Below are 57,671 nucleotides of genomic sequence, written 5' to 3'. Positions count from 1 at the left end.
ACGGCTTCGCAGGGCGCGAGCGTCCCTGCCCCACAGGATCGCGACGAGAGGGCCCCCGCGGGCGACGAGGGCGTCGATGGCGCAATCGGTGACCTGTTCCCAGCCCTTGCCGCGGTGGCTCGCGGGCGTGCCCGGGCGAACCGTGAGGACCCGGTTGAGGAGGAGGACGCCACGCTCAGCCCACGGGGTGAGGTCGCCGCTGGTGGGCGCTTGGACTCCGAGGTCGGACTGGAGTTCGGTGTAGATGTTGACGAGGCTGCGGGGGATGGGGCGGACGTCCGGGGCGACGGCGAAGCTCAGTCCGATCGCGTGGCCCGGCGTCGGGTAGGGGTCCTGACCCACGATGAGGACGCGGACGTCGTCGAGGGGCTGCTCGAACGCCCGGAGGATGTGGGATCCGTCGGGAAGGTAGCCGCGACCGGAGGCGAGCTCCGCGCGGAGGAACTCGCCAAGTTCCGTGAGCGTGGGCTCCACCGGCGCCAGAGCCTGCGCCCACGACGGATGGACGATCTCGACGAGCGGCCGCGGCGGGGTCACACCGTAAACCTATCCCCGGGCCTGCACCCCGCCCTACCGGGCCGTAAGTGCTGTGATCGCGACCCTGACGGCCCGGTAGGTCGCGGGGAAGCAGGGCAGGGGTTGACAACCTACAACCATTTGGTTGTAGGTTAGGAGGCATGGCCAGGGCGAGTGACGAGGACGAGAAGCGGGCAGACGCCTTCTTCCACGCCCTTGCCGACAGCACGCGACGCGACATCCTGCGCCGGGTGCTGGCGGGCGAACACTCGGTCTCCGCGCTCGCTCGCAACTACGACATGAGCTTCGCGGCCGTGCAGAAGCACGTCGCGGTGCTCGAGCGGGCTGGTCTGGTCAGCAAGCGCCGCAGCGGCCGTGAGTCACTCGCGACTGGCGAGGTGGAGGCCCTCCGGTCGGTCGCCCCGATGCTCAGCGAACTCGAAGCCGTATGGCGTGGCCGCATCGGTCGCCTCGATGACCTTCTGGTCGAGTCGGCCACGGCTCCGGACGTTGCAGGACCCACCACAGAGAAGGAGTAGGACCATGCCAGTCACGGACATCACGACCAACAGCAACGAGCGCTCGATCGTCGTCACGTGCGACTTCCCGGCGCCCGTCGCGCGGATCTGGGACTTCTGGACCGACCCGCGCCAGCTCGAGCGCTGGTTCGGCCCGCCCGGATACCCGCTCACCGTCACGTCCCACGATCTCCGGCCCGGTGGCCGCGTCAACTACTACATGACCTCACCCGAGGGTGAGAAGTTCGGCGGCTTCTGGGACATCGCCACGGTCGAACCGACGAGTCGCCTCGAATACACGGACGGGTTCGCCGACGCCGAGGGGAACCCGTCCGAGGGGATGCCTGTGGGTGAGACCGTGGTCGAGTTCGTCGAGCGCGATGGCGGGACCAGGGTCTCGGCGACGACCGTCTACGGCTCTGCCGAGGACTTGGAGAAGGTCATCGGCATGGGGATGGAGGAGGGGCTGCGCCAAGCTGTCGGCCAGCTCGACGAAGCCCTCGTCGCAGACGCCGCCTGAACCTGCCACTTATTGCCCGAATGGGACATGGCCACGGATGCCTTCGGCCGACGGGTCATGTCCCAATCGGGCAATAAGTGCAGAGGGGGGCTTCAGCCGAAGATGGCTCGGACGTCGTCGAGCCGACCCGGCACCAGGCGATACCACGCCCACGTGCCCCGCTTCTCCCGTTCGATGAGCCCGGCCTCGGCGAGCACCTTGAGGTGGTGGCTCACCGTCGGCTGCGCCAGGCCGACCGCAGGTGTGAGATCGCAGACGCAGGCCTCGCCGCCCTCACTGTCACGAATGATGCTGAGCAGGCGCAGGCGCACCGGGTCGGCGACCGCCTTGAGCAGGACGGCGCTGGTCTCGGCCTGTTCACGCGTCAGGCCCCCCGGCGTGGTGATGCCGCAGCACGGCTCCGCGATCGTCGCGAGCATCGTGGGGGCAGACTTCACGGTCGTCATCTCGTCCCTCTCGATCGGCTGGAGGTGCCGCGTTCCATCATGCCCTCCTAGATATTGACGTTCATCGATATATGGAGTTCACTTCACCCATCGACCAACATCGATGCGCATCAATCTACGGGAAGGCTTGCACCATGACCACCGCAGCCACGGCCTCGCGGGTCCAGCTGGCGCTCAACGTCACCGACCTCGAGGCGTCGATCGCCTTCTACAGCGCCATGTTCGGGGTCGAGCCCGCCAAGCGTCGCCCCGGCTACGCCAACTTCGCCGTCGCGGAGCCTCCCCTCAAGCTCGTCCTCATCGAGACGTCCGAGGACACCCCGGGGGCCGGGGCAGCAGGCGCCCTCAACCACCTCGGCGTCGAGGTCTCGTCCGTCGAGGGTGTCGCCGCTGCCCGCGACCGCTTCGCCGCTGCCGGGCTCGCCGCCTTCGACGAGAACGACACCACCTGCTGCTACGCCTTGCAGGACAAGGTCTGGGTCCACGACCCGGCCGGCGCACCGTGGGAGGTCTACACCGTCAAGGACGAGAATCCCGCCGACGCCCGCCCCGCCACGGCCAGCCTCGAGGTCCTTGACATCTCCGGCGAGAAGGCCAGCGCAACCGCCGAGGACGCCTGCTGCGCATCGGGTTGCTGCGCGTGACCCCACTCCCTCGGGCGCTCGCCGCCGAAGCCGTCGGCACCGCGGGGCTCCTCGCGGCTATCGTCGGCTCCGGCATCATGGCGGAGCGGCTCACCCATGACGTCGGCCTCCAGTTGCTCGCCAACGCCGTCGCCACCGTCGCAGCCCTCGCGGTCCTCATCGCCGTCATCGCGCCGGTGAGTGGGGCGCACTTCAACCCTGCCGTCTCGCTCGCCCAGGCGGTTCGTCGCGACCTCCCGTGGTCCCATTTCCCCGGGTATGCCGTGGCACAGGTTGCCGGGGGAGTGCTCGGCGTCGCGCTCGCGAACCTCATGTATGAACTCGCCCCGCTGCACTTCTCCGACAAGCCGAGAACCGGTGTGGGGCAATGGGTTGGGGAGATCGTTGCCACGGCCGGGCTCGTCCTCGTCGTCGGCCATGTGAGTCGCGGGGGCCGGGGTGATCGTGCCCCGTGGCTCGTCGCGGCCTGGATTCTCGCGGCCTACTGGTTCACCTCGTCGACGTCCTTCGCCAACCCGGCCGTCACCATCGCGAGGATGTTCAGTGACACCTTTGCCGGCATCACGCCCGCCCACGTCCTGCCCTTCCTCGCCGCCCAGGTGACGGGCGTCGGATTCGGGCTGGCCGGCATACATTTGTTTGTTCTCGAACCCCGCCTCGAACCGAAGGAACAGTCATGAGCGCCCGGCCCTCCGTCCTCTTCGTCTGCGTCCACAACGCGGGGCGCTCGCAGATGGCCGCCGGCTACCTCGAAGCCCTGGGTGGCGGTCAGGTCGAGGTCCGCTCGGCCGGGAGTGCGCCCGCCGACCTGGTGAACCCGGCTGCCGTCGAGGCGATGTCGGAGGAGGGCATCGACATCACTGCGGCCTCACCCAAGGTGCTCACGACCGAGGCCGTGCAGGCGTCCGACGTCGTCATCACGATGGGCTGTGGAGACGCGTGCCCGATCTTCCCCGGGAAGCGCTACGAGGACTGGGTGCTGGAGGACCCGGCCGGCAAGGGCGTCGAGTCGGTGCGCCCGATCCGCGACGAGATCCGGGGCCGGGTGGTCGAACTCCTCGACAGCCTCGGCATCGAGACCGTCTCGCGCTGACGCAGACCCGACGGAGTCCGCGACCCACCGAGGGGAGCGAGGATCCCCGGCTCCAGCCACGGACGCTGGTGTGATGACCGTGTGACACGTGCGCACACGGCAAGGAGGCCGGACTCGCGCGGCGAGCCGCCGATGGTGCTCACCGTGCGTGGACGCCGTGTCGTCCTCATCCTCGTCGTGCTCGCGGTGCTGCTCATCGCCCTCACGATCCGGGCGGTGGTGAGCGATGCCCGACCCGTGACGAAGCCCCCGGCGCCCTTGGCGTCAAGCACGGCGAGCAATGCCACGCCCTCGCCGACCACTCCGACAAGCCCGGCCGCGAAGCCCTCACCACCCCCGTCGGCCACGCCGAGACCCACAACCTCGCCATCGGTGAAATCGACGACGTCGACCGGCATCCTCCGATCCGGGCTCGTGGGCTCGGGGAAGTTCACGACGTCGACGTGGGCCAAGCCAGCGGGCTCCAAGACCGCCACCGTGCACGAATTCGTCGTGAAGGTCGAGGGCGGCGTCAAGGCCGATCCCGACGACGTCGCACAGCAGGTCCACGCCATCCTCAACGACCCACGGGGATGGACCGGACACAAGGGCGCGAGCTTCGCTGCGGTGGCCGACCCGGCCAAGGCCGACTTCGTCGTCCACGTCGCATCGCCACCGACGACCAACAGGATGTGCGCGCCACTGAAGGTCGGGGGCAAGTGGAGTTGCGCCGCCCAGCGCAACATCGTGCTGAACTCGGACCGGTGGCTGCTCATGACGCCGACCTATGACGATCTCGGCGACTACCGCGCCTACATGGTCAATCACGAGGTCGGTCACTTCCTCGGGCGCGGCCACGTCAGCTGTCCCAAGGCCGGGGCGCCCGCGCCGGTGATGCTGCAGCAGTCGATCAGTCTCGGGGGCTGCCGGCCCAACGCCTGGCCCAAGACCCCGTCCGCGGCCTCCTGACCGGACCGGCGAGGATGTGCGGGTGAGTTCCCTCCGCTGGAAGACGATCTTCTTCGACCTCGATGGCACCCTCGCCAACACGATCCCGCTCATCGTCGCGAGCTATCAGCACGCGTTCCGCGAGGTTCTCGGCGAGGAGGTCGAAGAGGCCCGGGCACGCGCGTGGATTGGGCGCCCCCTCCTTGCGGCCCTGCTCGAGGAGGACCCGGACCGCGGGCATGACCTCGACCGCACCTATCGGGAGTGGAACCTCGCCAACACCTCGCGACTCATCGAGCGGTATGCCGGCGTGCCCGAGATGCTCACGACCCTCACCGGGGCGGGCGCGGACCTCCACGTCGTCACGAGCAAGCGCCGCGACACCGCGCGGCTTGCCCTCGTCGGGGTCGGCATCGACCACCTCATCGACGTCGCCGGCGGGCTCGAGGACACGGCGAAGCACAAGCCGGAGCCCGAACCGCTCCTCGCGGCGGCCGCCCGGGTCGGTGTCGAACCCAGCCGGGCGGTCTATGTCGGGGACGCGACGGTCGACATGCTTGCGGCCCGGGCAGCGGGCATGAGTGCGGTCGCCGTCACCTGGGGTGCGGGCGAACGCGACGCCTTGGAGGCGACCGGTCCGGATACGGTCGTCGACAGCGTCAGCGACCTCACGGCATACCTGCTCGGGGGGCCACTGTGACTCGTGGGGCGCCTGAGTCGCCACGCCGAGAGCAGGTCCAGCGAACACGCCGAGGGCGAATGACAGTGATGTCATTCGGCCGTTAGAGTGGCGGACGCAGCCGTCACACGAGAAGGGTCGAACGTGAACGCCGCCCACGAGAGCATTGACGAGGCCACTGAGCCCAAGATTGAGCTGAGTGACCGAGACCGCCAGATCATCGACTTCGAGCGCCAGTGGTGGAAGTACGCCGGGTCCAAGGAGTCGGCGATCAAGGAGCTCTTCGACATGAGCCCGACGCGCTACTACCAGGTGCTCAACGCCCTCATCGACAACCCGGTCGCGCTCGAGCACGACCCCATGCTCGTCAAGCGCCTGCGCCGTCAGCGCGCCACCCGTCAGCGCGCCCGCTCGGCTCGTCGCCTCGGACTGCAGCCCCAGGGCTGACGCCGTGAGCGAGCTCGACTGGAGCACGCCCGATGGCCTTGCGGCCATCAAGGACCACCTCGCCGCGAAGATCGAGGGCTGGCGCCCTCCTGTCGCGTATGCCGTCGGGCTCAGTCCGGCCTCCAGCTCTCCCGAGTGGGCGTTCGGTCACGTCAACCTGCCGGGTGGGCGGCACGGGCTGCCGGCCGTGGTGCTCGCAACGGTGTTGAAGCACGACGGGTCGACGGCGACGCTCGACGTGTCCCTCTCGCAGCTGGCCGCGGCGATCGAGTCGCTCGCGCCAGCCGAGGCGTGCACCGAGGTCGACCACCCCAACCTGGCCGCCTGGCGCGTCGTGCTGGCCGAGGCCGAGTCCAATCCGGCCCGGTCGATGGTTGCGGTGTTCGTTGCCGACCTCGACGACCCGGTGTCGTCGGAGGCCGACGGCACGATGCGGGCAACGTTCACGGGTCACACTCCCGAGCTCTAACGCCGGCTCGGCCGGCGTTGGGCATGGCCAACCTGTGCGAGGATCCGCGCGTGGGAAAGCACGAGCGGCGGACGTTCATCACGCCCGTCCTGAAGCACCGACTGGTGACGGGCATGTTCGCCCTGATTACGGTGCTGACCTTCACCGAGGCTCTCGAGGAGTGGGAGGACCGACTGCAGGGTCCTCTGCTCCTGGGTGTCGGGTTGTTCCTGCTCGGAGCAACTGTGATCGTCGGCTCGATGAGCATCGGGCCGAGGCCGTTGCGCAGTTTTGGTGCGGGCGCGTGGTTCGTGGTCATGGGTGCCGGTGCGGCATTGGCCTTCGCGTACCGCGGTTCCATGGGGGACGTGGGGTCGCGGGGTGAGGTGGCCCTCGGCGCCATGCTTCTCCTTGCCGTGACACTGCCGTTCCTGGGCCTCTGGATGATGGTCGCCCGACCCGAACAGAACTGGGAGAAGGAACGTCGTCTCGCACGCGAGCGAGGCGTGGATCCCAGATAGTCGGGCTCCTGAACGGTGATCCGACCGACTCGGTTCAGAGGTCGCGCTCGAAGGCGATCAGCTCCGGGCCACCCTCACCCTCAGTGGTCCTGAATCCCGCTGCGCGATAGGCGAACTGGGCCGACACGTCGTCGGCGCTGGTGACCACCATGGCGTAGTCGGCGCCGTTCTCGCGACCCGTGTCGAGGGCCAGGGCCAAGAGCGCCCGACCCAGACCTTGGCCGCGCAGGTCGGGGGAGACGTAGAGCTCGGCGAGGTAGGCCTCGGACGCGAGGCTCCACACCGAGGCGTGAATGCGCAGGACGGCCACACCCTCGGCCGGTGCGTTCTCCGCGGCCCGTGCCAGCAGAACGATGACCTCGTCCTCAGCCGTCAGGGCCGTCAGCCGCTGGGCGAGCACGGGCGGCGCCGGTGTCGGGTCGTCGTACTCCGTGTTGAACGCATGCAGCAGCACGGCCGCACGATCGAGGTCTGTCGTCGAGGAGGCAACCCAGGCAGTCGGTGCACCCATGTGTCCAGTATCCGTGTCCGAGTTCGGTTTGGCTCGGCTTTGGACATGAGGACGATGTGCCCAGGACGCGGCACACGCGACCGCTGCCGATTCGCGGAAGAACGAAGAACGTTCACTCAGTCGGCACCCGGAGACCGGCTCGGCACACTAGCGTCGCGTCCATGCGCCGACGTCGCCTGCTCCCGGTCCTCCTGTCCACCGCCGCTCTGGCCGTCACTGCGAGCGTGACCGCCGTCCCCGCCGCGGCCGCTGACACGAACCCGTGGCTCGAGCAGCGCGTCCTCAACATGGCGCACTCCGGCGGTGAGCACGAGGCGCCGATGAACACGATGTACGCGTTCAAGCGTGCCGTGGCCCTCGGCTCCGACATGCTCGAGATCGACGTCCAGTCCACGCAGGACGGCCAGGTCGTCGTCATGCACAACGCGACCGTCGACGAGACGACCAACGGCACCGGACGCGTCGTCGACAAGACGCTCGACGAGGTCCAGGCCCTCGACGCCGCGCACTGGTTCGTCCCGGGGCGCAGCGCGGTCCACGGACTCGACCGGACGGCATACACCCTGCGCGGAGCGCGATTCGGCAAGCCGAAGGTCGACGGCTACAAGAACAAGGACTTCCGGGTTCCCACCCTCAAGGAAGTCCTGCGCGCGTTCCCCACCACGCCCATCAACATCGAGATCAAGGGGACGAGCGACGCGGACACGGCCTCGTTCATCCGCACCGGCACCCTGCTCGCCGACCTCCTCAACAAGAGTGGGCGCACCGATCTCATCGTCGGCTCGTTCAACGACGCGGCTCTCGCCGACTTCCACCAGCGCGCGCCGCAGGTGCCGATGTCAGCGGCGCGCAACGCGATGATCAACTACTTCCTCTTGGGCGTGAAACCGCCGGAGGGGACGGTCGCCTTCCAGGTGCCCGTCACCTTCGCGGGGATTCCGGTCGCCACGCGCGCTTTCGTGCAGCGAGCCCACAACGATGGGTATGCCGTGCACGTCTGGTTCTCGGGTTCGGCACCTGACGACGCCGCGACCTACAACGCCATGATCGACACCTGTGCCGACGGCATCATGCCCGCGAAGCCGACCCTGCTCGAGTCGATCCTCGACGAGCGTGGCATCGAGCGCCCGGGTCAGCCGGGCGTCGATCCCTGCGCCGCCGCCTGAGGACTCACTCTGGACGACCTGCCCGCGACCGCCTCAGGGGTCGCGGGCAGAGCCGTCAGCGCTGGTCGGTCAACAGGCCGCCGAGTGCCTGTCGCAGCAGAGTCGAACGTTGGGCATCAGTGCTCAGCTGTTCGAGTCCGAAGCCGAGGAGCACGCTGTCCGCGGTCGAGGTGGCGGCGAACGACTGGATCAATCTCTCCGAGAACACCCAGTTGCCCTGGTTCGGCGCACTACCCTCCGGCGGCCCGCCGACGGTCCAGGTGCTGGTCGCACCCTCGAACCCATCGGCGGAGTCGACGCCGTCGACCACCACGTGCGTGTCGTCGACGAAGGCTCCGATGCCACCGGTCGCGGGGTCGGTCACGTAGCTGATCGAGAGTTCGACCGAGTCGCCGAGGAAGCCGGACAGGTCGAACGCTGCCTGGTGCCATCCATCGGTGGAGCCGGTGAACGAGTTCCACGTGCCGCTGCTCCCCGGCTGGGTGCAGCCGGGCCCGGCCAGGTAGTGGGCCAGGAACGGGTGCATGCCCAGCAGGAACCCATCCGGCTCGCACTCGGCGGGCGGATCCGTCTGGGTTCCACCGTTGAGGTCCGGCAACGTCGTCCAGTTGTCCTGCCCGGCTGAGCGGGCTTCGACGATGACGTTGTCGTAGGACGGCTCGGTGTTGATCGAGATCTGGAACCGAAGCTGGGCGGCACTGGCCGCACTGAGGTCGACCGTCTTCGACAGCCGCATGTACGACGAGTCGGCATGCACGGCGCCGGCGTACCGAGTGCCCTCGACCGGGGCGAACGGGTCGACTCCGGCGGCGGCGTACTCGAGAGCGCCCCGGCTGGCGAACTGCGGGAAGTCTGCCACCGGCAGCACGTCGCTCGTCGGCTGGAACACGCCCGCCTCGTCGAGCGGGTTGGCGCCAGTGACCACGGGGCCACCGAACGTGCCCTCATAGCCGTCGAGCGGCTCCGCCGTGCCCGAGACGCCCCCGGCATCCGCGGTGCTCGTGCGGGTGAAGGCGCCGAGGTAGTACTGCCTGAAGTCGTCGGCCAGAATCAGGCAGTCCTCGAAGAAGCCCGGCAAGGACGAGATCACGCACTCCGCCTCCGGGTCGCCGTTGAGTCCGTAGAAGAGGCCACCGACCGCGTCGCCGATGCCCGGGAGGCCGGAGTACTGCGCGGTCTCACCCGAGTGGATCAGCTTGCCGCCCTCGTTGAGGTAGTCCCGCACCGCCAGGGTGAGGTACTGCGCCCGCTCGGCGACGGCGATGTCGGGCAACGGGCCGAAGGGGGTGTTGATCCGCTCGTCCTCGGCATCCTGCGTGAGGCGGTTGTCGCCGAGGTACCAGAGCACCGCGTCGTAGTGACCGAGCACGCCCAGGTGGTGGGGCACTCCCTGGGCGTCGATGTCCCAGACGTCGGCGTCGTAGCCCGCGGCTTCGAGTGCGGCCACGTGTTGGGCGGCGTACTTGGGTGCGTTCGTCCCGGCCGGGTAGGTCGGGTTGACGCCCTTGTAGTCCTCGTCCGCGATGACGAGAACATCGCCGGGAGTGGAGTCCTCGACCGTGTAGGTCATGTGCTCGCTCTCGACGCGCCCGGCCGTGCCATTGCCCTGCGCGGTCTCGACTCCGGTGAACCACGCCTCCACGCGGTCACCCGCACGAGCGCCGGGGACCGTCCCACGGAACTCGGCGTAGTAGTCGTCGTTCTCGTCGCCGTAGCGCTCACCGCCAGCCCACTCGGGGGCGGCCGCCGTCCGTGCCGGGCCACCGTTGACGCGGTAGTGGAAGTTCCGGTTGCGCAGCGACCGCTTGGCCGTCACGGCGACCTCCTGCGAGGCGCCGTGCGACACCTCGAAGGTGTCCATGACGAACGGTGCCGCGTCACGTCCCACCACCGAGGCGGGGTCGTCCGGGTCGTGGGCGGAGGCTGCCACCGACAGGGCGAACGGGATGTTCTTGAGGAACTCGGTCTGGACGAGGCCTTCGTCGTCGGGGAAGTTGAACCCACTGGCGCAGTCCTCGGCCAACCACTCGTCGTCCGGCACGGAGTCGGAGGCGGCCTCGCACGTGGACATCTCGGGGGTGAACCCCAAGGTGCCGTGGCGCTCGGTCATGTGGGTGTCGGTGTCGCCGTTGGTCGTGTAGAGCTCAGCCGAGATGTCGGGGTCGTAGCCCGGCACCGCCGGTTCGGCGTCGTCGCCGGCCATCGCCTCATAGATGACGTCGTCCGGCGTGGGTGTGGAGACCTGCCAGCCGGTGCCGTAGAGCAGCAACTCGGCGGCCGAGTGGTAGTTGACCATGAACTCGAAGCCCACGCGCCCCACGAGCCCGTCCAGGGCCTTGGACTCCGGCTCGGAGTTGGGCGACGGTCCGCGATAGGTCTCGCTGCCGGGGGCGGGCGACGAACCTTCGTTGTCGTAGCCCCACTTCGTCGCGTAGTTCCGGTTGAGGTCGACGCCGTCTCCGGGGGCGATGGTGCCGTCGCCGTTGTTGTCGCGGAGGTTCTTGCGCCAGAGCCGGTTGCCCTCGGTGAAGGTGAAGTCGTAACCGTCAGGATTCGCGACCGGCACGAACCACAACTCGGTGCTGTCGACCAGCCTGGTGATGCGTGAGTCGCTGCCGTAGTTGTCGAGGACGTGATGCATCAGCCGGCGGTTCATCTCCGGAGTGATCCACTCACGGGCATGCTGGGCACCCATGTAGAGGACTGCGGGCTTGAGACCGTCCTTCTGTCGGGCGGCGTTCTTGCTGACCTTGAGGGCGATGATGTCGGTGCCGTTGGTGGTCTTGCCGATGCTCATCGCCTTGGCGATCGTCGGATTGGCCCTGGCCGCCTGTTCGTACTCCGCCTTGATGCCAGTAGTGCCGAGGTAGGTGTTGAACACCTCGTAGCCCTCGGCCGCGGCGGCGGTCGCGCGCTCACTGGCCGTCTGACCCTTGACCTTCTTGGGCTTCATCTCGACCCCCTTGCGGGCCAGGCCGCGTGCCTGGGCGTCACTGAGGATCGCCTCGACACGGACCTCCGCCTTGGCGCCGCTGGCACCCTGCACTCGGTTCAGCCGGAGGTCATGGCGGTCGACGCCGAGTGCGACCAGCTCGTCGATCTGGCCGGTCGACAACGTGCCCTCATAGACGTCGAGCCGATCGCCCGGTGGCGCCGACGAGGCAGGTCCGGCGCCGAGCAGCAACCCGGCGACCAACGTAGGAACAGCGAGCATGACCAGACGCGACTGACGCATGAGAACTCCCCGTATCACACGATCGAAGGCTCTCAACCTCCTCCCGACGAGTCACTGTGTCAAGGGTCGAGCACGATGACGACCGGCCCACCCCACCACGTCAGCGTCGACGGCTGTTCTTGCAACCGTTGACGCTGACGTGGCGAGGTGGGCGCGGGAGGTGGGCGGACGGCATACGGCAGTCGTTTGCACTCTCATGGCGAGAGTGCCAATAATGGCGTTAGCACTCTCACCATGAGAGTGACAAATTCAAGGCCAGATCCGGTGAGGGTCGGCACGCGCGCATGACATGAGGCGCGCGAGCTCGGCTCGTCCGTCGCGGGCACCACCTGGCCGACACCTTCGATTCGCGTGGGAGGAACCACCCGAATGGCCAAGATCATCGCTTTTGATGAAGAGGCTCGCCGCGGTCTCGAGCGAGGCATGAACACCCTCGCCGACGCCGTCAAGGTCACCCTGGGGCCCAAGGGCCGCAACGTCGTGCTGGAGAAGAAGTGGGGCGCCCCCACGATCACCAACGACGGTGTGTCCATCGCCAAGGAGATCGAGCTCGACGACCCCTACGAGAAGATCGGCGCCGAGCTGGTCAAGGAGGTCGCCAAGAAGACCGACGACGTCGCCGGTGACGGCACGACGACGGCCACCGTCCTCGCCCAGGCGCTCGTCAAGGAGGGCCTGCGCAACGTTGCCGCGGGTGCCAACCCGATGGCGCTCAAGCGAGGCATCGAACAGGCCGTCACTGCTGTGAGTGATGAGCTGCTCAAGAACGCCAAGGACGTCGAGACCAAGGAGCAGATCGCTGCTACCGCCTCGATCTCCGCTGCTGACAACCAGATCGGCGAGATGATCGCCGAGGCCATGGACAAGGTCGGCAAGGAAGGCGTCATCACCGTCGAGGAGAGCAACACCTTCGGCCTCGAGCTCGAGCTCACCGAGGGCATGCGCTTCGACAAGGGCTACATCAGCCACTACTTCGTCACCGACCCCGAGCGCATGGAGACCGTCCTCGACGAGCCCTACGTGCTCGTCGTCAACTCCAAGATCGGCTCGATCAAGGACCTGCTGCCCCTCCTCGAGAAGGTCATGCAGTCCGGCAAGCCGCTCCTCATCATCGCCGAGGACGTCGAGGGCGAGGCCCTGTCCACGCTCGTCGTCAACAAGATCCGTGGCACGTTCAAGTCGGTTGCCGTCAAGGCTCCCGGCTTCGGTGACCGTCGCAAGGCCATGCTCGCCGACATCGCCATCCTCACCGGTGGCCAGGTCATCTCGGAGGAGGTCGGGCTCAAGCTCGACACCGCTGAGCTCGACCTGCTCGGCAAGGCTCGCAAGGTCGTCGTGACCAAGGACGAGACGACCATCGTCGAGGGCTCGGGCGACGCCGACCAGATCCAGGGTCGCGTCAACCAGATCCGCGCCGAGATCGAGAAGTCGGACTCCGACTACGACCGCGAGAAGCTCCAGGAGCGCCTCGCCAAGCTCGCCGGCGGCGTCGCCGTCATCAAGGCGGGCGCGGCCACCGAGGTCGAGCTCAAGGAGCGCAAGCACCGCATCGAGGACGCCGTGCGCAACGCCAAGGCTGCCGTCGAAGAGGGCATCGTCGCCGGTGGTGGCGTCGCTCTCCTCCAGGCCGGCAAGGCTGCGTTCGACAAGCTCGAGCTCGAGGGTGACGAGGCGACGGGCGCCAACATCGTGCGTGTCGCGATCGAGGCCCCGCTCAAGCAGATCGCCATCAACGCCGGCCTCGAGGGTGGCGTCGTCTCCGAGAAGGTCTCCAACCTCGAGTCGGGTCACGGCCTCAACGCCGCGACCGGCGAGTACGTCGACCTCATCAAGGCCGGCATCATCGACCCGGCCAAGGTGACGCGTTCCGCGCTGCAGAACGCCGCGTCGATCGCCGCGCTGTTCCTCACCACCGAGGCCGTCATCGCCGACAAGCCCGAGAAGGCTGCTCCGGCGATGCCCGGTGGCGGCGACGAGATGGGTGGCATGGGCTTCTGATCTCCTGATCGGAACCACACGGCATACGCCAAGAAGGGCGGTCTCCCGGAAACGGGGGGCCGCCCTTCGGCGTTCTTGGACCACCGGTCGGGGGTCGTGTGATGGGTCGGGAGGTCCTCGCACCCCGACCTGTCACACAACCCCCGACCGATGGGTGCCGACGCGGCGTGAGGTTCCCGGTTCGGGGTTGATTCAGGGTCGCCTCCGGGTGAAAACCCAGAGCGCGTATGCCGTCCGCCCACCTAGCGTTGTCACCATGACCACCGACCTTGCTCAGGAACGCCGCGACACCACCGCGCCGCCGAAGACGGCTGCCCGCGTCACCGACCTCGTGAAGACCTACGGCTCCGGCGACACCGCCGTCACCGCCCTCAAGGGCGTGAGCCTCGACATCGCGGCGGGGGAGTTCACCGCGATCATGGGCCCGTCCGGGTCCGGCAAGTCCACGCTCATGCACTGCGCGGCTGGGCTCGACTCGGTGACCCGAGGGTCGGTGCAGCTGGGCGCGATCGAGCTGACGACGCTCAAGGAGAAGGACCTCACCAAGGTCCGGCGCGACCACATCGGATTCGTTTTCCAGTCGTTCAACCTCATCCCGACCCTGAACGCCGAGGAGAACATCCTCCTGCCGTTGTCGATCGCCGGGCGCAAGCCGGACCGTGCTTGGTACGACCACGTCATCGCCACTGTCGGCCTGGGTGACCGACTGGGCCACCGCCCCGGTGAGCTGTCGGGTGGACAGCAGCAGCGCGTGGCCTGCGCCCGCGCTCTCGTGAGCCGGCCGGAGATCATCTTCGCCGACGAGCCGACCGGCAACCTCGACTCGACCTCGGGTGCCGAGGTCCTCGGGTTCCTCCGTCGCTCGGTCGACGACTTCGGGCAGACGATCGTCATGGTCACCCATGACCCCGGCGCCGCCAGCTGGACCGACCGCGTCGTCTTCTTGGCCGACGGCCGCATCGTCACCGAGCTGCGCGAGCCCACACCCGAGCGCATCCTCGAGACGATGAAGAGCCTGGACGCGAAGCACGTCGACGCGAAGGTGCAGGGCTGACCCATGCTTCGCGCCAGCTGGAAGAGCCTCATGGCCCGCAAGTTGCGGCTGTTCATGAGCGCCTTCGCCATCATCCTCGGAGTCGCGTTCGTCGCCGGCTCCTTCGTCTTCACGGACACCCTGGGTCGCAGCTTCGACTCGATCATGAACAGCAGCGTCGGCGACGTCGTCGTCCGCCCGGTCGCGGGTGACGTCGACATCGAGTCGCAACCGTCGTCCGCGACGCTTCCGGGCTCGCTCGTGAAGGAGCTCGCGGACGTGCCCGGAGCCGCACGAGCCGACGGCAACATCACGAACTTCGGCACCTTCGTCGTCGGCAAGGACGGCAAGCTCATCGGCGGTTTCGGTCCTCCCGGCATCGGCATCAACTTCACCGACGGCCCTGCCGCCAAGGGGCTGGAGCCCCTGACGCTCAACGCGGGGCGCTGGCCCACAGCCGGTGGTGAAGTCGTGGTCGATGAGAAGACCGCCGAGAAGGCCGGCTACCTCATCGGCGAGAAGGTCAACCTCGTCAGCTCCGGCGCCGAGCCCCGCATCCAGGCGAAGCTCGTCGGTATCGCGCACATGGACGGCGGCACTGCCGGTGCGAGCCTGTCGATTTTCGACACGGGAGAGGCCCGTCGGCTCTTCATGGACGGCAATGACACCTACACCGACATCTGGGTGTCGGCAGCCGACGGGACGAGTCAGGCCGAACTGCGTGACGCCGTCGCGGCAAAGCTCCCCAAGGACGTCGAGGCCGTGACGGGCGACGCCGCTGCCAAGGCTGCCGCGTCGGACATCCAGGAGGCACTCGGCTTCATCACGACGTTCCTGCTGATCTTTGCCGGTGTGGCACTGGTCGTGGGGTCCTTCCTCATCGTCAACACGTTCAGCATCCTTGTGGCGCAACGGTCCCGCGAGCTCGCGCTGTTCCGAGCGCTGGGGTCGACGCGTCGCCAGGTGGCCCGGTCGGTCCTCTTCGAGGCGAGTGTCATCGGCCTCATCGGGTCGATCATCGGGCTCGGCCTGGGTGTCGTCATCGCGATGGGCATCCGCGTGCTCTTCGGCCAGTTCGGCCTGGACCTCAGTGGCCAGTCCCTCATCATCTCGCCGCGCACGATCGTCGTCTCGCTCGTCGTCGGTCTTGTTGTGACACTGGTCGCGGCCTACCTGCCAGCACGCAAGGCGGGCAAGGTCCCGCCGGTCGCGGCCATGCGCGACGACGCGATCCTCGCCGAGAGCGGCATGCGGGGCAGGACCATCGTCGGCACCATCCTCACGGCGCTGGGTGCGGGCCTGCTCGCGGCCGGGTTGTTCGCCGACGTCCCAAGCCCGACCTACTGGGTCGGGGGAGGCATCCTCGGAGTCGTCCTCGGCATGGCGCTCATCAGCCCGATCGTCGGACGGCCGGTCATCGCCGCCATCGGGTGGCTCTATCGCAAGACGTTCGGGGCGGTCGGGCTCATGGCGCAGCAGAACGCGCAGCGCAACCCGCGCCGCACTGGCGCCACGGCCTCGGCCCTCATGATCGGGGTGACGCTCGTGTCGATGATGGCGGTCTTCGGTGCCAGTGCGAAGGCGAGCATCGACAAGGCCGTCGAGAAGGAGTTCGTCGCGGACTACGTCGTGTCGAGCGCCGTCGGGACACCGTTCTCGACCGAGGTGACCGAGGAGCTCGCGGCCGTCCCGGGGGTCGACGAGGTCGCCGCCTTCCGCTGGGACCAGGTGAAGGTCAAGGGCGAGGACCGTCAGGTCACGGGCATCGACCCCAGCCACATCGGTGTGCTCGGACCGACGCCGATGGTCGAGGGCAGGCTCGCCGACCTCACGACGACGACCGTGTCCGTGGCGGAGGAACTCGCCACGACGGACAAGCTCTCCGTCGGGTCGACCATTGACCTCACGCGCGGTGGGACGACGAAGCCGTTCACGGTCGGCGCGATCCATGGTGACTCGGCCCTGCTGTCCTCCGACTACCTCCTGAGCCTCCCAGCCCTCGAGTCACTCGGTGGCGCGAAGACCGACTCCTACGCCTTCATCACCCGCGAGAGCGGCGCGGCTGCCGCTCAGGTGGGACGTGACCTCGACAAGGCGCTCGCGGACCTGCCGGTCGTCACGGTCAAGGACCAGGGCGAGTTCGCCGACGAGCAGCGGGCGCAGATCAACCAGATGCTCTATCTCATCTATGCGCTGCTCGGCCTCGCCGTCATCATCGCCATCCTCGGGATCATCAACACCCTCGCCCTGTCGGTCATCGAGCGGACCAAGGAGATCGGTCTGCTGCGAGCGGTGGGTCTGAGCCGGCGACAGCTCAAGCGGATGCTCCGTCTCGAGTCCATCGTCATCGCGTTGCTCGGTGCTGCGCTCGGCATCGGACTCGGCGTGGCGTTCGGCGTCGCCCTCCAGCGATCGCTCGCGGACGACGGCATCGACGTCCTCGCGGTGCCGTGGCCGCAACTTGGTCTCTTCGTCGCACTCGCCGGTCTCGTCGGCATCATCGCCGCCTGGTGGCCGGGCTGGCGGGCCTCGAAGCTCGACATCCTGCGAGCCGTCACGACCGAGTGACGGGCAACTGAACCAGCCGGTGGCGGGTGCGACCTCAGGGGTGTCGCACCCGCCGCCGGTGTCGGGGGAGAACCTGCCGTGCGAGCAGGGTCAGCTGAACATCCGCATGTTGGCCGCCTCCGTCTCGGCGTACTGCGCGCCCGCAGCCCCGAGCACCTGACCGATCGAGTCGAGCGAGGTCTGCACCTGCCTCTGGGTGCCCTGCCACTGCGTGACGACACCGTGGAACTGGGTGGCGGCGCCGCCCTTCCACGCGTCCTGCAGGGCTGTGAGCCTGCTCAGCATCTGCGCGACCTGACCCTCGATCTCACTCGCGATGCGGGCGATGTCACCGGACGCGGCCTGGATGCGCTCGGTGTCGACCTGGAACTGGGCTGCCATGTCTGCTCCCCTTGTCGGCGTCGCACCCGGTGGTGCGACCACTGACGACGACGCTAGGCAAAATCGCCACAACGGCCGCGGACTTATCCACAGGCTCGGGTGAGGGAGGGCGGCATACGATCACGGAATGCTCCTCATCGACCCGCCTGCCTGGCCGGCCTACGGACGGCTGTGGTCGCACCTGGTGAGTGACACGTCGATCGAGGAACTCCACGACTTCGCCGCCCGTGCGGGCATCCCGAGGCGCGGCTTCGAGGGTGACCACTACGACGTGCCGGAGGAGCGGTATGCCGCGGTCGTCGCCGCGGGTGCCGAACCCATCGCCGGTCGCGAACTCCTGAAACGGTTGCGGGACAGCGGTTTGCGGATTCCCAAGCGCAAGCACGAGCGGGTCGTGGTCTCCACGCGTGAGCCGGCGTGGCTTCCCTCCGGGAGTCGCGCGGACGTCATCGCGTCGCGTCAGGACAGTGCGCCGCCGATGACCGTCCTGGTCCGCGTGGCGGTGCACGGTGTGGACGGGCTGCTCGTCGTTCCCCGGCCGGACGGAGACGGCGTCGATCTGCCGAGCCGCACTCTCGCCGCCGGGGAGGCGCCGGAAGACGCGGTCGATGCGCTCCTCAACGAGCTCGGTATGCCGTCCGCTCCCCATTCCGTCCTCGGCTACGTCCGCAACGTCGTGCGCCAGCCCGACGCTCACTACCCGTGGCCGGTCCCGTTCGCCTGCTTCACCGTGTATGCCGTCCGCGCACCTGAGTCGGCGCCCGTCACGGGGGAGTGGTGCCCGGCTCCCGAACAACAGGAACGACTCGCGATGCGCCACTGGTGGCCGCTGATGAGCCATCTCGGCGACTCAGGGTCGGCCGCAGGCCTCCACCACTGAGAGACCCTCGGACGGCTCAGGGGTGCGCAGGGGAGAAACCCGATGGAGGGAACACGCCGACGCGCCTAGGTTGAGGTGAGCAGGCAGGGGCGACCGCCCCAGACCTCGCCAATGCCATTGCCACCGGGGGAGATTCGCGTGCTCGAGACGATCACCAGCCTGATCCAGGACAACGCCGCCGCCCTCTGGGTGTTGCCGGCACTCTTCCTGCTCGCGACGTTCGACGCGCTCCTTCCACCGGTCCCCAGCGAGTCGGTCATCATCACTTTGGCCGCATTCGGGGCGGCCCACGGGTCTCCGCATCTCATCGCGCTGGGAGTCGTGGCTGCGCTGGGAGCCTTCATCGGTGACAACCTCACGTTCACCGTTGCTCGGCGATCGGGCCTGCGTCGGCTGCGGGACAGCCCGCGCCCGAAGCTGCGGTCGGCCTTCCGCCGAGCCGAACACGAGCTTGACCGCCGCGGTGGGCTCGCGATCGTCGTCGCGCGCTACATCCCCGTCGGACGCGTGGCGGTCAACGTCACCGCAGGAGCAGGGACGTTCTCGCGTGGGCGGTTCGTCCTCCTGTCGGCCATCGCGGCGGTGACCTGGGCGTCCTACAGCGTCGCCATCGGCGCCCTGGCCGGCCACTGGGTCGAGGCGAACCCCCTGCTGGGCGCGGTTGCCGGCATCGCCTTCGCCGCAACCCTCGGACTCATCGTCGACCGCCTCCTCAGCCGCGCCCACCCGCGCCGCAACGTCAGCGTGAACGGCTCCTCTCACGACCGTTGACGCTGACGTTGCGGAATCAGTGGAGGTGGAGACGGGCGAGTTCGCGGCGAAGGTTGAGGCGCGCCTGCGGTTCCCATGCCTCCCGGGCGAGGGCAGTGCGATAGATGGACGCGCGCTCCAGGAACGGGCTGAGGATTGCCGTGCGACCTTCTGCGTATGCCGTGTCCGGCACCTCGGCATACTCCCGTCGCACGTCGGCGCAGTAGGCGTCGAACCGGGACTCTGGAGCGGCGAGGATCCACAGATCTGCGTCGTGGAAGGCTGCATGCGGGCCGCTGCTGACGCTGACGTCGTGGGTGGCAGAGGCTTCCACGAGGGCTGCGACGGTGGCGACCACGTCGTCGCCGATCCCATGGGGTGACAGCGCTTCTCGGGCGAGCTCGGCGCTCAGCCGTTCGTTGTCGGCAGGTGCCCTCACGTCGTAGATCGCGTCGTGGAACCACGCCGCGAGGACGACACTCGCCCACTCGTCATCCGTGTCGAGGGCGCCGCCCCGAAGCTCGCCGAGGGCGGCAAGGACCTCGTCGAGATGGCGCAGGTCGTGGTAGCCGCGGTGCGGCTCGGACCACCGTCGCTCGAGGTCCTCGCGTACGGAGACGAGGCCGTGCAGGTCACCCCTGACAACACGCACGGCCTCGTCCCACAACTCCTCCCGCTTCATGCGGGAAGTCTCTCAGGCGGTCGCCGCCGGCGGCCGCGTCCGTTCCAAAGCCCTCGCGTATGCCGTCCCGCTCGCCAGCAGCAGCAGTCCGGTGACGATGAAGGCCACCACCCGCCACACACCGTCGAGGGTCGCGAGGTCGAAGAGGAACAGCTTCCCGACGCTCACGGCGGCGAGCCCCAGGCCGAGCCGGAGCGCCAGTTCGCGATGCGCTTCGGCCTTGAGGCCGTGCAGCAGGAGCCACGCAGAGGTGAGCATCCACAGCACCGTGGCCAGCGCGTGTCCGGCGATGAACCCTGCAGCGGGGACGTCAAGCGCCTCGCCGACGAGCAGGCCGACGGAGACGACGGCGACTGCCGACGTGGCCAGCCCGGCGATGAGGGCCGCGATGCGCGTGGTGCGGCGCAGGTCCGCCGGGACGCCACGAACGACGTCGACACCCCAGGCGCCGAGCGCGGCGACGCCTCCGGCGATCGCGCTGTCGAGCAGTGCCGTGACCTCGTCATGCCTACCTGCTTCCCAGAAGGAGAAGTACGCCGTGGGGTGCGCGAGATAGGCGATGGACGCGACAGCAGCCGTTCCGGCGGCGATCCACAAGGTGACGCGAGACCGGGTCGTGACTGCCGCCGCGGCATACCCCAAGGCCGTGAGCAGGATGCCGGTGACGACCCAGCGCTCCGGGGCGCCGCTCAATACGGCGAGGAGTGCGGAGACCCCGGAGACGCCGCCGATGGTCGCTGCGAGCGGGGTCGGCACAGGTCCGACGGGGCCGCGAGACGTGATGGCAAGGGCCACAGCGAACGCCACCGCGACGAGGGCGAGGCCGGTGGTGCGGAGGGTCTCGCCGTGGACTCCGACGGACGTGAGGAGCGCAATCGAGGATGCCGCCACAGTGGCGCTGCCGACGAGGTCACCACCGTTGAAGCGACCGGCCGAGATGGCACCGACGAGCGCGAGGAGGGCCAGTGCGGCCGCAGCGACGATGGCGACCTTGGACGGCTGGCCCTCTCCGGCGGAGACCGCGACGCCGATCAGCACGGCGGCGCTCGCGGGGACGGTGCGAGCCAGCGCCAGCATCGGCCAGCCACGGTCTCCCTTGGCGAGGAGAGCAGCTGCAGAGAGCACGACGACGAAGAGCGAGACCTCGTCCCCGAACTTCTCGGTGACCACGGGCGCGAGGAACGTCGCGCCGAGGACGGTGATGACGCCGAGGAGTTGGCGGTCCCAACGACGGGCGAGCAGCAGACCGCTCACGGCGATCACGGCGCCGATGGCGAGGCCGGCCACGCGGGGGACCCAGCCATAGACGGTCGTGATCGCGACGACGTCGAGGTAGCCGGCGGCATACCCGGTGGCTGCGAGGGCGACCGGAGCGGCACTCGAGCGACCTCGTGAGGTCTCGCGGGAGCGGACGACGTGTCCGGCGACGACGAGGCCGACAGCGAGCAGGACGCCCAGGGCAACTCGCAGCTCGGGGACGAACCATCCCTGCTGCATCGCGAGGGCGAGGAGCATGGCCACGCCGATGAGGGTGACGACCGCGCCCGCGAGGGCGAGGATCTTGGTCACGGCGCCCTCCCGCTGCCACCAGGACGGCACCGGTTGGCGGGTGGGGAAGGCGGCACGCGCGGGGCTGGCCGTGGGCGCCGGGGCACTGGGCGCAGGCACGGTCGCGGGGCTGGTTGCGGCGTGCGGCGCGGGCTGGGGGGTCGGCTCGGGCGCGGTGGCGGTGGTCATCGGGCTGGCCGCCACAGGTGCGGTCGACGAGTCCATCTCGAGGGAGGCGCGCATCCGGGCGAGCCCGTTGCCCACGGCATACATCCGGTTCATCGCATCGGCGAACTCGACTTCGAGGCGCCGCACGTCCTGCAGCTGAGTGCTCATGGACTCAGCATGGAACGACGAGTACCCCGACTCCATGAGTCGGGGTACTCACCGCATCACTCAGGTGGTGGCGTGCCCTTCTGAGTGTCAGACGGGGTTCGAGCCGGTGATCAGCTCGATGGGGTGGCAACCAGGGTCGCCGACAGTTCCTGGCTCTTGTTGTCGCGCAGGACGGTGAGCTTCACGGTGTCACCGACGGCGTGTTCGCGGATGTGGGCGACGAGGGACTCGGCAGAGTCGACCCGCTCTCCGTTGACCTCGGTGATGACGTCGCCGACCTTGAGCCCGGCCTTCTCGGCGGGGGTGCCGGGTGAGACCGTCCGGATCTGGGCACCGGAGCGCGTCGCGCTGCCGTCCGACGCCGTCCCGTTGGCCGGGGCGACGCCGAGGTAGGCGTGCTGGGCCTTGCCCGTCTTGATGAGCTGGTCGGCGATGCTCGCCGCCTCCTTGACCGGGATCGCGAAGCCGATGCCGATGTTGCCGCTCGATCCACCGGATCCGCCGAGGGAGGCGATCGAGGTGTTGATGCCGACGAGCTCTCCGCTCGCGTTCACGAGCGCCCCACCACTGTTGCCGGGGTTGATCGCGGCCGAGGTCTGGATCGCGTTGGTGACGACGGGCTCGCCGCCCTGCTGCTGGCCCGGGATTCGGTTGCCGAAGGGGTTCTGCTGCTGCGGCTGGCCCTGCACGGCCTCTGTGGTCACCGGCCGGTTGAGGGCGCTGACGATGCCCGTCGTCACGGTGCCCGCGAGCCCGAGTGGGTTGCCGACTGCCATGACCGGGTCGCCCACCTTGAGGTCGTCCGAGTTGCCGATCGAGACGGGCCTGAGGTCGTCGGGTGCGTCCCCAATCGTCACGACGGCCAGGTCGGTGCGGGGGTCGGTGCCCTGGATGTCGGCGCTGAAGGTGCGACCGTCGGTGAGCGTCACCGAAAGCTCCCGGGCGCCGGCGACGACATGGTTGTTGGTGAGCACGTGGCCCTCGTCGTCAATGATGACGCCGGAGCCCTCACCGCTGTCGGTCTTGATGGCGACGACACTCGGTGAGACGGCTGCCGCGGTCGCGGTCCAGTTCGGCGCCTGCGGGTTGCCCTGCGTCACCGGTGCCGACCCCGAGCCACGACCCAGGCTGGGGGAGGACGACGCAGAGGAGGGGTTCTGCGTGTCCTGCGACCCCAGCTGGGTCGCGGCGTAGGTGCCGCCCGACGCGAGTGCGGCGGTCAGCGCAGCCACGGCGAAGAGCTCCCCGGTCCGACGCCGCTGACGCGGCTGCGGTTCGGGGTTCGACGGGGCTGCCCCGGGGGCCGGTGGCGGGGGGAACACCGGTCCGGCGGGTTCGTGGGCGCCGTACCAAGTGGTCGGCGCGGGCTGGGACGAAGGCGACGCGTAGGGAGACCGCGGGGCCTCCGCGGGCCGCTGCGACGGCACTGCCTCGGGCGACTGCTCCGATGGCCCGGCCTGTTGCTGCGGCCGTGCCGGCTGCGATGGCGCTGCCTGCTGCGGGAGCTGCTGCGTCGAGTCTCGGGCAGCGTCGCCGGATCCCTCGCGGGCCGTGCTCGCCGGCTGTCCGGTCTCGTTGCTGCTCATCGTTTCTCCTTCATCGAACTGGCACGGCCCACTCAAGTGCCTTGACCTCAAGGGGTGCTGGGTCGAGGCTGTGAGCCGCCTGTGGGAATGCGGATCACAAAGGTTGCTCCTCCGCCGGCCGTCTCCTGGACACCCACTCGGCCGTGATGGGCGGCCACGATGGCGGCCACGATTGCGAGTCCGAGCCCATTCCCGCCGCCGGCGATGCGACCGCGTGAGGGGTCGGAGCGGTAGAAGCGCTCGAAGACGCGATGTGCTGTGCCAGAAGGGATTCCTTCGCCGTGGTCGCGGACTTCGACGACACCGTCAGTGCCGTCTGTGCCCACGGCCAGTTCGATGGACGTCCCCTGAGGCGTATGCCGCATGGCGTTGGCGACGAGGTTGGTCACCACCTGACGGAGTCGAGCCTCGGATCCCCAGACGGGGGTGGCCGACAGCGGACCGGCGAGGCCGACCAACGTGATGCGACGTTCGGGGGCTCGGACACGAGCGTCGGCCGTGGCGTCGGCGGCGAGGACGGTGAGGTCGACCTCGCCCATCGAGGCCGTCGGCTCCTCGTCGAGACGGGCCAGGGTGAGCAGGTCCTCGACGAGTCCGCTCATGCGGCCAGACTCCGACTCGATGCGCTCCATCGCGGCGCTCGTGTCGGCGGGGCTCGAGATGGCGCCCTGCCGGTGCAACTCGGCGTAGCCGCGCACGGTCGCCAGGGGGGTGCGCAGCTCATGGCTGGCGTCGGCGACGAACTGCCGCATGCGATCCTCGGACGCCTCTCGGACGGCGAACGAGGCCTCGATCTGGGCGAGCATGGCGTTGAGGCTGCGTGACAGGGACGTCACCTCGTCGTCGGCCTCCCGCACTGGCATTCGCCTCGTGAGGTCGCCACCGGCGATCGCAGCGGCGGTGTCCTCGATCTCGGAGAGGGGACGGAAAGCCCGGCGGACGGCATACCAACCCAGCAGTGCGGATCCGGCGAGGACCAGAGCGCTGAGCAATCCCGTCGTCACGAGGAGTCGCGTCACCGTCTGCTTGACGGTGCGCAGTGGAACGCCGACAGCGAAGATCGCCTGGCCCTCATTGACGGTGCCGGCGATGAAGCGCCATGAGAGGTCACCATCCCTCGACCCGACCGTGAAGGGCTGGCCCTTCTCGACTCGCACGTCTTCGAGCGTCAGTTGGGGGAGGTCGGGGCGGATGGATTCACCGGTCGGGTTCACCGTCGTTTGCTGGCCGCCATTGACCGGGATGAGGGCGAAGGCGTAGTTGGTGGGTGTCACGTCGGCATCGCGGCGCAAGTCCCCAAGTGCCTGTCGCGCAACGGGTTCTGCCACGCCCTTGAGCTCGGCGTCAACGCGCCCCATGAGGTCACGTTGCGTGAGGTAGGCCGTCATGAGGTTCGTGAACAGCAGGGCACCCGTGAGGACGACCAGGACGATGGCCACGAGTCGCACGCGCAGGGGCATTGCCTCCAGCCGCTCGACCACGGCTCGGGACGCGGGCGTGCTGGTCATCAGGTCTGCGGCGGCAGGCGCAGGACGTAGCCGACGCCACGCTTGGTGTGGATGAGCGGCGGCAGGCCCTCGGTGTCGATCTTGCGACGGAGGTAGGAGATGTACGACTCGACGATGCCGCTCTCGCCGCGGAAGTCGTACTCCCAGACGTGGTCCAGGATCTGCGCCTTGGAGAGCACCCGGTTGGGGTTGAGCATGAGGTAGCGGAGCAGCTTGAACTCCGTCGGGCTCGTCTCGATGACGCGGCCGGCGCGACGCACCTCGTGGCTGTCCTCGTCGAGTTCGAGGTCCTCGAAGCGCAGTGCGGCACTGTCGTCGACTTCGCCGCGAGTGCGCCGCAGGACGGCGCGGATGCGGGCCACGACCTCCTCGAGGCTGAAGGGCTTGGTGACGTAGTCGTCGCCGCCGACGGTGAGGCCCTTGATCTTGTCGTCGATCGAGTCGCGCGCGGTGACGAAGACGATGGGGACGTGGCGACCGGACTCGCGCAGGCGGCGGGTCACGTCGAAGCCGTCCATGTCGGGGAGCATGACGTCCAGGACGCAGAGGTCGGGGTGGTGCTCGTCGGCGAGCTTGACTGCGTCGCCGCCGGTGCCCGCGGTGTGGACCTCGAACCCGGCGAAGCGCAGCGACGTCGCGAGGAGCTCGCGGATGTTGGGCTCGTCCTCGACGACGAGCAGGGTGGCCTCGGGGGTGGTTCCGTTGGTACTCACCGGTCCAGTTTCGGCCCCGAGTCTGGGAGTTCGCTGGACGTATGCCGTGTGCTCGTCCGTCGCTTCGGCGACGCCGGCCGCTCAGCCGCAGGCCACGGCGACACCCAGGGCTCGACAGATCTCCGACATCCGGGCATCGCTGAGCCGACCGATGCGCTCGACCAGAGTGGCGACCGACACCGACTCGACGGCGTCGAGAGCGGCAACGCACTCGAGCGGGACGGGGTCCGAGCCCGGATCGAGCTCGACCTCGCTCGGGAGGCCACGGATCGTCGTGGTGCAAGGGGCGACCAAGGTCCGTCCGAGTCCGTGCACCGCCGCGGATCTGGACAGCAGAATCACCGGCCGGCGTGGGAAATGCGGTGTCTCGCACCACCACACCTCGCCCCGCTGTGTGGTGTTCACCGTGTGCCGGCGGCTTCGCGCCAGGCGGCGAGGTCACCCCAGGCGTCCGCCTCGTCCAACGGTTGCTCCGCGTAGGCCTTCGCGTATGCCGCGTCGATCTCGGTGTCCCGGTGGGTGCGCAGGAGCGCCTCGAGCGCGGCCTCGAGGAGTGAACTGTCGCGGGCGTCGGGCATGGCGCGCCTCGCCGCGTCGAGCAACTCTTCGTCGACGGTCGTGCTAACTCGCGTGCGTGCCATGCCACCATCATGCCACGGACATGGCATGACTGGGCCCTCACCGGGACTGAAGGGCGTCGAGGGCGACGGCCATGGCGGCCCCGACGCGCCAGTCGATGGGCTGTCCCCCGTCGAGCAGCGGGAGGTCGACCTCGTAGACGTCACGCAGTGCCGGCCTCTTGGTGCTGGTCAGAACGACCTGGCCGTCGGGAAGGGCGAAGTCGAAGTGGAAGAGGAAGGGCACGGGAATCTCACCAACGATGGGGACGAGGTCCCAGACCCGACGGGCGATGGCGACGTTCTGATTGCGCTCGCGGCCCAGCGCCACCCGACCGTCCGGCATCGTGAGGTGCCACGTCGAGCGCAGCAGCGACCTGCCGAAGTCCTTGCGAAACTGCCCGATCGGTTGTCCCGCAGCGTCGGTCACATCATAGGTCGCGCCGAGGTCCATGCGAGTGCGCGCCTTGAACCCAAACACCGGCTGGCTTTTGCCCGCGTCGGCGTAGAACGTCACCTGCTCCTTGAACGCCATCCGCTTCTGTTGCGCGAAGCCCCACAGCCCCAGCTCGGTGCCGTCCGCTCCGACCCCGTGGATCTCGTAGCGGTTGACCATCATCGTCACCTTCTGGCGCACCCGGAAGCGGGTGGGCTGGGTGGTCGGGTTCCCCTGCGGCTGCTGCGTCATGGTGCAAACGGTCACACGCCGAAGCCAGCGGCGTATGCCGTCCGCCCACCTTTCAGGGTCGCCCTCGGGGTCCGCTCCGGGTCACCCCTCACCCGACCTCGACTGATTGCCCGTTCGGCCAGTTCGTCGCTGCGCTCCTCACTGGCCGAACGGGCAATCAGTCGAGGTTCAGTCAGAGATCGGAAGCGTCGATGATGCGGTAGGCGTAGCCCTGCTCGGCGAGGAAACGCTGCCGGTGCGCGGCGAACTCGGCGTCGACGGTGTCGCGCGCCACGACGGTGTAGAAGTGCGCCGTCCGGCCGTCACCCTTGGGCCGCAGCACGCGACCGAGCCGCTGCGCCTCCTCCTGCCGGGACCCGAACGTCCCCGACACCTGGATGGCGACACTGGCCTCGGGCAGGTCGATGGAGAAGTTCGCGACCTTGGAAACGACCAGCAGGTCGATCTGGCCCGTGCGGAACGCACCAAAAAGGCGTTGCCGCTCGGCCACGGTCGTCTCGCCCGTGATGACGTCGGCGTCGAGCCGACCGGCGAGTTCGTCCAGTTGGTCGAGGTACTGGCCGATGACGAGCGTCGGCTCACCCCGGTGCCGAGCCACGAGCTTCTCCACCACGGGCAGCTTGGCGTCCGAGCAGGAGGCGAGGCGGTAGCGGTCCTCGGCGTCAGCGACGGCATACGCCATCCGCTGTCCGTCGGGAAGCGTGACCCGGACTTCGACGCAGTCGGCGGGAGCGATGTAGCCCTGCGCCTCGATGTCCTTCCACGGTGCGTCGAACCGCTTGGGTCCGATGAGGGAGAAGACATCGGACTCGAGTCCGTCCTCGCGCACGAGCGTCGCGGTGAGACCGAGCCTGCGGCGGGCCTGGAGGTCGGCGGTCATGCGGAAGATCGGCGCCGGCAGCAGGTGGACCTCGTCATAGACGACGAGGCCCCAGTCGCGCGCGTCGAGCAGGTCGAGGTGCGTGTAGACGCCCTTGCGACGGGTCGTCAGCACTTGGTAGGTCGCGATCGTGACCGGGCGAATCTCCTTGCGGGCGCCGGAGTACTCACCGATCTCGTCCTCGGTGAGGCTCGTGCGGCGGAGCAGCTCGTCCTTCCACTGCCGGGCCGAGACCGTGTTGGTCACGAGGATCAGGGTCGTCGCCGAGGCCTTGGCCATGGCGCCCGCACCGACGAGGGTCTTGCCCGCGCCGCACGGGAGGACGACGACGCCCGAGCCGCCGTCCCAGAAGCCGTCGACCGCCTGCTCCTGGTAGGGCCGCAGGGACCACCCCTCGCTCTGGTCGAGGTCGATCTGGTGGGCCTCACCGTCGACGTAGCCCGCTTCGTCCTCCGCGGGCCAGCCGACCTTGAGGAGCTCCTGCTTGAGGTGGCCGCGCTCGCTCGGGTGGACGACGACGTTGTCCTCATCGAGGTGCTCACCGATGAGGGGCTTGATCCGTTTGTGCCGCAACACTTCTGCGAGTACGGCGCGATCGGTGCTGCGCAACACCAGCCGGCCGTCGTCGTCCTTGAGGAGCGTGAGTCGGCCGTAGCGGGCCATCGTGTCGGCCACGTCGATGAGCAGGGCGTGCGGCACCGGGTAGCGGCTGTGCGTGACCAGGGCGTCGACGACCTGCTCGGCGTCGTGACCAGCCGCCCGAGCGTTCCACAGGCCCAGTGGAGTGATCCGATAGGTGTGGATGTGCTCGGGCGCCCGTTCGAGCTCGGCGAACGGCGCGATCGCCCGGCGCGCCTCGGCAGATCGAGGGTGGTCGACCTCGAGGAGGAGCGTCTTGTCGCTCTGGACGATGAGTGCGCCGTCAGTCACGCGACCTCAGAAGGTGGGGTCGGAGTCGTAGGTGCCGGTGCCGTCGAACGCGCCCGAGGCGCCGAACGCAATGAACGCGATGATCCCGATGATGCTGAGCGCAATGCTGATGCCGAAGACGACCCAGCCCCACTTGGTCATGCGCGCTGGTGTTCTGCGGCGGCGGGGCTCCGTAGGCCGCCGGCTGCCCCTGCCACTGACCGGGAGCCTGGTATGCCGGGTAGCCGCCCTGCGCTGCCTGCGCACCGCTCGCGGCGTAGGGGTCGTACTGCGGCTGGGGCGGGGCGTAGGGGTCGTACTGCGGCTGGGGTGCGGCGTACGGGTCGTACGACGGCTGGGGCGCGGCGTAAGGGTCGACGGGCGGCGGAGGCGGCGTCGCGGCATACGGGCTCTGTGGAGCGACAGGAGCAGGCGGTGCCGGTGGCACATCGGGTGCGGAGGGAACGTCGGGTTCGCCGGAGCCCTGTGGAATCTGCTCCGTGGGAGGACTCTGTGGAGGCTGGGGCGCAGTCCACTCCGGGTTGGCCGTCGGATCCGTGAACTCGCCCGGCTGCGGGTCCTTGTCGTTCTCGCTCATGGCGACAAGGTATCCCGGCGCCCGTGGTGCGGGGGCCTCGGTCCGGTGGTCCGCTGGCCCATCGGAGGGGCGTGCCATCATCAGGCATGAGCATGCGCACCCCTCAGGTCGAGGCCGACTCGACCCTCCCCGCTGAGATCACCATCTATGAGGTCGGCGCCCGGGATGGTCTGCAGAACGAGAAGTCGATCGTTCCCGCCGAGGTCAAGGCGGAGTTCATCCGCAGGATGGCGGCGGCTGGGTTGGCCACCATCGAGACGACCTCGTTCGTCAACCCGCAGTGGGTGCCGCAGCTCGCCGACGCCAGTGAGGTCCTGGGACTCCTCGGCGACGAGGGCCTCGGTCCGAAGCGCCCCGTGCTCGTGCCCAACGAGCGCGGCCTCGACCGCGCTCTCGAGGCCGGTGTCGGCGCAGTCGCGATCTTCGGCAGCGCCACCGAGACCTTTGCCCGCAAGAACCTCAACCGGACCGTCGACGAGTCCATCGAGATGTTCAGGCCCGTCGTGGAGCGGGCGCAAGAGTCTGGACTGTGGGTGCGCGGCTATGTGTCGATGTGCTTCGGTGACCCGTGGGAGGGACCGGTGCCGGTGCAGCAGGTCGTCGACGTGTCCGAACGACTCATGGAGCTCGGCTGCGACCAGCTCTCGCTGGGTGACACCATCGGCGTCGCGACGTCCGGCCACGTGGCGCAGCTGCTGGATGCGTTGGGGGACAGGGGGATCGGTGTCGACCGGATCGGCGTGCACTTCCACGACACCTACGGCCAGGCGCTGAGCAACACGCTCGTGGCACTGCGGCGCGGCGTGACGGTCGTCGACTCGTCGGCAGGTGGACTCGGTGGATGCCCCTACGCCGAGAGCGCCACGGGCAACCTCGCGACCGAGGACCTCGTGTGGGCGATGGAGGGTGCGGGCGTGCGCACGGGTGTGGACCTGGAGGCGCTGCTCACGACGAGTGCGTGGATGGCGCAGCAGCTCGGCCGTCCGTCGCCCTCCGCTGTCGTCCGCGCGCTCACCCCGGCTTTCTCCACGGACTGACACGCCGCCGACTTTGTGCCCCATTGGGACACGCTTCGTCGGCCGAAGGCCTCCCTCATCGTGTCCCAATGGGGCACAAAGTCGATCCCCTCAGTTGGGGACGACGCCGGTGATGCGGTGGATGGAGAGGGTGCGGGTGACGCCCTCGCTGACTCCGGAGACGCGGCCGCCGTCGAGGCGGTCTGGGTGGAAGAGCATCCGCTGCGTCTGGCCGAGGCCGTCCGAGTAGCCGAGCCACACGGCGCGTCCGTCCGCGATCGCCTCGCGCAGCACGGCCATCGAGGTCGTCGGGTCGTTGGCCGGGATCGCCGGTCCGACCCGGCCACCTCCGGCGGCGCCCGCCGCACGTGCCTGAGCCTGCGACTCCGCAGCCCGGAGCCCGGCGACGAGCGAACCCAGTTGGGCGCGGTCGATGGCCTGCACCAGAGCGGGGTCGATCGCTCGCTGCCTCACGGCCCGGCGAACCGGTCGACTCGGCACGGCCACGACACCGGACGCGGACTCGGCGACGGGTGAGAATCCCTCTTCGCGGAGCATCTCGAGGACGACCTCCGGCGAGGCCGGCGACGTGAGGACGGTGGGCGCGATGCGCCGCAGCTGGATGGGGGCCAAGCGCTTGTGGGCGAGCATGACGTCGAGGCCGGCCTCGTCCTCGCTCCGGATGACGGCACCCACACCACGCACCCGGACCGTTCCGTGTCGGCGGGCGACGTCGCGCACGAGGTATTCCAAGGGCTGGGGCACCGGGGTGCTCGACGCGTCACGCAGACCGGCGAGGATGTCGTCGCCGGTCCATCCCGTGTCGAGGCAACGGCGGATCGAGTCCTCGCTGAAGCGGTGCACCGTCGCACCGCCCCGGGACTCGACGTCGGCCACCATGCGCAGGAAAGCCGCCAACGATCCCGTGACCGGGCCGGGCGCGATGGCCGTGAGGTCCGCCTGCAGCAGCACCGCGTCGACGGGGGCGGGCAGGTGCGGGTGGATCGACTCGGCCACGACATCGACCTCGCCGTCGCTCTCGAGCAGCGCGCGCCCAGCGACGCTCAGGGCACCGTGACCGGTGATGCCGAGCCACGATGCTTCGCGCAGGACTGCCTCGACGACGGCATCGAGCGTTCGCGGCACCCGTCGGGGTCGATGCCAGCGCACCGCCTCGGCGAGGTCTCCCGCGGTCGGTGCGATGGCACCGTCGACACTGCCGAGCAGGTCGAGCACCGCCCGCCGCAGCGACCGGATGGGGGGCCACTGCACGTCCGACCCCAGGGCATTGACGACCGCCGACGCGTCACTGCGCGAGCCGACCCGATGAGGCGCGCGGGTCGTCGACAGCCAGGCGAGGGCCAGTCGCGCCCAGCGTTCGCCACCGGGTTCGGTCTGCCACGCGTCGTACTCCGCGGTGGGCACCCAGTGCGGGTCCACTTCGCCGTCGTCTGCGACGAGGTCTGCGATGAGGGCGAGTTCGACGAGGTATGCCGTGTGCTCGGGTGTCGTGTCCAGGTGCGCCGATGCGGCCTTGAGGTCACGGACGGCGAGGCCACCAGTGCGGAGGACTCGCGGCGGGTTCTGGGACCAGGAGTCGAGGAGGTCGTCGAGGAGCGCCAGCACCTCACTCGCCGACGCGCCCGCCGCCGCGTCGACTGCCTCCGGCTGGCGCTGGGGTCCGGTCACCGACGGGGGCACGAGGTGCGGATCCCGGTGAACCAGGCCGTCGCGCAGGACCAACGCGACCTCGCGCGGGAGCACGATCTGGTCGGCAGCGATGGCCCGGACCAACCCGTTGGCCACCAGCCAGCGTGGTCCGTCGTCGGCCGGGCCGGGTCGTCCGGGGCTGTCCTCGGCCGGCACGATGCCGAGCGGAGGTCCCCACATCAACCGGTCGAGGATGGCGCGTGCCCGAGGTGGCGCGTCCGCGGCGATCTCCCGGATGCGCTCGTCCGACGGTGCCGCGCCGCCGGGCAGGTCCGCCGCGACGGGGCCGAGGCCCGCCACGGACTCGCCGAGCACCTCCAGCGTCGTGCGAGTCACGACGAGGCCCTCGGGTGCGCGCCAGACAAGGGCGACTCGCCACAGCTCCTCGCGCAGGTTGTCCACGAGCGTCGGGTCGTCAGCGCCGAGGCGGCGGGTGAGGTCGGCGGTCGTCGTGGCACCGGCGCCCACCGCTGCCGCCTCGAGCGCCTGCAGGTGGGCCGTGTCCAGGGCGTCGATGGCCCGGGCAGTGCTGGCTCGGGTCGAACTCCGCGCGGCCAGGGCGGTCAGGTCGCTCGGTGCCGGGCGCGCCAGATCGGGCCGTGCCGCGAGCAGCGCAGTGAGTTCCTCGTCCGAGCGTCCGCGAATGTCATCGGCGAGGGAGCGGCTCGCTGGCGGGGAAATGGACTGCACCGCACCACGGTACGTCCCGCGTAGATTCGCCGTCATGACGTCACCCACCGGTCAGCAGTGGCTCCTCTCGTCCGGACGCGACAGTCTCACGGTCGTCGAGGTGGGCGGGGGCCTGCGTCAGTGGGCGCGCGACGGCCTGGAGATCCTCGCGGGCTACGCGGCCGACGCACCTTGCACGAGCGGCCGCGGCCAGCAGCTCATCCCGTGGCCCAACCGCATCCGCGACGGCCGCTACTCCTATGCCGGCGTCGAGCGGCAGCTCCCGATCAGCGAGGTCGAACACCACAACGCCAGCCACGGCCTCGTGCGGTGGTCGCCGTGGCGTCTCGTCGAGCGCACGGACTCGTCCATCACGGTGGGGCACCGACTCTTCCCGCAGCCGGGCTGGGACTGGCACCTCGAATCCACGACGACGTATGCCGTGGCACCGGAGGGTCTCACCGTCACCGTCCGCGTGACGAACGTGGGGGAGGAGACCGTGCCCTTCGGCTACGGGGCCCATCCCTACGTCGCGATCGGCGATGCACCGGTCGAGGAGGTCGAGGTCCGGATCGCCGCGACGCACTTCGTCGAGGTCGACGACCGCCTCATTCCCGTCGGGACCACACCGGTCGAGGGCTCGGCCTTCGACCACCGGGAGCGGAAGGCGATCGGCACGCAGCGGCTCGACACGGCATACACGGGATTGGACGTCGTGGACGGGCGCTGGACGGTCACCGTGGCAACGACCGGGCGCCCCGTCGTCGACGTGTGGGCCGACGCGCAGGCCCTCCCGTGGGCGCAGGTGTTCTCGGGCAAGGCGGAGGCGGGCCAGGCGGGGGAGCACGGCATCGCCGTCGAGCCGATGACGTGCCCGCCGAATGCCTTCAACTCCGGCGACTCGCTTCTCGAACTCGCAGCCGGCGAGACCTGGACGGGGACCTGGGGGATCAGCCGGCGGTGACACCATTCTCGGCCGGGGTGAGCTGACGCTCGAGGAACCTGACCGCCACGGCCATGACGACGAGGCCGCCGAGCATCGTCGCGATGAAGGCCACGGGCAGGTCGTGCTCGAGCAGGAGGCCCGAGACGATGGGACCGAGGATCGCACCGCCCTGGAAGGCGCCGGCGTTGACGGCGTTGGCTCGCCCGCGGATGTGGTCGTCGGCCATGTCGTTGGTGATGGCCGGGATGGCGATCTGCATGAAGATCTCACCGAGACCGAAGACGCCCATGAAGGCGACGACGGCGACCGCGGCGAGCATCGTCTCGGGGCCGAACCCGGCCGCAGCCAGGATGAGCCACGACACGACCCAGAGCGCCACCATGACCAGGAGGCCGCGGGTCCGGCGGCGCCCGGTGACGGCCTTGAGCACGGTGAACTGGAGCGCCACGATGACGAGCGTGTTGACCGCGAAGGCGAACCCGATGACCTGCGTCGACACCTCGCCGACCTGACGCGAGAAGGCCGGGAAGCCTGACTCGATCTGGCCGTAGCCGATGAAGGTGCACAGGAACGTGATGAACGTCAGCCACAGCACTGGTGGCCGGCGCAGGAGATCGAGATAGCCGACGGTCGGGGCGTCAGCCGGTCGCTCGGCTCGGCCGTGGACGTGACGCAACGGCCCGAGGAGGAGGCCGAGCGGCACGAGCATGCTCAGGGCGTCGGCGAGGAAGATCCACGTGAACGTCATGGGTTCGTTCACGTCCACGAAGAGTCCACCGACGACACCGCCGAGGCCGATGCCGAGGTTGACGAGCGCGAAGTTCACGCCGAAGTACTGCTGCCGGAGCTGCCCGGACACCACTGACGCGATGAGGGCGTTGAACGCCGGCCACGAGACGCCGAAGTTGAAGCCGAGCAGGACGAAGCCGGCGACGAACATCGGGACGGTGGTGGCGAAGGCGAGGATGGTGCACCCGACGAGTTGGGCGCTCGTGCCCGCGATGAGCATGCGCCGCGCGCCGAGGCGATCCGTGAGGGAGCCGCCGGGGCCCGTGACGAGCAGAGCGACGACGGCGATGAGGGCGAGGAGGGTGCCGGCTGTGCCGAGCCCGATGCCGCGGACCTCGTGGATGTAGATGACGGTGAACGGCAGGGTCAGCCCGCGCCCGAGGGTCTGGATGGCGACGGTGGACAGCAACCAGCGCCCCGGGGTGGGGAGGTCAGCCCAGAACTGGCGGAGGCTGACCTTGGGTCGGTCGGTTGTCGCGGTCACCTGAAGACTCTGGCACCCGGTACCGACACCCACCAACCGAGTTTCCTGCGCCCGCGACTCTGGTCGCCGGGGCGACCATTCCTGCGGACACGGCACGTATGCCGTCCGCTCCCGTCCGGGGGTCTGGTCGCCAGGGTGACCAATCCTGCGGACGCAACCACCGACGGGGGTGGCGACGTCGGAAAGGCGTGCGCGCGGCATACGTGCAGGCAGATACGCTGTGCACGTACGCCCGGAGGTGCGATGCCCGCACTCCGGACCACCCGCAGCAATCACATGAGGTGCCCCGTGCCTACTGGCAAGGTGAAGTTCTACGACTCCGAGAAGGGGTTCGGATTCGTCTCGACCGACGACCCGACCGAGGGCGGCGACGTCTTCGTGCCCTCGAGCGCGCTCCCCGAGGGTGTCACGAGCCTCAAGAACGGCGCGCGCATCGAGTTCGGCATCGTCGAGGGCCGCCGCGGCGCCCAGGCTCTGTCCGTGCGACTGCTCGAGCCTGCGGCGAGCGTCACGGCGAACCGCAAGGCGCGTGACCGCAAGCCCGCCGAGGACATGGTCGTCATCGTCGAGGACCTCATCACCCTCCTGGACTCCGTGCAGAGCTCGCTGCGTCGCGGCCACTACCCGGACAAGGGCCACGGCAAGAAGGTCGCGCAGGTGCTGCGGGCCGTCGCCGACGACCTCGACGCCTGATGCCGACCCTCAAGCCCGACGCCACCCTCAAGGGTGCGGTCGAGGTCGCCCGCGAGGCGGCCGAGTCGATCGCCGAGCGAGGGACCGTCGGCGACCACCTCGGCATGGAGATGGTCGAGGACCGGCTCGCGACGCACTACTTCGCGTGCACGGCCGGTGCCTACCCGGGGTGGCGCTGGGCGATCACGGTCGCGCGCGTGCCGCGCTCCAAGACCGTCACCGTCTGCGAGACCAACCTCGTCCCGGGTGACGGTGCGCTGTTGTCACCCGAGTGGCTTCCGTATGCCGACCGGCTGGCTCCCGGGGACATCGGACCCGGCGACGTCACCCCCAAGGTCGACGACGACCCGCTGCTCGAGGCCGGCTTCGAGGCGACCGGTCTCGAGGGTGATGAGGATGCCGCCGTGGCCTGGGAGCTCGGCCTCGGGCGTCCACGCGTGCTGTCCGCCGAGGGGCGCGAGGTCGCGGCCCAGCGCTGGTACGACGGCGACCACGGCCCCAACGCGCCCGTGGCGCAGAAGGCTCCGGCGCCGTGCTCGTCCTGTGGCTTCTTCATCCCGATGGCGGGTGCACTTCGGTCTTTTTTCGGCGTGTGCGCCAACGCCTGGTCTCCGTCCGACGGCGCCGTCGTCAGCCTTGACCACGGCTGCGGCGCGCACTCCGAGGTGGACATCGATGCCCCCGAGCCCGAGGTCATCGCGCCTCCCGTGCTCGACGACAACGAGCTCGAGCGGGTCTGATCCGGCCATGAGCGAGACCGGGGGATCGAGCGAGCGGCGGGCGGACGGCATACCCACGCCTGCAGGTCCGGGTCGGGTGAGCGCTGACGAGGTCGAGGCACTCGAAGCCTTGCACGTGCCCACCCAGCGGATCGTCGGGATCGGCCTCGTCCTGTGGGGTGTGGCGCTCGTCCTGACGCTGCTGGTTCCCGCGCTGCACGAGGGCGACCGGTCGTGGTGGCCGTGGGCCTGCGTCGCCGGGCTCGTGCTCGGCACGGTGGGTTTGCTCTATGTGCGCCGGGGACGCGGCAACGCCAGCGACGCCCACTGAGAACCCCGACTTTGTGCCCGAATGGGACACGCTTTGTCGGCCGAAGGCCTCCGCAGCGTGTCCCATTCGGGCACAAGGTCGGGAGACGCCATCAGACGCCGAGGGCGGTCTTGATGGGGTCGATGGCGAAGTAGAGGACGAAGAGTCCGGCCACGAGCCACATGAGCGGGTGGATCCCGGCAGCCTTGCCGCGCACGACCTTGATGAGGACGTAGGCGACGAAGCCGGCGCCGATGCCCGCGGTGATGGAGTAGGTGAACGGCATGAGCACGATCGTGAGGAAGGCCGGGATGGCGATCTCCACGTCGTCCCAGTCGATCTCCTTGACCTGCTGCATCATGAGGAAGCCGACGAGGACGAGGGCCGGCACGGCCGCCTCGGAGGGCACGACCTTGATGAGCGGGGCGAAGACCATCGAGGCGAGGAAGAGCAGCCCGGTCACGACCGATGCCAGGCCGGTGCGCGCACCCTCACCGACGCCCGAGGCCGACTCGATGTAGCTCGTGTTCGACGAGACACCTGCTGCACCACCGGCGGCGGCAGCCAGGGAGTCGACGACGAGGATGCGGTCCGTGCTCGGCGGCAGGCCGTCCTCGTCGAGCAGGTCGGCCTCGTGACCGATCGCGGTCATCGTGCCCATGGTGTCGAAGAAGTCGGCGAGCATCAGCGTGAAGATCAGCAGGAAGGCCGAGACGATGCCGACCGACTGGAACGAGCCAAGCAGCGAGAACTGGCCGACCGTGGCGAGGTCCGGGGTGTCGATGATCTGGTCGGGCAGCGTCGGCACGATGAGGCCCCAACCGGTCGGGTTGACCTTGTCGCCGGCGACCATCGGGCCGATCTTGGCGATCGCCTCGATGACGATCGCGAGCACAGTCGTCGCGATGATCGCGATGAGGATGGCGCCGCGGACCTTGCGGACCCACAGCACGATGATCGTGATGAGGCCGGCGACGAACACGAAGGTCGGCCAGCCGCCGAGGAACCCATCGACACCGAGCTGGACGGGCACGGGGCCGTTGGCGGTCCGACGCACGAAGCCGGCGTCGACGAAGCCGATGAGGGCGATGAAGAGGCCGATCCCGACCGAGATCGCGACCTTGAGCTGCTTGGGCACCGCGTGGAAGACCGCTTGGCGGAAGCCCGTGAGCACGAGCACGAGGATGATGAGGCCCTCGAGCACGACGAGCCCCATGGCGTCGGCCCACGTCATCTGCGAGGCCACGGCGAACGCGACGAAGGCGTTGAGGCCCAGCCCGGTCGCCAGGGCGAGTGGGAAGTTCGCCACGACCCCCATGAGGATCGTCAGGAGTCCGGCGACGAGGGCGGTGCCCGCGGCGATGGCCGGCAGGTTGGACCCGTCACCCGGTCCACCGCCGAGGAACGCCCCGTTGGCGTCCGGGGCGAAGCCCAGGATGAGCGGGTTGAGCACGACGATGTAGGCCATCGTGAAGAACGTGACGAGCCCGCCACGCACCTCCCGGCTGATCGTCGAGCCGCGCTCGGTGATCTTGAAGTAGCGGTCGATCGCTGAGGACCCGGTCTTGGCGGGGTCGGCTGTCTTGGCAGGTGCGGCAGTCGGCATGGGCGGCACCTTAGCGAGCGCGGTGGCCACACGGCATACGAGATCGCTCGGAAGTCACCACGTGGACGACGGAAATACTTAGCACAAGTAATGAGTTAGGCTAAGTACATGAGTGAAAACACCCGTTCGTATGCCGCCTTGCGGCCTTCCGCGGTGTCCTCACTTGCCGGAGAGCTCCGGTTGGCCTGCATGCGCATCTCGCGCCGGGTTCGCTACGAGAGCACGGATTCCATTGCGCCGCACCAGTTCTCGGTGATGTGTCGCCTCGAGGAGTCTCCGCGGAGCCCTGGTGAACTGGCCGAGATCGAGAGGGTCAGTGCGCCGAGCATGACGCGCACCGTCGGCGGTCTCGTGGAGCGCGGCTGGGTCGAACGAGCGCCGCACCCCACCGACAAGCGTCAGGTCGTCGTGACCCTGACCGACGACGCACGCAAGGCGCTCAAGGACACCCGCCGCAAGCGTGACGCCTGGATGGCCGTCCGCGTCAGCAACCTCGACCCCGAGGAGCAGGCGATCCTGCTGCGTGCGAGCGAGATCCTCACCAAGGTGGCGAACGAGTGAGCCCGACCTTCACCTCGTTCACCGAGCGCAACTACCGCATCTATTACGCCGGGTCCTTCGTGTCCAACGTCGGCACGTGGATGGGGCGCGTCGCCCAGGACTGGCTCGTCCTCACCGAGCTCACCGACCACTCGAGTCAGGCTCTCGGCATCGTCACCGGGCTCCAGTTCCTCCCGTTCCTCCTCCTCGCACCGTGGGCCGGAGCGATCGCGGACCGGTTCCCCCGGCGCCGGATCATGCTCGTGACGCAGACGCTGCTGCTCCTGACGAGTCTCGTCCTCGCGGTCCTCGTCCTCGCCGAGGTCGCCACGCTGTGGCAGGTCTATGCCATTGCCCTGACCCAGGGCGTCATCACCGCGATCGACAACCCGGCCCGGCAGTCGTTCGTGTCCGAGATGGTGCCGCGCGACAAGCTCGCGAACGCCGTGGCCCTCAACAGCGCCTCGTTCAACGCCGGCCGCCTCATCGGGCCCGGTGTCGCGGGCCTCATGATCGCGTTCTACGGCACGGGCTGGACACTGCTCGTCAACGTCGCCACGTTCGCGTTCGTCATCGTCGCGCTGCTCCTGCTCAGGTCGGACGAACTGATCCCTGCGCCGCTCACGCGCGGCAAGGGTGCGATCCGGGAGGGCATCCACTACGTCAGGAACCGGCCGGACATCCAGGTCGTCATGCTCCTCGTGTTCGTCCTCGGCACCTTCGGCATGAACTTCCAGGTGACGACGGCCCTCATGGCGACGCAGGAGTTCGGCAAGGGTCCGACGGAGTACGGCATCCTCGGCTCGATCATGGCGATCGGGTCCCTCTCGGCCGCCCTGCTCAGCGCGCGCCGCGCGAACCCGCGGCTGCGGACGCTGCTCTTCTCGCTCGCCGGCTTCACCCTGTCGACGACGGCGGCTTCGCTGGCGCCCACCTATGCCCTGTTCGCCCTCGCGCTCGTTCCCACCGGTCTGGCCGCTCTCACGGCATTGACCACCGCCAACGCCATGGTTCAGCTCCGCACCGACCCACTCGTCCGTGGCCGGGTCATGGCGCTCTACATGGCGATCTTCATGGGGGGCACCCCGATCGGGGCGCCCATCATCGGCTGGATCGGCGAGGTTTGGGGCGCCCGCTGGACGATCGCCATCGGACCCATTGCCATCGGTCTCACGCTGGTCGCCGTCATGTGGTGGATCGCCCGGCAGCAGAATGTTCGGGTGAGCTACGAGTCGCAGCGGTCCCCGCGCATCACGATCGAGGCCTTCCCGGTGCGTGACACCGTCACCGAGCCGGCCCCGGAGGCGGCCCGATGACGCCGGCCTTCCGTCGCCGGATGACGCTCGGCGTCCTGGCCGTGCTCGTGATCGTGGCCATCGCGTATGCCGTCCTGACCTGACCCGCGCCCACCTCGCCGCTTCTCGGCGCACGTTCGACTCCGCGCATTGTGGGGTTCGCGCTCAGTTGCTCCTTCGTCGCAAACGCACGAACCCCACAATGCGCTTCGTCGAGGGCGCCACATCGGTTCACCGATCCGCCAGTCGAGGTAGTACGAAACGCCGTCCCGCCACGACGCCGGACGGCGTTTCGTACTACCTCGACCGCTGACCTGACCCGGCACCCCTCCTGCAGGTGCCGGGTCAGGCCGGGATCAGGCCCCTGGGCCTACGGGACGAGGGCGACGTCGCTGTAGGGGAGGACGACGGGGATGTCGACGCCGAGCACGGTGACGGCGACGGTCACGGTGTCCTTGGACGTGTCGACCTTGAGGATCCTGGCGGACAGGCCGACGTGCTGGCCGGCGGTGATCTTCACCGTGTCCCCCACTGAGAAGGGGTCCGGGTCGACCCCCACCGTGGTCGACGGCAGTGGCGTCGCGGTGACCTTCGGCAGCGGCACGACAGGCTTGGGCGCGGGGGCCTTCGTGGGCTGGGGCGCGGCCGTCGAGGGCTTCGGCTGGGGGGCCGTGGAGCGCGAGGGCTCCGACGTGGCCTGTGGTTTCGGTGACGTCGACGCCGACGGTGAGGTGGTCGCGCTCGGCGACGGGCTGGTCGCGGGACCGGGCTGGGAGCCGGCGGGGGGCAGGTAGGGCGTGCGGCCGGCATACCCCGGCGGCAGGGCCGTGGCCGGGACCACGCTGTGGCCGGAACGGTACGACGCCGCGATGCTGGTCACCTTGGTGACGTAGTCCATCGAGTGGTTGTAGCGGAGCACTGCCCGGGTGAGGTCCGCAGGCTGCGTGAGGTCCCCTCGTCCGGAGCACAGGTAGATGCCCGCCGAGGTGGCGGCGTCGGCAATGTTCTGCGGGTCGCGCTTGCCGTCGCCGTTGCCGTCGGCCCCGACGGACTTCCACGTGCCGGGGATGAACTGCATGGGTCCGACGGCGCGGTCCCAGATGACGTCGCGGTCGTAGCGGCCGCCATCGGAGTCTGTGATGCGGGCGACCCCGTCGCCGGTCAGGGGAATTCCGAAGATGCCGGGCACGGCGGTACCGGCCGCGTCGAGGAGGTTGCGACCCCACCGGCCGTGGTCGCTCTCGACCTTGCCGATGCCGGCGAGCAGGGCCCAGTCGATCTTGCATCCGGGGTCCGCCTGGGCGAGGAGTCGCTGCGCCGCCTGGTAGGCCGCCATGGCCTGGGCCGGGATGCCACTCGCGGTGCTGGTCAGCCCCCACGTCTGCGGCTCGCCCGCGAGGGACTCGGGGGTGATCGTGGCGTTGGGGTCCGGAAGCTCCAGGGCAGGAAGAGCCGGCAGTGCTGGCAGCGTGGTGACGCCGCCCGCCTGGTAGACCGGCACGGGAGGGACGACGAGGCGCGGCTTGGCCTGGGCGGCCGGCTCCGTGGCAGCCACGGCAGCGACACCGGTCGACGTCACGGCGAGTGCAGCGACCGCCCCGGCGATCCGCTTGCCCGTCGTGGTCTTCAGGGCGGCCAGTGCCGCCCGATGCCTGCTGACGCCCATGTCAGCCTCCTTCCGGTGGCGCCGTGGTCGGCGCACCCGCGCAAGGTTACCCGGAGAAACCCCAAGGGCCGAATGGGCCCGTGACCCGTCTCATAAACGACCTACCGGGCCGGAAGGGTCGCGATCGCGACACATCCGGCCCGGTAGGTCGGGGGTCAGGCGGGCGGGTCAGAGGGCGGCGACCACGTGCTCGATCGAGGCGATGAGCTTGCTGACGTCCGCGGGCTCGACGGCCGGGAACGTCGCGACACGGAGCTGGTTGCGGCCGAGCTTGCGGTAGGGCTCGACATCGACCACGCCGTGCGCGCGCAGCGTCTTGGCGATGACCGAGGCGTCGACGGCGTCGTCGAAGTCGATCGTCGCGACGACCTGCGAGCGGGCCGCCGGGTCCGCGACGTAGGGCGTCGCGTAGTCGACCGACTCGGCCCACGTGTAGAGACGGTCGGACGAGTCCTTGGTGCGCGCGGTCGCCCAGTCGAGGCCACCCTGGCCGTTGAGCCACTGCAACTGGTTGTCGAGCAGCGCGAGCGTGCCCACTGCGGGGGTGTTGTAGGTCTGGTCCTTGCGGCTGTTGTCGATCGCGGTCGGCAGGCTGAAGAAGTCGGGAACCCAGCGCCCCGAGGCCGTGATCTCGTCGACCCGGGCGAGGGCGGCAGGGGAGAAGAGGGCCAGCCAGAGCCCGCCGTCCGCGGCGAAGCACTTCTGCGGGCCGAAGTAGTAGACGTCGGTCTCGGCGACATCGACGGGCAGTCCGCCGGCGCCGGACGTGGCGTCGATGAGGACGAGCGCGTCGTCCGCCGCGCCCTCGACGCGGCGCACGTCCGTCATGACACCGGTCGACGTCTCGTTGTGCGCCCAGGCGTAGACGTCGATGCCGTCCTCCGCGACGGCGGCCGGGCGCGTGCCCGGGTCGCTCTTGATGATCGAGGACTCACCGAGGAACGGCGCGTTCGACGTCACGGTCCCGAACTTGCTCGAGAACTCACCGAACGCGAGGTGCTGGGCGCGCTCGCGGACGAGCCCGAAGGCGGCGATGTCCCAGAACGCGGTCGCGCCACCGTTGCCGAGGATGACCTCGTAGCCCTCCGGGATGGAGAAGAGGTCCGCGAGTCCGGAGCGGACCGACTTCACGAGGTTCTTGACCGGGGCCTGGCGGTGGGAGGTGCCGAGGACGGTGGTGCCGAGGGAGGCGAGGAACTCGACCTGCTCGGGGCGAACCTTGGAGGGCCCGGAGCCGAAGCGTCCGTCGGCGGGAAGGAGGTCTTGGGGGATGGTGATGGCAGCGTCAGTCACCGCGTCATTCTCCCGCACGGTGGCGCCGCTCCTCGTGTGAGTTCAGCCACCGGACGACGTGAGCCATGTGCCCAACGGACTGCACGGCATACGAATTCGTTCGTATGCCGTGCAGTCGGGTCGTGCGTCCGGGCTCAGCTCTCGCGGTAGCCGGCCACGGACTCGAGGGGACGGCTGGGCTCGCCGATGTAGCGCGAGCTCGGGCGGATGAGGCGCCCGGTCTCCTTCTGCTCGAGGATGTGCGCCGCCCAGCCAGCGGTGCGGGCCGCGACGAAGAGCGGCGTCATCATCTCGCCGGGGACGTCGGCGAAGTCGAGGAGGACGGCGGCCCAGTAGTCGACGTTGGTCTCCATCCGGCGCTCGGGGTAGCGCTCGGCCAGGGCAGCGATGGCGGCCTTCTCGAGCTCGGCGGCGACCTCGTAGCGGGGGGCACCAAGGCGCTTGCAGGTGTCGCGGAGGACGGCGGCGCGCGGGTCGTAGGCGCGATAGACACGGTGGCCGAAGCCCATGAGGCGCTCGCCACGGTCGAGGACACCCTTGACATAGGCCTCGGCGTCGCCGGACTGCTCGACTCCCTCGATCATGTGCTGGGCGCGCGACGGGGCCCCGCCGTGCAGCGGCCCCGAGAGGGCACCGATGGCGCCCGACATGCAGGCCGCGACGTCGGCGCCCGTCGACGCGATGACCCGTGCGGTGAACGTCGACGCGTTCATCCCGTGCTCGGCCGCGGAGATGAAGTAGGCGTCGATGGCCTCGACGTGCTTGGGGTCGGGCTCACCGCGCCAGCGGATCATGAACCGCTCGACGATGGTCTTGCCCTCGTCGACACGGGCCTGCGGCACCATCGGTGTGGTCTGGCCGTGCGCGGACTGACCGATGAAGGACAGCGCCATGACCGACGCGCGGGCGAGGTTGTCGCGGGCCTCGGCGGCGTCGATGTCGAGGAGCGGCTTGAAGCCCCACACGGGCGCGAGCTGCGCGAGGGAGGACTGGACGTCGACGCGGATGTCGCCGCTGTGCACCGGGAGGGGGAACGGCTCGGCGGGTGGGAGGCCCGGGTCGAACTCGTTGTCGACGAGCAGGCCCCACACCTGGCCGAAGCTCACGCGACCGACGAGGTCCTTGATGTCGACGCCGCGATATCGCAGCGCGCCACCTTCCTTGTCGGGCTCGGCGATCGTGGACTCGAAGGCGATGACGCCCTCCAGACCGGGCCGGAAGTCAGGGTCCGGCGTCGCGGCAACGGCGGGCTGTTGGGTCTCGGACTGCGATGTCACAGGTTCCCTCGTCTCGGGTTCTTCCGGTGTCGGGCAGCAACATTGTGCATCCCCCAACCGGGTGGCGTTGGGCTGACGGCGGATCGAATTGGGCCGTCCGCGCTTCCGATCAACATACGTGTCAGGGTTGCCGGCGTGACAGGCACCGACGACTTCTCGTTGCGGAGCATCGCGCTGCCAGCCTTCGGACCCACCGCCGTGTGGTCCGTCGGGGTGGGGGCGGCACTACCCGTCGTGGCCCTCAGCGCGAGGGACCTGGGCGCGAGCGTGGCCGTTGCGGCGGCCTTCGTCCTCATCGAGGGCATGTCCGCGTTCGTGTCGTCACTGCCCGCCGGTTCGCTCGTCGCGCGGATCGGGGAGCGCCGTGCACTGGCCGGCGCGGCGCTGGTCGACGCCGTCGGTGCGGCTCTCGCCGTGGTCGCGCCCAATCTCGTCACGCTCGGCATCGCCATCGGGCTCATGGGCATGACGGGGTCGGTCTTCATGCTTGCCAGACAGTCCTGGCTCACGGCCCGTGCTCCCGTCCGGATCCGGGCGCGGGCGATGTCGACGATGGGCGGGGTCCAACGCATCGGCCTGTTCGTCGGCCCATTCGTCGCCGCACCGATCATCGCCATCTGGGGAACACAGGCCGCGTATGCCGTGGCGGTCGTCGCGGGTCTCCTCGCCGCGGTCTGGGCCTGGGTTGGACTACGGGACGCGGACACGGCAGCAATCGACCCGGCGAACTCCGGTGCGGGACACCGGTGGAGCGGAGGTTCGGGCAGGGGCGGCCCGGAGCGGGTCGGACTGCGTGACGTCATCCGTCGGCACAGGGCGGTCGTGCTCACGATCGGAGTCGGCGTCATCATCATTGGGGCCGCTCGTCAGGGCCGGTTCGTCATCGTGCCCCTGTGGGCCGAGTCGGTCGGGATCACGGACAGCCAGACCGCGCTGATCTTCGGCATCGCAGGCGGAGCCGAAGTGCTCCTCTTCTATCCGGCGGGTTCGATCATGGACCGGTTCGGCCGGGTGTGGGTGGCCGTGCCCTTCCTCGTCATCCTCGGCGCAGGCATGGTGCTGCTGCCACTGACCCACGGGTTCACCGCCGTGGCGGCCGTGTCCACCCTCATGGGAATCGGCAACGGTCTGGGTTCGGGGATCGTCCAGACGCTGGGCGCCGACGCGGCGCCGGTCGCGGGACGGGCGCAGTTCCTGTCGGTGTGGCGGTTCCTCTCGCTCATCGGGCAGAACGGGGCGCCGCTCCTCGTGAGTGGCGTGACGCTCCTCGCCGGGCTCGGGCCCGCCTGCGTGGTCCTCGGAGTCCTCGTGCTGGGAGGCGCACCATGGCTCGCACGGTGGCTCCCGGCATACGATCCGCGCCGCGCAGCGGCGAAGCCCGTCCGGGCGTGATGAGAGACTGGGCGCGTGACCGACCTCATCGACACCACGGAGATGTACCTCCGCACCGTCTTCGAGCTCGAGGAGGAGGGCATCACTCCGCTTCGGGCTCGCATCGCCGAGCGCCTGGGCCATTCGGGGCCGACCGTCTCGCAGACGGTGGCTCGCATGGAGCGTGACGGCCTGCTCTCCGTGGCCGGAGACCGGCACCTCGAGCTCTCCGAGGAGGGTCGACGCCTTGCGACGCGGGTCATGCGCAAGCACCGCATCGCCGAACGGCTCCTCGTCGACGTCATCGGGCTCGAGTGGGAGTTCGTCCACGACGAGGCCTGCCGGTGGGAACACGTGATGTCGGACCGCGTCGAGCGCAAGATCCTCGCCTTGCTGGCCGACCACGCGGAGTCGCCCTATGGCAACCCCATCCCCGGGCTCGAGGAGTTCGGGGAGGGCCTGGCCGAAGACTTCCGGACCGGCCTGTCGACGCTGAGTGAGGTCGCGGGCGAGGAGCCGGTCACGGTGACGGTGCGTCGTATCGGGGAGCCGGCGCAGGTCGACCACGAGGCATTGACCCTCATCACCGCAGCGGGCCTCCTGCCAGGCCAACTCGCTGTCGTGCGGCGTGACGGGGAGCGCGTCATCGCGGCTCTGTCGGGGGCCGACGAAGCGTCGGGGGTGTCCCTGCCCGACGACATCGCCTCGCATGTCTTCGTGGCACGTGGCGCAAGTCACATTTGACGCCAAGCCCCTCAAAGCCCACCGGCGGGGCTGAGCACGGAACACTGCACGGTGCCCCGTCCACGCTTCACGGGTCGACGCCAGCCTCGAGAAAGTTTGCTGTTACCGGAATGTGACTTCGCCCTGTAGCCCGGCTACGGTGGGCACACCCCTGATCCACCGAGAGGTTTTTTTTCGTGCCTTCCCCTGGAACCCCTGCCAGCAACACCCCTGAATTCGAAACCCGCGCTTCACGTCGACTGGCTGCTGAGAACGGCCGCACCCGTCGCCTGCCGGATGTCGCCTCGATCTCGTCGATCTCGCGACCGACGGCCGTCAAGGGCCTCGTCGGCCTCGGCCTCGCGTCGAGTGTCGCCGCAGCCGTGGCCATCCCCGTGCAGGCCGCGCCCTCGGACATCGAGCTGTCCGGCCAGACGTCGGCCCTCATGGCCCGGGACCGCGCCGAGGCTGCCTCTGACGTCTCGACGTCGCGCAGCACCGGTCGCACCGCGATCGCGCAGCGGACCGCCCTGACGGCGCCCGCCGAGGCCGAGAGCGTCAAGGTCGAGGCCGGCACCGAGGGTGTCACCGCAGTGGCCAAGCCCAAGCCCAAGCCCAAGCCGAAGCCGGTGGAGAAGCCGGCCGCGGAGTCCTCGGAGTCGGAGTCAAGGTCGTCCGAGTCCAGCTCCACCTCGACCAAGCGGTCGACGTCGACCTCCCCGAAGACCTCGGTCCCGTCCGGGACCGGATCCGGCGCCTACTACAGCTGGTGCCGGTCCAAGGGTCTCGGCAGCAACGCCTCGACGGTCTGCTCGGGCGTCCGCTCGAACTTCGGCATCACCAACATCGGCGGCTACCGCGCCGGTGCCGGGGACCACGGCACCGGCCGTGCCGTCGACGTCATGGTGTCCGGCTCCAAGGGTGACGCCGTCGCCCAGTGGGCCATCAACAACATGAGCGAACTCAACATCACCTACGTCATCTGGAAGCAGCGCATCTGGCTCGCCGGCGCCTCCGGCTGGCGCGCGATGGAGGACCGTGGGTCTGCGACGCAGAACCACTACGACCACGTGCACATCTCGGTGGAGTGACACCGAACGCACGCCGCTGAAGGGCGGGAAGGCCGATGGCCTTCCCGCCCTTCGCCTGTGCCGCGTGCCCCAAAGCGGACTGGTTGGGCCTTTCTGGACGAGTTCGCGATTGCCCGTGACCCAAACGTGACTTTGCTCAGAGCATTGGGTACGGTGGCCGAGGTTCATCTCCCCCTGGGATGAACTGTCGCGACGGATTGCCGAGTCCTGCCACCGTCACCGACTGCACCACACACCGCTGGCAGGAGCGGGGGACCCACTTTTGGGCAGACCCTCGGGTCGTCCCTTGGGGTGAAGCCAGTTCCGACTGGCCGGGCAGAACCTTTCGCCCGAACCCGACAGCTCACCTCGTAGGCATCGAGAGGTTCACACCGTGGCTCACTCCACTCATGGGCGTCACCGCGCGCCTGGACGACACAACCCTGTCTCCGAACTGTCCACGATTGCGTCGCGCGCCGGTGTGACCGGGGCCAAGGCCTCTGCGGTGCTCGCAGCATCCGGTGGCCTCGTCGCAGCCTTCGCACTTCCGGCGTCCGCGACCCCCGAGGCTGCACCCCCGGCCGTGTCGACCGACGCGGCCCCGGTCGCCGCGCCCGGCACCCCCGCCATCAGCGCCCCGGCCCTGGCGCCCGCCGCCAAGGGTGTCGCTGTCGGCGTCACCGGCGTGAAGGTTGTGGCGAAGCCGAAGCCCAAGCCTCGCCCCGTGCTCGCGGAGCAGTCGCGTGAGAGCCGCGTCGTCGAGGCACGTCAGCGCGCCACGTCGACGCAGTCCACGAGCCGCAGCACCTCGCGCACGTCGACTGCCCCCAAGGCCACCACGCCCAAGCCGAGCACCAACAACGCGGTGCGTCAGTCGTCGAGCCAGATCGTCAACATCGCTCGCGGCCTGCTCGGCATCGCCTATGTCTATGGCGGCGAGACCCCCGCCGGCTTCGACTGCTCCGGTTTCACGCAGTACGTCTACGGCAAGGCCGGCATCTCCCTGCCCCGCACCGCATCGCAGCAGCAGCGACAGGGCACCCGCGTGAGCACCCCCAAGCCGGGTGACCTGGTCTTCTACGGCAGCCCTGCGTGGCACGTCGGGATCTTCACCGGCGGCGACATGATGATCGACTCGCCCAAGCCCGGGAAGTCGTCCAGCGAGCGCAACATGTTCGGCACGCCGACGGAGTTCCGTCGCTACTGAGCCACACGGCATACGCCAGATCGAACGCCCCCCGGACCTTTCGGATCCGGGGGGCGTTCGTCGTCGTGTGGTTCAGGGTCGTGTGGTTCAGTGGAGTGATGGCCACCCTCGACTGTGAACTCTGGGGCGACGTGATCGACCCGTGGTCCTACGTCGCGAAGCGCCGCCTCGAGGCAGCTGTGGCGAAGTCCGGGCGGCCGTCAGAGGTGCTGGTGATCCATCGCGCCCTGCCCGGTTCGCCGACGTCCGCAGACGAGCTCGAGCGAGCTGCGGAGGAGGGCCGGGTGGAGGGGATCCTCATCTCGGTCGCCACGCCACCTGCCCATGACACCACCGACGCCCACCGACTCGTGGCCCAAGGGCTGGCATTGGGCGGTCCTGCTTTGCAGGGTGCGGTCCTCGAGCGGCTGTATGCCGCGGTGTTCATCGAAGGGGCGGATATCGAGTCGCCGACGGTTCTGCAACGCCTCGCCGGCGAGGCCGGTCTGGACGAGGGCCGGGCCGCGGCCATCCTGGAGTCGCAGGAGAGGCGAGCCGACGTCGACGCAGACAGGGCGACGGCCGAGGGGCTGGAGGTGACCCAGACTCCGTTCGTGCTCATCGACCAGCAACTGGGTCTGGGCGGCCCGGCGACGGCGGACGACTACCTCGATCTCATCACGCGGGCCCAGACGTCTGGCTGACCTCGGCGCGACGGTGACGTTGCGCTGAGGGCCACCCCGTTTGAACCATCGGCTGGGCACTCACGTGCTATTACCACGTGTGATCCAGATCACTACGCTCCGGAACGATGGCGGGGCACAACTGTGTGCTCTGACCTGCCCGCCGCGGTTTCGACCTATGGAGGGGTCATGATCGGTCGCGTTGTCAGGGTTGGGGTTCAGTCTCGGGTGCTCGTCGTCCTGATTGCCCTCGTGCTCGCCGTGTTTGGGGTGGTTCAGGTTCGGGGCACGCCTGTTGAGGCCATGCCCGAGTTCGCCCCGGTCGTGGTCGAGGTGCAGTCCGAGGCGCTCGGACTCTCGGCGCAGGAGGTCGAGGACCTTGTCACGGTTCCCCTCGAGTCCAATCTCCTCAGCGGGGTGGCCTGGGTCGACCAGATGACGTCGACCTCCATCCCGGGCCTCTCGTCGATCGTGATGACCTTCGAGGACGGGACGGATCCCATCCGCGCGCGGCAGGTGGTGCAGGAGCGGCTCACCCAGGGCGCCCTGCTCACCAACGCCTCCAAGGCCCCAGTGATGCTGCAGCCGACGTCGGCGGCGAACCGGGTCATGATGATCGGTTTGTCGTCCGAGCAGTCCTCACTCGTCGACCTCTCCGTGCTCTCGCGCTGGACGATTCGGCCCAAGCTCATGAGTGTCGAGGGAGTGGCCAACGTCGCGGTCTGGGGGATGCGTGATCGACAGTTGCAGGTGCAGGCGGACCCCGTGCGGATGAAGCAGCATGGTGTGACCCTCGACGAGCTCGTCGCCACGACGGGGAACTCGTTGTGGGTCTCGCCCCTGAGCTTCCTCGAGGCCTCGACTCCGGGTCGTGGTGGCTTCCTCGACCTTCCGCAGCAGCGGGTCAACGTGCAGCACGTCTCGCCGATCACCGACAGTGCGGCCCTGGGCCGCATCGCGGTGGAGGGTGCGACAGGCGCAGGAGTCACGCTGGCCGATGTCGCACAGATCGTCGAGGCTCCGCCCACGATCATCGGTGACGGGATCGTGGGCGACACGTCCGGTCTCGTGCTTGTCGTCGAGAAGCAGCCGGGGACGAGCACGGCCGAGGTCAGTGCCTCGATCGAGCAGGCGCTGGCAACCCTGTCCGCGGGTCTCCCCGGGGTCACGATGGACTCGTCTCTCTATCGGCCCGCCGACTATGGCTCGGATCTGGGGCGCAACCTGCTGCTGGCTGCTGCTCTGACACTCCTCCTCGTCGTGGTCGGTGCCGTCCTCATGTACCGATCCTGGCGCCCAGTCGTGACGCTGGCTGCGACGGTGGCACTGGCATGGATGGCCGGGTGGCTGCTGCTGTGGCTGCGTGACGCGCCCATGAACCTGCTCGCCCTGACCGGACTCGGTGCAGGTGCGGTGCTCGCCATCGCCCAGGGCACTGGGGCAGTGGACGCCATCGGTCGGATGCCGCGCGACCTGCCACCGCTTCGGCGCGTTGGCGGCGCCTACGGAAGCCTGGGTTCCAACGCCATGTACACGTCGGTAGCGGCCGCTCTGCTGGCTCTCCCGGTTTTCCTGCTGGAGGGACGATCGGGCGCCGCACTTCCTGAGGCCGCGACGGGATTCCTGCTCGCGACAGCCGGTTCGTTGATCGTGGCCCTCCTGGTCGCGCCCGCATTGGCGGCGCTCATCGCCGGGGGCGGCGACCCCGGCGAGACCCGCGCGCCGCAGCGGCTCTGGTCGCCCATCGCCACGATGGCCGGACGGCTGGCGTCGTCGGCGGTCGCCCTCGTCACGGTGGTTCTCGTGGGACTGGCCGCGACCGCATCGATGGCTCTGACCCTCGACCGCGAGACTCGGCCCGCCTTCAAGGAGCCGACCCTCGTGCTGAAGGCCGAGGCCCCCGCCGGCACATCGCCCCAGGCGCTGACGACCTCACTCGGAACGGTCGCCGGAACCGTCCGCACCCTGGAGGGAGTGGCGGGCGTGGGCGGTCACGTGGGACGCGCCGTTCAAGGAGAGCGCATCGTCGGGTCGAACACGGGAGAGCTCTGGATCACCCTCGAGGACGGGCAGATCGGGACGCGGTCGCGGCAGACGCTGTGGATGCGGCTCGATCTGCCGGCGGCCTGGAGGCATCCATCGGGACGTACTTGGACGGCCGGGTCGAGACGATCCTCCCCGAGGCAGAAGGTCCTCTGGTGGTGTCCGTGTACGGACCGGTGCCGGAGACCCTGCAGAGTGCCGCGGAGGACGCGCTCACGGTCGTGTCCGAGACGGACGGCGTCACCGGAGCCAGGATCGTGGAGATCCCGACGGAGGACAATCTCCAGATCACGGTCGACATGGCCAAGGCGCAAGCCCTCGGCATGACGCCGGGCGACATCCGACGTCAGGCCGCCACACTCGTCGGCGGCCTCGAGGTGGGCGCGATCTTCGAGGAGCAGAAGGTCTTCGACGTCCAGGTCTGGAGTGGCGAGGGGCTGCGGGACAGCCCAGAGAAGGTCAGCGCCCTTCCCATCGACACTCCGAGCGGCGCCCAGGTCCCACTCGGTGACGTGGCCACCATCTCCATGGCCCAGCAGCCCACGCTCATCGAGCGGGAGTCCGTGCAGCGTCGGATCAACATCGTCGCGGACGTGACGAGCGGCGACGCCCGCGAGGACGTGGCTGCCAATCTGGCCAAGATGACGCTTCCGGCGGAATACCACGCGGAAGTCCGCTCCGAGGCTGCCGATACCGCCGGGAACCAGCGCCTCGTCCTGCTCTACGGAGTGCTGGCCCTCATTGGCGTGCTGTTGCTCCTGCAGGCCGCCACAAGGAACTGGTGGACCTCCATCGGTGCCGCAGCGGCGATCCCGCTCGGCATGGTCGGAGCGTTCGTGGCGGCCTGGGCGCTCGGGGGCCTCACGGTCGGAGCGATCATCGGACTTCTGGCGGTGGCGGTGCTCGGGTTGCACAGCGCGCTGTCCGTGGTCCGACTCGCACGCGCACCCTCGGTGGAACCCGTGGACGCGCTCGCTGCCGCCCCCCGCTCGGTGGTTCCCGCGACGGTCATCACGGTCCTCGCTGGCCTCGGTGTCGCACTCCTCGGGGCCAGGCCCGGCTTGGAGTCGGTCCGGGACATGGCGGTGGTGGTGGCCTCCGGCGCCCTCACGATGGGCGTGGTCTCGGTCCTCGTGTTCCCGGCGCTCGCCGTCAGGTACGGCAGCCACGAGGAAGCCGTCGAGGACTATGCCTTCGACGATGCCTCCCTGTACGGGCCGGTGGGAGCGGGCAGCCATGCGTAGGTCCACGTGGTGGGTGGTCCTGGCGGTCGCGGCAGTGACGACCGGCTGCACCGCGGTCGAGGCGACCCCACACGAGCCGCTTCCGGCAGTGACCATCGTCGATGGCGCTGATGATTCGGCACCGAAGACCCTGTCCCTCACAGCGGACGCGGTCCGGCGACTGGAACTCACCACCGTGGTCGTCGAGGACCCCGCCAGAGTTCCGTACTCCGCGGTGCTCTATGACAAGACGGGCAAACCCTGGGTGTACTCGAACCCGGAGGAGCGGACCTTCATCCGCGTCCCCGTCACCATCACAAGAGTCGAGGACGACGCCGTCAACCTGTCAGCAGGGCCGCCACGCGGGACGCGGATCGTCACTCGCGCCGCGATCAAGCTCTACGGCGCTGAGACCGGCGTCGGCGGCGGGCACTAGGGGTACCGGGCCATGATGCGTCACATCCTCACCGCGAGCCTCCGCTTCCGCTACATCGTTGTCGCCGCCTCCATCGCCATGCTCGTGGTCGGGGGCCTACAACTGAGGGACACCAGGATCGACGTCTTCCCTGAGTTCGCCCCGCCTCGGGTCGAGGTGCAGACCGATGCGCTGGGGCTGTCGGCCCAGGAGGTCGAGGAACTCATCACGGTGCCGATGGAACAGGGACTCACCGGCATGCCGCGGCTGGAGACGCTGCGCTCGAAGTCGATCCCGCAGCAGTCGTCGATCGAACTCATCTTCACCAAGGGAACGGACATCATCGAGGCTCGACGCCTTGTCGCTGAGCGGATCCAGACGATCACGCCGACGCTTCCGAGTTGGGCGACCCCTCCCGTGGTGCTTCAGCCGCTGTCCGCGACAAGCCGGGTCCTCAAGATCGGGGTGCAGTCCGACAAGATCGACCTCATCGAGCAGGCAACGATCGTGCGATACAAGATCCGTCCGCAGCTCATGTCGATCCCGGGCGTCGCCAATGTCGCCGTGTGGGGCATGCGCAAGAACCAGTGGCAGATCCAGATCGACCCTGAGCGCATGCGGGCTGCGGGAGTCACCCAGGAGGAAGTGATGACCGCGGCATCCGCTGGCACGGATGCGGGCCTGCTCAAGCACCGGACCGGCACCAAGATCGGGACCGGGGGGTACGTCGACGCAGCCGGCGAGCGGGTGGCGGTGCAGCATGTGTTGCCCCTCGAGTCGGCCGAGTCCATCTCAGGGATCGTCATCAAGCGACAAGCGAGCGGGACGGTGCTGATGGGCGACGTCGCTGACGTCGTCAAGGGTCACCAGCTGCTCATCGGCGACGCCGTCATCAACGACGGCGAGGGGCTCCTGCTGATCGTCGAGAAGCTCCCATGGGGCAACACCCTGGACGTCACCCGTCAGGTCGAGGAGACGCTTGCGACGATGCAGCCCGCCCTCGGCGACCTCGAGATCGACACCACGATCTTCCGGCCGGCGAGCTTCGTGGAGTTGGCGATCGAGAACCTCACCCAGGCCCTCACGCTGGGGGTCCTGCTGGTGGCGGTGTTGCTCATGTTCTTCCTGTTCCAGTGGAGGACAGCCGTCATTTCGCTCGTCGCGATCCCGCTGTCGCTCGTGGCCGCGGCCCTGGTCCTCCACCATCGAGGCGAGACGACGAACACCATGGTCCTCGCGGGGTTGGTCATCGCCGTCGGCGTCGTCGTCGACGACGCGATCATCGACGTCGAGAACATCGTGCGGCGCCTGCGTGAGCACCGTGCGGCCGGTGGGACCCGGTCGACCGCGTCGATCGTGCTCGAGGCATCCCTGGAAGTGCGCAGCCCCATCGTCTACGCGACCCTGATCATCCTCGCTGCGGCCATCCCCGTCTTCTTCCTCACCGGCCTCATGGGGTCGTTCTTCCAGCCACTGGCCTTCTCGTACACCTTGGCGGTCGCGGCGTCGATGCTCGTCGCCATCACGACGACGCCGGCCATGGCGCTGATCCTGCTTCGCAACGCGAAGCTCGACCCCAAGCCGCCGCCCATCGTGCGGTGGACCCAGGCTGCCTACACGAAGGTTCTGCGGCCCACCGTCCGTCGTCCGCTCGCCGCATACCTCGTTGTGGCGGCCCTTGTCGCCGGCGGGATCGCCGTGGTCCCGCGGCTGGGTCAGGACCTCCTGCCCACGTTCCGCGAACGCGACTTCCTCATGCACTGGGTCCTCGAGCCGAGTGCGTCCTACGACGAGACCATGGACGTGACGAGGGCTGCGAGTCGCGAGCTGCGCGAAGTGCCGGGCGTTCGGAACTTCGGCGCCCACGTCGGGCAGGCGATGATGGGTGACGAGGTCTATGGGATCTACTTCGTCGAGAACTGGATCAGCATCGACCCCGACGAGGACTACGAACAGACCCTGAACCGCGTTCAGACCGTGGTCGACGGGTACCCCGGCCTGCGGAGGGACGTCCAGACCTACCTCAAGGAGCGCATCCGCGAGGTGCTCACCGGCGCAGGTGAAGCAGTCGTCGTCCGGGTCTACGGGGACGACCTCGACATCATCGAGGAGAAGGCGCACGAGATCGAGGACGCCATTGCCGGCATACCCGGTGTCAAGGATCCGCACACGGACCTCCAGACCCGAATCCCACACCTCGTCGTGGAGGTCGACCTCGACAAGGCGCAGGCCGTCGGACTCAAGCCCGGAGACGTCCGTCGTCAGGCGGCGGTCTACCTCTCCGCCGAGGAGATGTCCGACGTGTACCGCGTGGGCAAGGCCTATGACGTCATGGTGTGGAGCGTCCCCGAGTCGCGACGGACTCCCGATCACGTGCGCGACATGCTCATCGACACGCCCTCGGGCGGCACCGTGCGGCTGGCGGACATCGCCGCAGTCGAGATGAGTTCGACGCCCAGCATGATCCGCCGCATCGACGGCTCCCGCAGGCTCGATGTCGGGGCCAACGTCGAGGGCCGACCGCTCGCAGACGTCGCAGCGGACGTCAAAGAAGCCGCCAACAACGTCGAACTGCCCGTGGGCTACCGCGTCGAGGTGACCGGCGAGGACACGGAGCGTGCTGCGGCGTCCCAGCGGCTCCGGCTACTCAGCGGCGTGGCGTTCCTGGCGATCCTCGTCCTCCTCTACGGGTCGTTCCGACGGTGGAGGCTCGCCCTCCTGAGCTTGCTCACGCTGCCGATGGCGCTCGTCGGCGGGGTTCTTGCAGCGTGGTTGACCAGCGGCACGATGACGATCGGCTCCTTCGTGGGCCTCTTCACCGTGCTCGGGATCGCCGCTCGCAACGGCATTCTCATGATCAGCCACTGCCAGCACCTCGAAGAGGTCGAGGGCATGAGTTTCGGCCCCGAACTCGTCATCAGGGCCGCCCGGGAGCGTCTGGCTCCCATCCTCATGACGACGTTGGCGACGGCGCTCGCCCTCGTTCCGCTCGTCGTCATGGGCGACGTGCCCGGCCACGAGATCGAGTACCCGATGGCGCTCGTCATCCTGGGCGGTCTCATCACCTCGACGCTGCTCAACCTGTTCGTGGTGCCGTCGCTGTACCTGAGGTTCGGCAAATCCCGGAAGCCGGGTCCTGTGCCGGATGAGCCTGCGGCAGTCGACCAGCCTTCGGTGACTCAGCCCGCGGCCTCGCCTGCCCAGACCTGACGTGGACAGATGGTGCCCTCGGCAGGATTCGAACCTGCGACACCTTCTTTAGGAGGGACACCGAAAACTGTTCGAAAAATGGCTCTGACCTGCGGAAACGCTGACTCTGGATCGACGACTCAGCTCGGCGTGCCAGATATGTGCCATATCCGCAGGCCAGCCGTGTCGTTTCGTGTCCCAAACCGGCCTGGAGTGGGGTCCGGGGATGAGATCAGCGTCTCACGATGCGGTGCGGCACCGCGGAGCTCGGGCACTCCTTCGCTGGCAGCTCAGCGGAAGTTCGGGACCTGGACCATGAGGCGGTCGACGTCCTCGGGATCGAGCCGGATGACCCGCGGGCCGGCGCGATAGGCGGTGAGCTCGCCCATCGCGATCCGACGCCGAAGGGTTCGGATGCTGAGTCCGGTGCGCTCGGCGGCGTCCGCGAGCGACTCGTACTGGCGACGACTGGTCTGAGTCATGGTGGCCTCCTGTGACTCCCAATGCGCAGCCGCGGCTCCCCAGGGACAGGCCCGGCCGGCGGACTTTCACATGGCCACCATCAATCGACCATGCCGATGGTCGTTTCCGTCGCCGCGCAACATGAGCAGGGATCTCTGAATGTCCCGAGCCAGATCATGGAAGACCGCTAGCGTGATCGCGCCCAAGGCGATCGCACATGGGCTCAATCATTCTCGGGGGATCCATGCGACTCACGCGACTCGCAATCAAGAATCACAGCCGTCTCGCTCCGACTGAGCTCGAGGTGCGCAAGCACCTGATTCTGGTTGGTCCGAATGACGTTGGGAAGTCCAGCGTGCTCCGCTGCATCGATCTCCTCCTGGGTGCCTCAACCGGTCAGCTCTACAACCGCATCCAGTTCGAGGACCTCGCAGACCCAGACAAGCCCATGCTCATCGAGGCTGACCTACGGGGTTTCAATGCGACGGATAAGGCGCTCTTCCCCGACGAACTGACCGTCGACACCGCAACCGGTGAACTCACTCTGACGATTTCCCTCGAGGCGTCCTTCGACACGAACAAGACCCTCAGCGTCGACCGCCGAGCCCCCAAGTCGGGCATTCAACGTCAATTGTCAGTCCGCCAGGTAGAGGCATTTGGCTGGAACCTGCTGAGTGCGACGGCCGTTAACCGCGACATTCGTGACGGGCGCCGCACGCCACTCGACGACATCCTGCAGCTTGTCGACCTAGGAACCGAGAGAGACGACTTCAAGAAGTTGTTCGACGCAGTTGAAGCGCAGCTCGGTAAGTCGAAGACCCTCAAACGGCTGCGCGCATCGTTGGCTAGCCAACTATCGAAGGCGCTCCCGGTGGAGTTGACCAAAGACGAACTGGCGTTCACCACGGGGACGCTCTGAATCGCCCCGAGTTTCGTGGAGGCTCGGT

Annotated in this window: 53 protein-coding genes, 1 pseudogene and 1 riboswitch (1 of these 55 running past the window's edge); of the genes and pseudogenes, 32 read left to right on the top strand and 22 right to left on the bottom strand. The window is 68.9% G+C overall.

The features are described 5' to 3' along the window. A protein-coding gene (locus N802_RS16560) for a uracil-DNA glycosylase (RefSeq protein WP_035918416.1) crosses the window boundary here: on the bottom strand, window positions 1–537 show its 5' portion. 144 nt of this gene lie to the left of the window's left edge; the window shows 537 of its 681 coding nt (coding positions 1–537); the start codon lies at window positions 535–537; the stop codon falls past the left edge of the window. A 140-nt stretch (window positions 538–677) separates the two neighbouring features. On the opposite strand from N802_RS16560, the gene N802_RS16555 reads away from it, so the two are divergent. Both N802_RS16555 and N802_RS16550 read left to right on the top strand, forming a co-directional pair. Next, complete coding sequence (locus N802_RS16555; RefSeq protein WP_035918414.1) at window positions 678–1,055, top strand: ArsR/SmtB family transcription factor; 378 nt, start codon at window positions 678–680, stop codon at window positions 1,053–1,055. A gap of 4 nt (window positions 1,056–1,059) precedes the next feature. Beyond that, entirely contained in the window at window positions 1,060–1,554 is a 495-nt protein-coding gene (locus N802_RS16550) for an SRPBCC family protein (RefSeq protein WP_035918411.1), read from the top strand. 92 nt (window positions 1,555–1,646) lie between these two features. Here the strand turns inward: N802_RS16550 and N802_RS16545 are convergent, their stop codons facing one another. Continuing rightward, a complete protein-coding gene (locus N802_RS16545) occupies window positions 1,647–2,000 on the bottom strand; it encodes an ArsR/SmtB family transcription factor (RefSeq protein ID WP_035918408.1) in 354 nt (117 codons plus the stop codon). A 134-nt stretch (window positions 2,001–2,134) separates the two neighbouring features. Here N802_RS16545 and N802_RS16540 point away from each other — a divergent pair, with 134 nt between their 5' ends. From N802_RS16540 to N802_RS16505, 8 genes are all read left to right on the top strand, one after another. Beyond that, window positions 2,135–2,644 carry an ArsI/CadI family heavy metal resistance metalloenzyme gene (locus tag N802_RS16540; protein ID WP_035918406.1) on the top strand — a complete coding sequence of 170 codons (510 nt, stop codon included), beginning with the start codon at window positions 2,135–2,137 and terminating at the stop codon, window positions 2,642–2,644. Next, window positions 2,641–3,324 (top strand): aquaporin, encoded by a 684-nt coding sequence (locus N802_RS16535; RefSeq protein ID WP_035918403.1) that lies wholly within the window; start codon window positions 2,641–2,643, stop codon window positions 3,322–3,324. The genes N802_RS16540 and N802_RS16535 overlap by 4 nt, the downstream gene beginning before the upstream one ends. After that, the gene (locus N802_RS16530) at window positions 3,321–3,737 is read left to right on the top strand and encodes an arsenate reductase ArsC (RefSeq protein ID WP_035918401.1); all 417 of its coding nucleotides are present in this window, start codon (window positions 3,321–3,323) and stop codon (window positions 3,735–3,737) included. The genes N802_RS16535 and N802_RS16530 overlap by 4 nt, the downstream gene beginning before the upstream one ends. 81 nt (window positions 3,738–3,818) lie before the next feature. After that, window positions 3,819–4,685 carry a DUF3152 domain-containing protein gene (locus N802_RS16525; RefSeq protein WP_156971475.1) on the top strand — a complete coding sequence of 289 codons (867 nt, stop codon included), beginning with the start codon at window positions 3,819–3,821 and terminating at the stop codon, window positions 4,683–4,685. Window positions 4,686–4,707: 22 nt separating this feature from the next. Continuing rightward, window positions 4,708–5,364: an HAD family hydrolase gene (locus N802_RS16520; protein WP_035918396.1), complete on the top strand. Its 657-nt coding sequence runs from the start codon at window positions 4,708–4,710 to the stop codon at window positions 5,362–5,364. A 123-nt stretch (window positions 5,365–5,487) separates the two neighbouring features. Then, window positions 5,488–5,790: a DUF3263 domain-containing protein gene (locus N802_RS16515; RefSeq protein ID WP_035918477.1), complete on the top strand. Its 303-nt coding sequence runs from the start codon at window positions 5,488–5,490 to the stop codon at window positions 5,788–5,790. A 4-nt stretch (window positions 5,791–5,794) separates the two neighbouring features. After that, window positions 5,795–6,259 (top strand): hypothetical protein, encoded by a 465-nt coding sequence (locus N802_RS16510; protein ID WP_035918392.1) that lies wholly within the window; start codon window positions 5,795–5,797, stop codon window positions 6,257–6,259. A gap of 50 nt (window positions 6,260–6,309) precedes the next feature. Further along, complete coding sequence (locus N802_RS16505; RefSeq protein WP_156971474.1) at window positions 6,310–6,759, top strand: hypothetical protein; 450 nt, start codon at window positions 6,310–6,312, stop codon at window positions 6,757–6,759. 34 nt (window positions 6,760–6,793) lie between these two features. On the opposite strand, the gene N802_RS16500 is transcribed toward N802_RS16505, so the two are convergent. Further along, window positions 6,794–7,270, bottom strand: coding sequence for a GNAT family N-acetyltransferase (locus tag N802_RS16500; RefSeq protein ID WP_035918387.1), 477 nt, complete (start codon window positions 7,268–7,270; stop codon window positions 6,794–6,796). 161 nt (window positions 7,271–7,431) lie between these two features. Here N802_RS16500 and N802_RS16495 point away from each other — a divergent pair, with 161 nt between their 5' ends. Continuing rightward, window positions 7,432–8,436 (top strand): glycerophosphodiester phosphodiesterase family protein, encoded by a 1,005-nt coding sequence (locus tag N802_RS16495; RefSeq protein WP_035918385.1) that lies wholly within the window; start codon window positions 7,432–7,434, stop codon window positions 8,434–8,436. A 55-nt stretch (window positions 8,437–8,491) separates the two neighbouring features. Here N802_RS16495 and N802_RS16490 read toward each other — a convergent pair whose 3' ends face one another. Beyond that, entirely contained in the window at window positions 8,492–11,650 is a 3,159-nt protein-coding gene (locus N802_RS16490) for a M14 family metallopeptidase (RefSeq protein ID WP_211254447.1), read from the bottom strand. A 390-nt stretch (window positions 11,651–12,040) separates the two neighbouring features. On the opposite strand from N802_RS16490, the gene groL reads away from it, so the two are divergent. The 3 genes from groL (at window position 12,041) to N802_RS16475 (ending at window position 17,270) form a co-directional block, all read left to right on the top strand. Next, window positions 12,041–13,669, top strand: a complete 1,629-nt coding sequence (groL, locus tag N802_RS16485) for a chaperonin GroEL (RefSeq protein ID WP_035918380.1) — start codon at window positions 12,041–12,043, stop codon at window positions 13,667–13,669. A gap of 256 nt (window positions 13,670–13,925) precedes the next feature. After that, window positions 13,926–14,723 carry an ABC transporter ATP-binding protein gene (locus tag N802_RS16480; RefSeq protein WP_035918378.1) on the top strand — a complete coding sequence of 266 codons (798 nt, stop codon included), beginning with the start codon at window positions 13,926–13,928 and terminating at the stop codon, window positions 14,721–14,723. Window positions 14,724–14,726: 3 nt separating this feature from the next. Further along, window positions 14,727–17,270 carry an ABC transporter permease gene (locus N802_RS16475; RefSeq protein WP_035918377.1) on the top strand — a complete coding sequence of 848 codons (2,544 nt, stop codon included), beginning with the start codon at window positions 14,727–14,729 and terminating at the stop codon, window positions 17,268–17,270. Window positions 17,271–17,360: 90 nt separating this feature from the next. Here the strand turns inward: N802_RS16475 and N802_RS16470 are convergent, their stop codons facing one another. After that, a complete protein-coding gene (locus N802_RS16470) occupies window positions 17,361–17,651 on the bottom strand; it encodes a WXG100 family type VII secretion target (RefSeq protein ID WP_035918376.1) in 291 nt (96 codons plus the stop codon). Between the two features lie 127 nt (window positions 17,652–17,778). Between N802_RS16470 and N802_RS20035 the strand changes: the two genes are divergently transcribed. Together N802_RS20035 and N802_RS16460 are read left to right on the top strand one after the other, a co-directional pair. Further along, a complete protein-coding gene (locus N802_RS20035; RefSeq protein WP_084072297.1) occupies window positions 17,779–18,531 on the top strand; it encodes a DUF4031 domain-containing protein in 753 nt (250 codons plus the stop codon). Window positions 18,532–18,669: 138 nt separating this feature from the next. Next, window positions 18,670–19,302, top strand: coding sequence for a DedA family protein (locus N802_RS16460; RefSeq protein ID WP_052110078.1), 633 nt, complete (start codon window positions 18,670–18,672; stop codon window positions 19,300–19,302). A 16-nt stretch (window positions 19,303–19,318) separates the two neighbouring features. Here N802_RS16460 and N802_RS16455 read toward each other — a convergent pair whose 3' ends face one another. The 10 genes from N802_RS16455 to N802_RS21035 form a co-directional block, all read right to left on the bottom strand. Next, window positions 19,319–19,963: an HD domain-containing protein gene (locus N802_RS16455; RefSeq protein WP_052110077.1), complete on the bottom strand. Its 645-nt coding sequence runs from the start codon at window positions 19,961–19,963 to the stop codon at window positions 19,319–19,321. Window positions 19,964–19,975: 12 nt separating this feature from the next. Beyond that, the gene (locus tag N802_RS16450; protein WP_156971473.1) at window positions 19,976–21,847 is read right to left on the bottom strand and encodes a DUF2339 domain-containing protein; all 1,872 of its coding nucleotides are present in this window, start codon (window positions 21,845–21,847) and stop codon (window positions 19,976–19,978) included. Window positions 21,848–21,957: 110 nt separating this feature from the next. Continuing rightward, window positions 21,958–23,433 (bottom strand): trypsin-like peptidase domain-containing protein, encoded by a 1,476-nt coding sequence (locus N802_RS16445; protein WP_245613983.1) that lies wholly within the window; start codon window positions 23,431–23,433, stop codon window positions 21,958–21,960. A gap of 47 nt (window positions 23,434–23,480) precedes the next feature. Next, window positions 23,481–24,941 carry a sensor histidine kinase gene (locus N802_RS16440; protein WP_035918369.1) on the bottom strand — a complete coding sequence of 487 codons (1,461 nt, stop codon included), beginning with the start codon at window positions 24,939–24,941 and terminating at the stop codon, window positions 23,481–23,483. After that, window positions 24,941–25,654: a response regulator transcription factor gene (locus tag N802_RS16435; protein WP_035918366.1), complete on the bottom strand. Its 714-nt coding sequence runs from the start codon at window positions 25,652–25,654 to the stop codon at window positions 24,941–24,943. The genes N802_RS16440 and N802_RS16435 overlap by 1 nt, the downstream gene beginning before the upstream one ends. Before the next feature lie 81 nt (window positions 25,655–25,735). Next, window positions 25,736–26,035 (bottom strand): type II toxin-antitoxin system PemK/MazF family toxin, encoded by a 300-nt coding sequence (locus N802_RS16430; protein WP_281175153.1) that lies wholly within the window; start codon window positions 26,033–26,035, stop codon window positions 25,736–25,738. 20 nt (window positions 26,036–26,055) lie between these two features. After that, entirely contained in the window at window positions 26,056–26,295 is a 240-nt protein-coding gene (locus tag N802_RS16425) for a hypothetical protein (protein WP_035918360.1), read from the bottom strand. Between the two features lie 37 nt (window positions 26,296–26,332). Continuing rightward, window positions 26,333–26,959: an LURP-one-related family protein gene (locus N802_RS16420; RefSeq protein ID WP_035918469.1), complete on the bottom strand. Its 627-nt coding sequence runs from the start codon at window positions 26,957–26,959 to the stop codon at window positions 26,333–26,335. 172 nt (window positions 26,960–27,131) lie between these two features. Beyond that, window positions 27,132–28,769 carry a DNA repair helicase XPB gene (locus N802_RS16415; RefSeq protein WP_035918356.1) on the bottom strand — a complete coding sequence of 546 codons (1,638 nt, stop codon included), beginning with the start codon at window positions 28,767–28,769 and terminating at the stop codon, window positions 27,132–27,134. A gap of 6 nt (window positions 28,770–28,775) precedes the next feature. After that, entirely contained in the window at window positions 28,776–28,910 is a 135-nt protein-coding gene (locus N802_RS21035; protein ID WP_281175152.1) for a hypothetical protein, read from the bottom strand. Window positions 28,911–29,438: 528 nt separating this feature from the next. On the opposite strand from N802_RS21035, the gene N802_RS16405 reads away from it, so the two are divergent. Beyond that, the gene (locus tag N802_RS16405) at window positions 29,439–30,383 is read left to right on the top strand and encodes a hydroxymethylglutaryl-CoA lyase (RefSeq protein WP_035918351.1); all 945 of its coding nucleotides are present in this window, start codon (window positions 29,439–29,441) and stop codon (window positions 30,381–30,383) included. A 90-nt stretch (window positions 30,384–30,473) separates the two neighbouring features. Here the strand turns inward: N802_RS16405 and N802_RS16400 are convergent, their stop codons facing one another. Then, window positions 30,474–32,762: a helicase-associated domain-containing protein gene (locus N802_RS16400; protein WP_035918467.1), complete on the bottom strand. Its 2,289-nt coding sequence runs from the start codon at window positions 32,760–32,762 to the stop codon at window positions 30,474–30,476. 34 nt (window positions 32,763–32,796) lie between these two features. Here N802_RS16400 and N802_RS16395 point away from each other — a divergent pair, with 34 nt between their 5' ends. Next, window positions 32,797–33,705 (top strand): aldose 1-epimerase family protein, encoded by a 909-nt coding sequence (locus tag N802_RS16395; RefSeq protein ID WP_035918349.1) that lies wholly within the window; start codon window positions 32,797–32,799, stop codon window positions 33,703–33,705. On the opposite strand, the gene N802_RS16390 is transcribed toward N802_RS16395, so the two are convergent. Then, window positions 33,692–34,960 (bottom strand): MFS transporter, encoded by a 1,269-nt coding sequence (locus N802_RS16390; RefSeq protein WP_035918346.1) that lies wholly within the window; start codon window positions 34,958–34,960, stop codon window positions 33,692–33,694. The two genes, N802_RS16395 and N802_RS16390, sit on opposite strands and share 14 nt — an antisense overlap. A gap of 288 nt (window positions 34,961–35,248) precedes the next feature. On the opposite strand from N802_RS16390, the gene N802_RS16385 reads away from it, so the two are divergent. From N802_RS16385 to N802_RS16375, 3 genes are read left to right on the top strand one after another with little or no spacing between them, the layout of a single operon-like run. Next, the gene (locus N802_RS16385) at window positions 35,249–35,653 is read left to right on the top strand and encodes a cold-shock protein (protein ID WP_035918343.1); all 405 of its coding nucleotides are present in this window, start codon (window positions 35,249–35,251) and stop codon (window positions 35,651–35,653) included. Then, entirely contained in the window at window positions 35,653–36,393 is a 741-nt protein-coding gene (locus N802_RS16380; RefSeq protein WP_035918340.1) for a DUF3027 domain-containing protein, read from the top strand. The genes N802_RS16385 and N802_RS16380 overlap by 1 nt, the downstream gene beginning before the upstream one ends. A gap of 7 nt (window positions 36,394–36,400) precedes the next feature. Beyond that, window positions 36,401–36,703, top strand: coding sequence for a DUF2530 domain-containing protein (locus tag N802_RS16375; RefSeq protein WP_084072295.1), 303 nt, complete (start codon window positions 36,401–36,403; stop codon window positions 36,701–36,703). Window positions 36,704–36,794: 91 nt separating this feature from the next. Here the strand turns inward: N802_RS16375 and N802_RS16370 are convergent, their stop codons facing one another. Continuing rightward, complete coding sequence (locus N802_RS16370; protein ID WP_035918337.1) at window positions 36,795–38,288, bottom strand: NCS2 family permease; 1,494 nt, start codon at window positions 38,286–38,288, stop codon at window positions 36,795–36,797. A 108-nt stretch (window positions 38,289–38,396) separates the two neighbouring features. Here N802_RS16370 and N802_RS16365 point away from each other — a divergent pair, with 108 nt between their 5' ends. After that, a complete protein-coding gene (locus N802_RS16365; RefSeq protein ID WP_052110076.1) occupies window positions 38,397–38,849 on the top strand; it encodes a MarR family winged helix-turn-helix transcriptional regulator in 453 nt (150 codons plus the stop codon). Further along, on the top strand, window positions 38,846–40,144 hold the full coding sequence (locus N802_RS16360) for an MFS transporter (RefSeq protein ID WP_035918336.1): 1,299 nt from the start codon (window positions 38,846–38,848) through the stop codon (window positions 40,142–40,144). The genes N802_RS16365 and N802_RS16360 overlap by 4 nt, the downstream gene beginning before the upstream one ends. 349 nt (window positions 40,145–40,493) lie before the next feature. Here the strand turns inward: N802_RS16360 and N802_RS21030 are convergent, their stop codons facing one another. The 3 genes from N802_RS21030 to N802_RS16345 all read right to left on the bottom strand — a co-directional run bounded on the left by N802_RS21030 (window position 40,494) and on the right by N802_RS16345 (window position 44,359). Continuing rightward, window positions 40,494–41,789 (bottom strand): lytic murein transglycosylase, encoded by a 1,296-nt coding sequence (locus tag N802_RS21030; RefSeq protein WP_052110075.1) that lies wholly within the window; start codon window positions 41,787–41,789, stop codon window positions 40,494–40,496. Window positions 41,790–41,957: 168 nt separating this feature from the next. Next, window positions 41,958–43,082 carry a phosphoserine transaminase gene (gene serC / locus N802_RS16350; protein WP_035918335.1) on the bottom strand — a complete coding sequence of 375 codons (1,125 nt, stop codon included), beginning with the start codon at window positions 43,080–43,082 and terminating at the stop codon, window positions 41,958–41,960. Between the two features lie 134 nt (window positions 43,083–43,216). Continuing rightward, a complete protein-coding gene (locus N802_RS16345) occupies window positions 43,217–44,359 on the bottom strand; it encodes a citrate synthase 2 (protein ID WP_052110074.1) in 1,143 nt (380 codons plus the stop codon). 135 nt (window positions 44,360–44,494) lie between these two features. Between N802_RS16345 and N802_RS16340 the strand changes: the two genes are divergently transcribed. From N802_RS16340 to N802_RS16305, 8 genes and pseudogenes are all read left to right on the top strand, one after another. Next, window positions 44,495–45,751 carry an MFS transporter gene (locus tag N802_RS16340; RefSeq protein ID WP_052110073.1) on the top strand — a complete coding sequence of 419 codons (1,257 nt, stop codon included), beginning with the start codon at window positions 44,495–44,497 and terminating at the stop codon, window positions 45,749–45,751. Between the two features lie 15 nt (window positions 45,752–45,766). Beyond that, a complete protein-coding gene (locus tag N802_RS16335; RefSeq protein WP_035918334.1) occupies window positions 45,767–46,474 on the top strand; it encodes an iron-dependent transcriptional repressor DtxR in 708 nt (235 codons plus the stop codon). A gap of 176 nt (window positions 46,475–46,650) precedes the next feature. Continuing rightward, window positions 46,651–47,544, top strand: a complete 894-nt coding sequence (locus N802_RS20945; RefSeq protein ID WP_052110072.1) for a VldE C-terminal domain-containing protein — start codon at window positions 46,651–46,653, stop codon at window positions 47,542–47,544. 207 nt (window positions 47,545–47,751) lie between these two features. Then, window positions 47,752–47,913, top strand: a riboswitch (cyclic di-AMP (ydaO/yuaA leader). Between the two features lie 4 nt (window positions 47,914–47,917). Next, complete coding sequence (locus N802_RS21025; protein WP_035918332.1) at window positions 47,918–48,730, top strand: C40 family peptidase; 813 nt, start codon at window positions 47,918–47,920, stop codon at window positions 48,728–48,730. A gap of 98 nt (window positions 48,731–48,828) precedes the next feature. Further along, window positions 48,829–49,413: a DsbA family oxidoreductase gene (locus N802_RS16320; RefSeq protein ID WP_035918330.1), complete on the top strand. Its 585-nt coding sequence runs from the start codon at window positions 48,829–48,831 to the stop codon at window positions 49,411–49,413. A 168-nt stretch (window positions 49,414–49,581) separates the two neighbouring features. Beyond that, window positions 49,582–52,679: pseudogene (locus N802_RS20935) on the top strand (efflux RND transporter permease subunit). Next, window positions 52,672–53,094, top strand: a complete 423-nt coding sequence (locus N802_RS16310) for an efflux RND transporter periplasmic adaptor subunit (RefSeq protein WP_156971472.1) — start codon at window positions 52,672–52,674, stop codon at window positions 53,092–53,094. Before N802_RS20935 ends, N802_RS16310 begins: the two are co-directional and overlap by 8 nt. Before the next feature lie 12 nt (window positions 53,095–53,106). Further along, window positions 53,107–56,283: an efflux RND transporter permease subunit gene (locus N802_RS16305; protein ID WP_084072292.1), complete on the top strand. Its 3,177-nt coding sequence runs from the start codon at window positions 53,107–53,109 to the stop codon at window positions 56,281–56,283. 269 nt (window positions 56,284–56,552) lie between these two features. Here N802_RS16305 and N802_RS16300 read toward each other — a convergent pair whose 3' ends face one another. Further along, the gene (locus tag N802_RS16300) at window positions 56,553–56,744 is read right to left on the bottom strand and encodes an excisionase family DNA-binding protein (RefSeq protein ID WP_035918326.1); all 192 of its coding nucleotides are present in this window, start codon (window positions 56,742–56,744) and stop codon (window positions 56,553–56,555) included. Between the two features lie 197 nt (window positions 56,745–56,941). On the opposite strand from N802_RS16300, the gene N802_RS16295 reads away from it, so the two are divergent. Continuing rightward, entirely contained in the window at window positions 56,942–57,643 is a 702-nt protein-coding gene (locus N802_RS16295) for an AAA family ATPase (protein WP_211254446.1), read from the top strand. Window positions 57,644–57,671 lie beyond the last annotated feature (28 nt).

Source organism: Knoellia sinensis KCTC 19936 (assembly GCF_000768705.1).
GTDB lineage: Bacteria > Actinomycetota > Actinomycetes > Actinomycetales > Dermatophilaceae > Knoellia > Knoellia sinensis.
The sequence above is the reverse complement of the archived record's forward strand: the minus strand, read 5'-3'. Positions and strand labels throughout refer to the sequence as shown.

Coding starts and splice junctions, on each gene's coding strand:
- N802_RS16555 (WP_035918414.1), top strand. CDS start 678: ATGGCCAGGGCGAGTGACGAGGACGAGAAGCGGGCAGACGCCTTCTTC.
- N802_RS16550 (WP_035918411.1), top strand. CDS start 1,060: ATGCCAGTCACGGACATCACGACCAACAGCAACGAGCGCTCGATCGTC.
- N802_RS16545 (WP_035918408.1), bottom strand. CDS start 2,000: ATGACGACCGTGAAGTCTGCCCCCACGATGCTCGCGACGATCGCGGAG.
- N802_RS16540 (WP_035918406.1), top strand. CDS start 2,135: ATGACCACCGCAGCCACGGCCTCGCGGGTCCAGCTGGCGCTCAACGTC.
- N802_RS16530 (WP_035918401.1), top strand. CDS start 3,321: ATGAGCGCCCGGCCCTCCGTCCTCTTCGTCTGCGTCCACAACGCGGGG.
- N802_RS16500 (WP_035918387.1), bottom strand. CDS start 7,270: ATGGGTGCACCGACTGCCTGGGTTGCCTCCTCGACGACAGACCTCGAT.
- N802_RS16495 (WP_035918385.1), top strand. CDS start 7,432: ATGCGCCGACGTCGCCTGCTCCCGGTCCTCCTGTCCACCGCCGCTCTG.
- N802_RS16490 (WP_211254447.1), bottom strand. CDS start 11,650: ATGCTCGCTGTTCCTACGTTGGTCGCCGGGTTGCTGCTCGGCGCCGGA.
- groL (WP_035918380.1), top strand. CDS start 12,041: ATGGCCAAGATCATCGCTTTTGATGAAGAGGCTCGCCGCGGTCTCGAG.
- N802_RS16480 (WP_035918378.1), top strand. CDS start 13,926: ATGACCACCGACCTTGCTCAGGAACGCCGCGACACCACCGCGCCGCCG.
- N802_RS16475 (WP_035918377.1), top strand. CDS start 14,727: ATGCTTCGCGCCAGCTGGAAGAGCCTCATGGCCCGCAAGTTGCGGCTG.
- N802_RS16470 (WP_035918376.1), bottom strand. CDS start 17,651: ATGGCAGCCCAGTTCCAGGTCGACACCGAGCGCATCCAGGCCGCGTCC.
- N802_RS20035 (WP_084072297.1), top strand. CDS start 17,779: ATGCTCCTCATCGACCCGCCTGCCTGGCCGGCCTACGGACGGCTGTGG.
- N802_RS16455 (WP_052110077.1), bottom strand. CDS start 19,963: ATGAAGCGGGAGGAGTTGTGGGACGAGGCCGTGCGTGTTGTCAGGGGT.
- N802_RS16450 (WP_156971473.1), bottom strand. CDS start 21,847: ATGAGCACTCAGCTGCAGGACGTGCGGCGCCTCGAAGTCGAGTTCGCC.
- N802_RS16445 (WP_245613983.1), bottom strand. CDS start 23,433: ATGAGCAGCAACGAGACCGGACAGCCGGCGAGCACGGCCCGCGAGGGA.
- N802_RS16440 (WP_035918369.1), bottom strand. CDS start 24,941: ATGACCAGCACGCCCGCGTCCCGAGCCGTGGTCGAGCGGCTGGAGGCA.
- N802_RS16425 (WP_035918360.1), bottom strand. CDS start 26,295: ATGGCACGCACGCGAGTTAGCACGACCGTCGACGAAGAGTTGCTCGAC.
- N802_RS16420 (WP_035918469.1), bottom strand. CDS start 26,959: ATGACGCAGCAGCCGCAGGGGAACCCGACCACCCAGCCCACCCGCTTC.
- N802_RS21035 (WP_281175152.1), bottom strand. CDS start 28,910: ATGACCAAGTGGGGCTGGGTCGTCTTCGGCATCAGCATTGCGCTCAGC.
- N802_RS16405 (WP_035918351.1), top strand. CDS start 29,439: ATGCGCACCCCTCAGGTCGAGGCCGACTCGACCCTCCCCGCTGAGATC.
- N802_RS16395 (WP_035918349.1), top strand. CDS start 32,797: ATGACGTCACCCACCGGTCAGCAGTGGCTCCTCTCGTCCGGACGCGAC.
- N802_RS16380 (WP_035918340.1), top strand. CDS start 35,653: ATGCCGACCCTCAAGCCCGACGCCACCCTCAAGGGTGCGGTCGAGGTC.
- N802_RS16375 (WP_084072295.1), top strand. CDS start 36,401: ATGAGCGAGACCGGGGGATCGAGCGAGCGGCGGGCGGACGGCATACCC.
- N802_RS16370 (WP_035918337.1), bottom strand. CDS start 38,288: ATGCCGACTGCCGCACCTGCCAAGACAGCCGACCCCGCCAAGACCGGG.
- N802_RS16365 (WP_052110076.1), top strand. CDS start 38,397: ATGAGTGAAAACACCCGTTCGTATGCCGCCTTGCGGCCTTCCGCGGTG.
- N802_RS21030 (WP_052110075.1), bottom strand. CDS start 41,789: ATGGGCGTCAGCAGGCATCGGGCGGCACTGGCCGCCCTGAAGACCACG.
- N802_RS16320 (WP_035918330.1), top strand. CDS start 48,829: ATGGCCACCCTCGACTGTGAACTCTGGGGCGACGTGATCGACCCGTGG.
- N802_RS16310 (WP_156971472.1), top strand. CDS start 52,672: ATGCGTAGGTCCACGTGGTGGGTGGTCCTGGCGGTCGCGGCAGTGACG.
- N802_RS16305 (WP_084072292.1), top strand. CDS start 53,107: ATGATGCGTCACATCCTCACCGCGAGCCTCCGCTTCCGCTACATCGTT.
- N802_RS16300 (WP_035918326.1), bottom strand. CDS start 56,744: ATGACTCAGACCAGTCGTCGCCAGTACGAGTCGCTCGCGGACGCCGCC.
- N802_RS16295 (WP_211254446.1), top strand. CDS start 56,942: ATGGGCTCAATCATTCTCGGGGGATCCATGCGACTCACGCGACTCGCA.